Consider the following 57003-nt stretch of genomic DNA (forward strand, 5'->3'; position numbering starts at 1 on the left):
CGGTGGCTGCGGGACAACTACGTCCTGGAGGCCGTCGAGGAGTACCGGGCCTACCACTGGGGCGGCCGGGTGCTCTTCGACCCCGACAACCTCTCCAACGGCACCGACGGCTTTCAGGTCGACGGCGTGCCCGCGCCCCGGCCGCCGCCGGGGGAGGAGCTTCGCCTGACCTACTCGCCTCCGGGTGAGGAGGGGGTCTACGGGATGCGGATCCCGGCGGTCGAGCCACGGGGGGCCCACGTCTTCCTGGTGCCCGATCCCAGCCTGCCCTTCGACGTGAACCGCTACATGGTCACCGCCATCGGCGCCTACTTCGACAGCCGCGGCACCCGCATCCGCGACGAGATGTGCATGCACGACGACACCTGCGACTGGGTGCCCTGGAACCAGTGATGGAGACCCCCATGGTCGACTTCTGGGACGTCCACGGCATCCTCTTCGTCATCTGCCTCTTCTTCTTCCCGAGGCTGACGATGCTCTTCGCCACCGCCTGGGGCGGGGTGCTCTGGTGGGTGGGCTGGCTCTTCGCCCCCCGCCTCACCGTGGCGATCCTGGCGACGACCTACTACTGGGAGAGCAACACCGTGCTGGTGGTGCTCACCTGGCTCTGGGCGCTCGGCGGCGAGGGTGGAGAGAAGGGCGCCGCCCGCCGTGGCATCCGCCGGAGGCGCGCCTCGCAGCAGGAGGTCGAGCTGAGCTGATCGGCCCGATCTTCGTGGGCTGCCCCGGGAGCTTTCACCCGGCCCCCAACGTTGTAGTCTCCCGGTCATGCAGGGGATGAGGGGGAGGAGGAGTTCGATGCTCCGGGCGCTCGGCCTGGTGGCCGTGCTCTGCGCCGTGGCGCCCGGGCGCGGCCTGGCCGCGGAGGCGCTGGCCACCGCGTCGGCGATCAGCCTGGAGGACGAGCTGGAGTTCCTGGTGGCCGAGGACTTCATCGCCTCCGAGGTGACGGTGGCGTCGATCCGGCCGCTCCCCACCCGCCTCTCTCCCGGCATCGTCAGCGTGCTGACCGGCCAGGAGCTGATGAGCGTGGGGGCCCGCGACCTGATCGACGCCCTGCAGCTGATCCCCGGCCTGGCCTTCGGGGTGGACGTCCAGGGGGTCGTGGGCCTCGGCGTGCGGGGACTCTGGGGACACGAGGGCAAGGTGCTCCTCCTCCTCGATGGTCACGAGCTCAACGAGAGCCACTACTCGACCCTGCAGTTCGGCAACCACCTCCCGGTGGAGCTGATCGACCGGGTGGAGATCATCCGGGGCCCCGGCTCGGCCCTCTACGGCGGTCATGCCGAGCTTGCGGTGATCAACATCGTCACCCGGGTGGGCAGCGGCGCCGAGGGCGTGCACGCCTCGGCGAGCTGGGGGCAGACCCTCGAGACCTGGGCGCGCCGCCGCGTCACCCTCGGCTGGGGTGGGAGCGTCGGCGACCTCCAGATCGGCGTCGCGGGCTGGCTCGGGCAGGGTCAGCGCAGCGACGGGATCTTCCGGGACAGCACCGGGGCGACCCTCGATCTGCAGGGCCAGGCCGATCTCGATCCGGCCGGGCTCGACCTGCGGCTCGCCTGGAAGGGCCTCACCTTCTCCTTCCTCCACGACAGCTACCGCACCACCCACCGGACCGGCTACGGCGAGCTCCTCGCGGCGCCGGCACCCGCCGACTTCACCTCGACCTACCTCGAGCTCGCCTGGAACGCCGCCCTGAGCGAGCGCCTGACCCTCACCCCCCGGCTGCGCTGGCACCGGCAGGCCCCCTGGCGCACCCCGGGGATGAGCCCCGACGATCCCAACTGGTTCGACAGTCCGGTGCAGCGAGGGCGAGCCGGGCTCCAGCTCGAGTACCAGACCGCCCAGGGGGTCGATCTCATCTTCGGGGTCGAGGGCTACATCGACGAGGCGACGCTGCCCGAGGAGGTCCTCGAGGAGAAGACCTTCTCGAACGGCGGCCGCCGCTTCCAGATCAAGCGGGCTGCGGCGCACCTGCAGGCCCTGATCGACGTGGCCGAGGGCACGCTGGCGCTCGGCGCCCGCTACGAGGCCAGCAGCCGCTTCGACGCCTCGCTGGTGCCGAGGGTGGCCCTCACTCAGCCCTTCGGGCGCTTCCACTTCAAGCTCCTCGCCGCCCGGGCCTACCGCGCGCCGAGCATCCAGAACATCGACCTGGGCCCCGGCATCACTCCGGAGACCACCGACGTCGTCGAGGCGGAGGTCGGCTACCTCCTCACCGACACCCTCTCCCTCGCCCTCAACCTCTTCGACACCACGCTGCGCGGCCCCATCGTCTACCAGTACGATCCGATCACCTTCGAGGAGGGCTACGTCAACGGCACGCAGGTGCACACGCGGGGCTTCGAGGTGGAGGGGCGCTGGAGACACCGCTGGGTCGCCCTCCGGGCGAGCTACGGCTTCTACGTCGCGATGGGAAGGCAGACCCAGGAGGTCTTCGGAGTCCCCGGGCACCACGGCGAGCTCCTCGGGCTCCCCGCCCACAAGCTCTCGATCGTGGCCACCTGCCCGCTCGGCTCCCACCTGCGCCTCGCCCCGGGCCTGGTCTTCCTCTCCCGCCGGTGGGCCCGGACCACCGACCCCGCGGGGGCGGCCTCCCTGGAGGCGCTGCCCGCCGCCGCGCTCCTCGATCTCGCGCTCGAGGCGCACGACCTCGGGGTGGAGGGGCTCTCGATCTCGCTCTCGCTGCACGATCTCCTCGGCGCCGAGCCCGCCTTCGCGCAGCCCTACGACGGGGGCCACCCTCCCCTGCCCGGGCCCTCCCGGGAGCTCCTCCTGCGCGTGAGCTGGACGCCGGGCGGATAGTTTCGTCGTTCAGGTGCGGCCCCTCGTATGGGTAGACGAACCCGAAACGAGCGAGGCCCTCCATGCCGACCCGCGCCCTCCCGAAGATCGCCGCCCTCCTCTCCGCCCTCCTGCTCGGCGCCTGTGGTGGCGCGGTGGACTCGGACCACGAGGCCGAGCTGGCCTACCTCGGCCTCGACGGCGCCGTCGGCCGGGCCCTCCTCCTGGGCATGAGCGGCTTCAACGCCGCCACCAGCGCGAACATCCCCCAGCAGGTCGGGGACGGCGACGTGGCCGGCACCATGACCGTGGCCGGGCAGGTGGATCAGGGCGCCTCGGCGAACAAGGGCCTGCGGCTGACCGTCGCCCTCGACGGGTACCAGGACGTCACCGACGTGGACCAGGACGAGGACGAGGAGGTGGTGGTGAGCTACACCACCGCCGAGGCCGCGCCGATGAGCCTCGAGCTCTCCCTGCGCAACATCCCGGACGGCACCTTCACCGGCACCTTCGGCGGCACCGCCACCATGGAGGGTGACCTGGAGGGCGAGGTCACCCTCGACCTGACCCTCTCGGGCTCGATCGAGGAGGATCCGGACGCGGCCGGTGAGATCCGCCGGGTGACCGGCACCGTCCAGGTCACCGGCACCGCCACCAACTCCGGCGGCGGCGTCTACGACATCGATCTCTCGATCTGATCCGGAGGCTCGCGCCTACTCGGCGAGCTGGAGGCCCGGGGGCACCGCGGGCTTGTGCTCGACCTTCGAGGCGAGGCTGTTCAGCGCACCCTGCAGGCCCTCCTCGAGGACCGGGTGGTAGAAGGGCATCGCCAGCAGGTCGAAGACGGTGAGGCCCTGCTGGATGGCCCAGGCCAGCTCGTGGGCGAGGTGCTCGCCGCCGGGGATCGCCATCTCGGCGCCCAGCAGCTTGCCGTCCGATCCGTCGCCGTAGACGCGCAGGAGGCCCCGGGCCTTGCCCATCACCCGCGAGCGGGCCTGGCGCATGAAGTTCTGCTCGCCGATGGCGGCCCCGCGCGCCTCGGCGTCCGCGAAGCTCATCCCGACCCGGCAGACGTTGGGGTCGGTGAAGGTGATGCCGAGCATCGCCTTGCGCGCGAAGCGCAGGGGCTCGTCCCGCCCGGCGTTGATGCCGGCGATGCGCCCCTCGTCGGTGGCCTCGTGGAGCACCGGCCGGTCGCCGGAGAGGTCGCCGGCGAGGAAGATCGGCAGCCCCTCGACCTTCATCGTGGCCGGGTCGAAGGCCGGCACGCCCCGGGCGTCGACCTCGACGCCGAAGCGGCCCAGGTCGAAGCCGGCGGTGTTGGGCCGGCGGCCGATGGACACGAGCACCTTGTCCACCACCACGCTCACCTCACCGGCGCTCAGCTTCAGGGCCTCGCCCTCCTCGCTGATCTCGACGGCGTGGCCCAGGTGGATCGGGAAGTCCTCCTCGAGGGCCTGCTTCGCCGCCTCGGCGACCTTGGGGTCGGTGAGGCCGCCGATCCGGTCGAGGGCGTCGAAGCCGTGGACCTCGACCCCGAGGCGCGCGAGCACCTGCCCGAGCTCCAGGCCGATCACCCCCAGGCCGACCACCGCCACCCGGGCGGGGAAGTCCTCCTGCTCGAAGAAGACGTCGGAGGTGAGGATGCGGTCGCCGAAGGCCTTCCAGGGGCCGGGCACGATGGAGGAGGAGCCGGTGGCCAGCACGATCGTGCCGGCCCGGATCCGCTCGCCGTTCACCTCGATGAGGTCGGGCTCGAGGAGCTTCGCGTAGCCGTCGATGAAGTGCCCCTGGTGGAGCTGGTCGGTGCCGTCGAGGGTGCGCGCCACGAAGAAGTCGCGCATGGAGCGGATCTTCTTCATCGCCGCGGGGATGTCGATCGAGAGCCCCCCGGCGCCGCGGATGCCCTCGTCCTCGAAGGCCGCCCGGCGGTGGAAGTCCTCGGCCACCTGGATGGCGACCTTCGAGGGCATGCAGCCCACCCGGGCGCAGGTGGTGCCCATGGGCCCGCCGTTGATGAACACGAAGCTCTTGCCGCTGCGCGAGACCTGCCGCAGGGCGTTGCGCCCGGCGGTCCCGGCGCCGATCACCGCCACGTCGACCATCTTCTCCATCGTCTTCTCTCCTCGCTCGAGTGCTCTGCCCCTTGGGAGCCGGCCGAGGCGAAAAGGATGCGCCGATCCGTCGCTCAGTCGTCGAAGAAGAGGCCGTAGGGACGCGAGAGGTCGGCCTCCACCTCGGCCAGGCCGAAGGTGCGGGCGTAGCGGAAGGTCTCGCGCCCCTCGAAGAAGATCAAGACCGTGGGCACGGCGAAGATCCGGTGCTGGGCGGCCAGCGCGGTGGACTCCCCGCCCGCCTGGGCCAGGGCCCGGCCCCGGGCGATCCTCGGGAAGCGCTCCTCGAGGAGGGCCCAGACCTTGGGCTCCATGACCTGGCAGACCTGGCACTGCTCGCCGGCGAAGTAGACGGCGGCCGCGGGGTTCTCGGAGACGAAGGCGTCGAGGGCTTCCAGGGATTCCAGGTTCATCATGAGCTCGCGGAGGTGTAGTGCCTTAGAGCCCAGAGCCAGGTGAAACGACTCACGAGGAGGAGCCCGGCGGCGACCCCGGCCGTCTGGAGGGCCAGGGCGGGCTCCAGGCGGCCCAGGAGGGCCAGCGCCGGATAGCTGGTGACCACCGCCACCGGGATGACCACCGTGAGCACCACCCGCACCCAGCCGCGGTAGACCGAGACCGGCCAGCGGCCGGCGTCGAGGACGGCGGTGAGGAGGAAGCGCAGGTTGTCCACCCGGACGAACCAGAAGGAGGTCGAGATGACCACGATCCAGAGGCCGTAGATCGCGACCAGGCCGGCCCCCAGCAGACCGAGGGCGGTGAGGACGCCGAGGGGCGTGGGGGTGGGCAGCGCCCAGAGCGCCCAGAGGGTGACCCCCACGCCGGCGAGGAAGTCCCAGATCCGGGCCGGCGCCACCCGCTGGAGGCTGGCCGCCACCTGGGCGTCCACCGGCTTGAGGATCAGGTAGTCCAGCGAGCCGGTGCGCACGCCCTCGACCACCGCCGCCAGGTTCGGCTCGATGGTCAGCCCCACCAGCCCCTGGAGCATGAGGAAGAAGCCGGTGACCAGGAGCGACTCCTCGAAGCTCCAGCCGGCGACCTCGGCGGCGTGGTCGTAGACGAAGACCAGGGGCAGGACCAGGCCCAGGGTGCCGGCGGCCCCGGTGAAGAAGTCGACGAGGAAGCTCGCCCGGTACTGGGCGGCGTTCATCAGGGCGACCCGCAGGAGGGCGCCGAGGAGGCGCAGGCTACGCACCCACGGCCCCGTAGCGGCGGACGCCCCGGCGCCAGAGCACCCGGGCGGTGAGGAGGGCGGCCAGCAGCCAGAGGGCCTGGATGCCGACCACCGACCAGGGGTCCGGCGCGGTCTCCATCCAGACCTCGATGGGGGCGCCGAGGGCGGCGTGGAAGGGCAGCCAGCGGGCCACCGCCTCGACCCCCTCGGGCAGGAGGGGCAGCGGGATGACGTAGCCGCCGATCACCGCCAGGGCGACGAACCAGAGGTTGAAGAAGCCCAGCGCCTGCTCGAACCAGAAGGCCAGCATCCCGAAGAGGGCTTGCACCACCCAGGCCAGCAGGAAGGCCATCACGACGCTCACCGTGCCCAGGAGCACGGCCTCGCTGCCCGGCCAGAAGGCGATCTGCGGACGCCACCAGAGCAGGGCACCGACGATGGGGGCCAGCACCACCAGCCGGAAGGGGATGGCGGCGAGGGTCTCGCAGAGGTTCCAGAAGAGGGGGTGCATCGGCCGCAGCAGCATCGGGGAGAGGGAGCCGGTGCGCACGTAGTGGTTGAGCTCCCAGACGATCCAGCAGGAGGTCAGCTGCCGCACCACCAGGGTGACCGTGAAGTAGCGGGCGAACTCGTCCTGGCCGAAGCCCTCCAGGGGACCGGCGACCGCGGCGGCGTTCCAGAGCGCGAGGGCCACCAGGGGCAAGGTGGCGGTGAGGATCCAGACCACCATCTCGGCCCGGTAGGCCACCATCTCGGCGAAGCCCACCTTCAGGAGGGAGGGCGTGGCCCGCAGGGTGGAGCCGGCGACGCTCACGACGCGGGCTCGTCCTCGGAGCGGAAGTAGCGGGCCATCACCTCGTCCAGGGGGATCTCCTCGACCCCCAGCACGGCCTCGGGGAGGGCCGCGAGCACCTCGCCGATGAGCCCGTTGACCCGATCGGTGGGCACCGAGGCCACCATCCGGCCGTGGTCGGCGACGAAGCCGAGCTCGAGGAGCGCCGGGTTCTCACCGCGGACGAGCACCCGCCGCTCGGGGGCGATGCGCTGGGCCAGCGCGTCGCGCCCGCCGTCGTAGCGCAGGTGGCCGCGATCGATGACCAGCAGGCGCGAGGTCAGGGCGGCGATGTCCTGCATGTAGTGGCTGGTGAGCAGCACCGTGGCGCCGAAGCGCTCGTTGATGTCGGCGATGAAGCGGCGCACCTCGACCTGCATCTCCACATCGAGGCCGATGGTGGGCTCGTCGAGGAAGAGCACCCGCGGGCGGTGCAGGAGGGCCGCGGCCAGCTCGCACTTCATCCGCTCGCCCAGGGAGAGGTTGCGGGTGGGCTTCTCCAGCAGCGCCTCGATCCGCAGCATGGTCACCAGCTCGTCGAGGGTGTTGCGGTACCCGGCGCGAGGGAGATCGTACATCGCCCGGTTCAGCTCGAAGGTCTCCCGGGGAGGCAGATCCCAGAGCAGCTGCTGCTTCTGCCCCATCACCAGGGTGATCTGCCGCAGGAAGTCGCGCCGCCGCTCCTTCGGCGTGAAGCCCAGCACCGAGACCTCACCCGCGGTGGGGTGCAGGAGGCCCGAGAGCATCTTCAGGGTGGTGGTCTTCCCGGCGCCGTTGGGCCCCAGGAAGCCCACCCGCTCCCCCTGCTCCACCCGGAAGGAGACCTCCCGGACGGCGCGCACCTCCCGGTACTCGCGCCCGAAGAGGGAGCGCAGGGAGCCGGCCAGCCCGGGGGCCTTCAGGGGTACCCGGTAGGTCTTCGAGAGCTGGTGGACCTCGATCACGGCGCGGGCTGGAAGCGCCGGGCGAAGGCCTCGGGGCCCAGGGGCTTGCCGGTGGCGCGCTCGGTGAGCGCGTCCCAGCGCCAGCGGTCACCCGGGGCGAAGACCTTCTCCACGAGGAAGGCGCCCACCCTCGGATCACCGAAGTAGACGGCCTCCTCGGGGGCCTTGCCTTGCAGCCCCGCGATGCTCTCGTGCACCTGGGCGGCGAAGAGCTCCCCGAGCATGTAGTTCTGGTAGTAGACCGGCACCGTGACCAGGTGGATCTTGCTGGCGTAGTCGGGCGCGTCGCGGCCCGCGGGCGCCTTCAGCCCCTGGTAGCGCTCGACCAGCCGCCACCAGAGGGCGTTCAGGTCCTGATCCGGATCGCGGTAGAGCTCGCGCTCGAAGCGCAGCATCACCTGGGCCCAGCGCGAGAAGAGGAGCGAGGAGAAGGCCAGCTGGGCGCGCGCCTCCGGGAGCATCGCCGCGCGCCGCTCCGCGTCGATGAGCCCCATCCCCTCCGCCCACCAGGGGTTCTGCACCAGGCGGTCGAGCATCATCGCCGAGCCCTCGGTGGCGAGGGGGTGGCTGGTGGTGCGCAGCAGCCAGGGCAGCGCGTCGTCGATGCCCTCGTCGTAGACCGCGTGGCCCAGCTCGTGGACCATCGTCGAGAGCCACTGGTAGCCGGGCACCACGTTGGCGATGACCCGCACGTCCCCCTCGCGGTCGATGTCGATGGCGAAGGCGTGAGGGGTCTTGCCCTCGCGCTCGTAGAGGTCCGAGCGCTCGAGGATCGCCTCGACGGGCAGGCCGATGCTCTCGTAGAAGCGGCGGCAGAGGGCCAGGGTGTCCTGCTCCTCGTAGAGGGCCTCGAGGCCGGTCTCGTAGACCTCGGGCGGCGCCTGGAAGAAGGGGTTCTGGTAGTGCCAGGGCTTCAGCTCGGCCGCCGGCACCCCCAGCCGCTTCGAGAGGCGGGCGTCGACCTCGGCCTTGGCGGCCAGGAAGGGCTCGCGGGTGAGCTCGTCGAGGCGATCGAAGAGGGCGAGCAGCGCCTCCTCGTCCAGCTCCTGGGCCTCCAGGCGCAGGGCGTAGTAGTCGCGGAAGCCCAGGGACCTCGCCACCTCGTTGCGCAGCCCGACCAGCTCGCGCAGCTTCGGCGCGACCAGCGGCCCGATGCCCTTCTGGGCCTCCCAGGCGCGCTGCAGCTCGGCGGAGTCGGTGGAGGTCCGCAGCACCTCCTCGATCTCGTTCTGGCTGACGGGCTTCCCCCCCAGCTCACCGCGGTAGGCGTTGAAGGCCTTCTCGACCTCGGTGCCCAGCGCGTTGAGGCGCTCGAGCAGCGCCGGATCCACCTGCTTGGGCAGGGCGCTCAGGTAGAGGCTCTCGACCTGCCGCGCGAGGAGGGGGTCGGCGATCACCCCCGGCGCCCGCGCCGCCCGCAGGCGCTCGAAGCGCCCGCGCTCGGAGAGGAAGCGGTCGAGGGCGTTGCTCGCCTCCTCGACCTTCGCCCAGGCCTCGTCGCCGCCCTTCACCGAGGCCTCGAACCAGGCCCGGCCCTCGCTCACCGAGAGGGGCCGGTAGGCCTCGACCTCGGCCGCGATCCAGGTGGCCACCTCGCCCTCGCTCATGGTCGCCTCCGCGCCAGGGCTCGCATCGTCGTCCGGAGCCTTCGGGGCCGCGGCGCAGGCCACGACCCCGAGCAGCAGTACACTCGGGAGGTGGACGCGCATGCTAGGCCCGGAACTTCGCGATGTACTCCATGGTCTTCGCGAAGAGCTTCTCCTTCTCGAGGTCCTGGCCCATCTCGTGACCCGAGCGCTCGAACCAGTGGATCTCGCGGTGCTCGGAGGAGACGTCGCGGTAGATGAGGTTCGCGGCCACCGGATCGATGATGGTGTCCTTCTTGGAGTGCATCACGCAGATGGGCACCGTGACCTGGGGCAGGCGCTTCTCGGTCTCGCGGGCGAAGTTCAGCAGGTGCCCGACGGCGACGGTCATCGTCCGGGGGTAGTTCTCGGAGGTCCGGGCCAGCTCGGGATCGGCGAAGGCGTTCGGCGTGGGCCAGGTCGGGATGAAGGGCGAGAGCATCGGCGCCACCGACGCCAGCGGGTCCTTGTAGCGCATGGCCGCGGCCCAGGTGACGATGCCGGCGATCTTGTCCGGGTGACGGATGCCCAGGTTCAGGGCGACGAGGCCACCCATGGAGAGGCCAACCACCAGCACCCTGTCGACCTCCGCGGAGAGCTCGAGGAGCGCCCTCTCGGCGTCGTCGTACCAGTCGGCGGCCGTCACCGTCTCGAGGTCGGTGTAGTGGGTGCCGTGCCCCCGCAGCACCGGCATCCGGTAGGGCAGGCCCGCGGCCTCGAGGTGCGGCACCAGCCCGTCGACGGTGCGCACGCTGGAGGTGAAGCCGTGCAGGAGCAGCACGCCGAGCTTCTCGTACTTCGGCAGGGGCGGGACCGGCACGGTCTGCGGCACGTAGTTGCGCTCGTGGTCGATGAGGCCCGAGATGGCGAGCATCAGCTCCCGGGTCAGGCTCCGCAGCTCCTCGCGGCCGAGCTCCTTGCCCCGGTGCTCCTCGAAGGTGAGGGGCTCGCCGTAGCGCACCGTCACCGGCACCGGCTTGGGGGCCTCGAGGAGCTCGAGGCGGGGGTAGACCTCGGGCGGGAAGGAGGCGCCGGTGCCCGAGATGCCCACCGGCACGATGGGCACGCCGGCGGCCAGGGCGAGGCGGACGGCGCCGGTGTGACCGCGCAGCAGGCCGGTCTCGGGCTGCACCTCGTGGCGCATCACGTCCTCCTCGCCGGGGATGGTCCCCTCGGGGAAGATCACCAGGGACTTGCCGTCCTTCAGCCACTCGATCGCCTGGGCCATCCCCTCGGCGTCGCCGCCGCGCCGGATGAAGGGCGAGTCGGAGAGGGCGATGAGGTGGCGCAGGATGGGCCAGTGCTCGAACTCGCTCTTGGCCAGGAAGCGCAGGCGCCGGGGCGCGGTGGCGCCGAGGACCTGCACGTCGTTCCAGCTCTGGTGGTTGGCGGCGAAGATCACCCCGCCGGTCGCCGGGACGTTCTCGAGCCCCTCGGCCTCGAGGTCGTTCTGCTTCTCGTACATCCCCTTGAGGACCTTCTGGGCGAGGCCGTAGAAGGACTCGGAGACGTCGTCGAGCTTGCCGGTCGCCTTCACGGCGCCCACGGCGGCGCCCACGGCGAGATCCAGCGGCTTCATGGCGGCAAAGGCGAGCTTTTCGCGATCCATCGGGTGCTCCTGTTCAGGGTGTAGCGCAGCGCGTCATCGTGCAGCACTCCCCCGACCCTGTCCAGAGCCCCGGAAACCGGGGACACCCCCTAGCGCCGTCGAGCCGCCTCGACCTCGCGATCGATGCCGGTGAAGAGCACCAGGCAGCGCTCGTCGTGCTCGAGGATCCCGGCCCGGCGCAGCTGGAGCAGGCCGGCGAGGCCCGCGGTGCCGGTGGGGTCCGCCGGGATGGAGGTCTGCTCCCGGGCCAGCAGCTGGGCCTCGGCCAGGAGCGGCTCACCCACGACCAGCGGCAGGCCGCCGGTCTCCAGGAGGGCCTCGAGCAGGCGGGCCCAGTCGTAGGTCTCGTCGTCGAGGATGCCGTGGGCGATGCTCCTGGGCTCGGTGGGCCAGGCCTCCATGAAGGCCGCCCGCTGGGTGCGGGCCTGGGCGATGGCGGTGTGGACCGAGGGCTGCTTCGCCCGGTAGGCCCAGTAGAGGGCGCTCGCCCGGGCGGCGTGCTCGGTCAGGCGCTCGTCGGACCAGCCCTCGTCCGGCGCGGCGGCCTTCTCCCCGGGCAGCAGCGCCCCGGCGGAGAGCCGGGCATAGGCCCGGGCCAGGGGCCAGGCGCCGCGGGTCTGAACCAGGTGGATCTTCGGCACCTTCTCCAGGCGACCGGCGAGGTTGGCCTCGCGCAGGCCCTCGGCCACCGCCGAGCCGAGGGCGCCGCCGCCGACCTGGACGAAGAGGTGGTCGACCGGCGCCTCGGCGAGGGCCTCGGCCAGCTCCCAGCCCAGGGTCAGGCCGCCCTCGACGGCCAGGCCGTTGTCCGGGCCCTGGCAGGAGAAGGGCAAGGCCCCCCCCGCCACCGCCTCGCGGAAGCGCAGGTAGGAGGGATCGCCGGCCTCCCCCGCGCGGCGGGCGCAGGGGTGGACGGTGGCGCCGAGGTGGCCGAGGCGCGCCACCACCGTGGGGTCGGCGCTCTCGGGGACGTAGACGTCGAGGGGCCGCTTCGCCGCCGCCGCCAGGGTGGCCGCGGCCAGCGCCGCGTTGCCGCAGGAGGCGATGGCCAGGCGCTGCCCGACCCGCGCCAGGCCGGCGCGCTCGGCCACCTCGAGGGTGAGGAGCACCCCCATCAGGTGGCGGGCCTTGTGGGAGCCCGAGACGTTGCCGGTCTCGTCCTTCACCTGCAGGGTGCCCGGCCCCATCCCGGCGATGCCGGCGAGGTCCTCCTCCACCTGCGGGCGCGCGGTCCGGAAGGTGCGGCCGTCCACCGCCTCGATGGCGTCCTCGAGGCCGGAGACGATGGCCTCGAACGCGTCCCCCAGCCCATGGGCCTCGGCCAGGTGGCGGGCGAAGAGCCGGCCGGCGAAGCGGCGGTAGGGAGACTCACCCCAGGCCGGTGCGCTGGCGGGCCAGCCCTGCGTCGGCTCGAGGTGCCGGACCAGGACGTGGTCGGCTCCGTCTCCCGAGTCCCGCCGGGGGCAGGCCCAGGCGAGCCCCGCTCCCCCGAGCGGTACCAGCTCGGCGCAGCCGGCGCAGCGCAGCGAGACCATCAGGCCGCGGCGACCCGCGCGTTGAACTCCTCGATGAGGTGGTCGACGGCGTCGGCCTGGTTCTGGACATCGGTCCAGTAGGAGTCGTCGAACCACTGGGCGTTGAGCTCGGAGAGCTCCCGCTCCTGCTGCTCGATCCAGGTGAAGTACTTGAGGTTGTGCACCCGCTTGCGCTCGCGGTAGCCGAGCTCCAGCAGGTTGTCGATGCCCTGGCCGAGCACCCAGCGGGCGTGGTCGGCGGCGGCGTGGACCGGCAGGTACTCGCCCTTCTCCTCCCGCATCTCCTCGAGGCGGCTACCGTAGAGCTCCATCGAGTCGGTGAGGATGGTCAGCACGACGTCGTGCTCGGTGAGCTCGTAGTAGTGCGCCATCTTCACGGCCGAGAGGACGTTGGCGATCCCCGAGAAGCCCATCAGGTCGAGGCGGTCGAGGGTCTCCTGCGGGACCCCGGCGGCCTTCAGGTGCTCGCGCCCGGCCGGCTCGTTGAAGAGGCGGGCCGCGTTGACCACCGCCTCGTCGTCCATGGCGACGACCATGTCGGTGTTCTTCACGTTGTGGATCCAGGGCACGTGCTTGTCGCCGATGCCCTCGATGCGGTGGGCGCCGAAGCCGTTGAGGAGCAGGGTCGGGCACTGCAGGGCCTCGGAGGCGGCGATCTTCGAGGCCGGGAAGACCTGCTTGAGGTAGTCGCCGGCGGCGATGGTGCCGCCCGAGCCGGTGCTGGAGACCATGCCGAAGTAGCGATCCCGCGGCCCGCTGGCGGCGCGGATGGCCTCCTCCATGGCGGCGCCGGTGATGGTGTAGTGCCAGAGGTAGTTCCCCAGCTCCTCGAACTGGTTGAAGATCATCAGGTCCTGGCCGGAGCGCTTCAGCTCCCAGCACTTGTCGAAGATCTCCTTCACGTTCGACTCGGAGCCCGGGGTCTTGATCACCTCACCGGCGATCTTCTCCAGCCACTCGAAGCGCTCGCGGCTCATCTCCTCGGGGAGGATGGCGATGGACTCGGTGGCCAGCAGGGCCGAGTCGTAGGCGCCGCCGCGGCAGTAGTTGCCGGTCGAGGGCCAGACGGCCTTCTGGCGGGCGGGGTCGAACTGACCGGTGACGAGGCGGGGCGCCAGGCAGCCGAAGGCCGCGCCGACCTTGTGGGCGCCGGTGGGGAACCAGCGACCGACCATGGCCAGCACCCGCGCCGGGGTGCCGGTGAGCGCCGAGGGGAGCTCGAGCACGTTCACCGGGCCGAAGGCGCCGCCCGAGGCCTGGGGCGCGTTGTGCCAGGTGATGCGGAAGAGGTTGAGGGGATCCACGTCCCAGAGGCCCACGCTGCCGAGCTTCTCGACCACCTCGGCGGGGATCTTCGAGGGATCCTTCATCTGGGCCAGGGTGGGGATGACGATGGAGCGCTCCTTCGCCCGGGCGACGGCGGAGGCGAGACCCTCGGACTCGATGTGCAGGTCGATCATGGCCTCTTCGTCGAGCCTTTTCCGATGGGTGTCAAGCGGGGGGCGAGCGGCTAGAGTGGGTCCCAGCTGGGTGTCGGAAAGGACAACATGATGACCATCCTGGGGCAGAACCAGCTCTACCTTCAGCGGCGCTCGGATCTCGAGAGCGCCATCCGGTGCATCCCCCGGGGGAGGCGGATCCTCATCGGCTCCGGGGCGGGTGTCCCCACCCGGCTCGTCGAGGGCCTCACCCGCTACGGCGACCACCTGGCGGACAACGAGATCGTCCACCTCCTCACCCTGGGGCCGGCGCCCTACGCCGAGAAGGGCATGGAGGATCGCTTCCGCCACACCGCCTTCTTCATCGGCCCCAACGTCCGCAGCGCGGTGACCGAGGGCCGCGCCGACTTCCTGCCGGTCTTCCTCTCCGAGATCCCGCGCCTGATCCGCTCGCGGCGGATGCGGATCGACGTGGCCCTGATCCGGGTCTCGCCCCCCGACGCCCGCGGCTACGTGAGCCTGGGGGTGGCCGTCGACATCGTCCGGGCGGGGGTCGCCGCCGCCGACCTGGTCATCGCCGAGGTGAACCCCCGGATGCCCCGGACCCTGGGCGACTCCTTCCTCCACCTCTCGGAGATCCACCGGCTGGTCGAGGTGGACGAGCCCCTGCCCACCCTGGAGAAGACCCCGGAGGATCCGGTCTACGACGAGATCGGGCGGAACATCTCCCGGCTGATCCCGGACGGCGCGACCATCCAGACCGGCATCGGCCGCATCCCGGACGCGGTGGCGCGCTCGCTCACCGACAAGCACGACCTGGGCGTCCATACCGAGATGCTGCCCGACGCCGTGATGACCCTCGCGGACGCGGGCGTGATCACCGGCAAGAAGAAGTCGGTGCTGCCCGGCAAGATCGTCACCTCCTTCGTGATGGGCAGCCAGGCGCTCTACGACTGGGCGCACGACAACCCGGCGGTGGAGATGCGGCCGAGCGACTTCACCAACGATCCCTTCATGATCGCCCGCCACGACGACTTCATCGCGATCAACGCCGCCCTGGCCGTGGACCTCACCGGGCAGGTCGCCGCCGACACCCTCATGGGCCGCTTCTTCAGCGGCATCGGGGGCCAGGTCGACTTCATCCGGGGCGCGTCGCGGTCGCACCGCGGCAAGGCCATCATCGGGATGCCCTCCACCGCGAAGGGCGGGACCCTGAGCCGCATCCAGCCGGTCCTCGAGGAGGGCGCGGGCATCGTCACCAGCCGGGGCGACGTGCACTACGTGGTGACCGAGTACGGGATCGCCGACCTCTGGGGGAAGAACATCCGCCAGCGGGCCCTGGCCCTGATCGAGATCGCCCACCCCGACTTCCGGCAGGAGCTCCTGGCCGCGGCGAAGCACCGCCGCTACGTCTTCGCCGACCAGCGCATGAGCCGCGAGGCCTACCCCTCGGACGAAGTGGGCATCGAGGTCCTCGGCGACGGCTCCCGGGTCGAGATGCGGCCCACCCGCGCCACCGACGAGGACGCGCTGCAGGACCTGCTCTACTCCCTCACCGAGAAGGATCAGCTCCGCCGCCTGCGCGAGCCGGACGCCAGCCACCCCCACGAGCGCCTCCAGCGGGTGGTCATCCAGGACAGCGAGCGGCGCTTCGGCCTGGTCGTCACCGCCGCCGGCGACACCACCGGCGAGCTGGTGGGCTGGGCTCGCTACGAGATCGACCCGGCCACCGAGCTGGCCGAGGTGAGCTTCGTGGTCCGGGGCACCTGGCGCCACAAGGGGATGGGCGCGCTCCTCCTCAAGCGCCTCACCCAGGCGGCGAGGGAGCGCGGCGTGCGGGGCTTCCAGGCCCGGGTGAGGGGCAACCACTACGCCATGCTCAGCATCTTCCAGGACAGCGGCCTGGCCCTGGAGAGCCAGGTCGATGGGGAGATCCACCATGTCGTGATGCGCTTCCCCGAGTCGGGAGAGATATCCGATCGCGCCCGCAAACCGGCCGAGGCGATCTGATAGACTCTCCCCGACGGTCCGGGGGAAGTGAGCCATGACGGACCCCTACGAGATCGCACCCCGACGTCTGCGCTTCGCCGACCCCCGGATCGAGCAACGCTATCGAGAGGACTCCCTCGAGCGGCTGCTGCCCTACGGGCGGGCCGCCTGGACGGCCGTCCCGGTGCTGGCCCTCTTCTTCGGCTTCTTCGACCACGCCTACTTCGGCGAGAACACCGGCACCGTGCGCGTCTTCCGGGCCGCGATCGTCCTCTTCGCCCTGGCCGTGCTCGGCGCGAGCTACCTGCCCGCCCTGGCCCGCTTCCGGATCTGGAGCAGCGCGCTCTTCACCGGCTCGATCGGCCTCTTCTGTACCGCGCTGGTCGCCCTCGACTCGCCCGATCACTTCTCCCCCTACTTCGTGGGGATGCTGACCGCCTTCGCCGGCGTCTTCTCCCTCCCCGGCGTGGGCACGAGCCGCAGCACCGTCGGGCTGCTGGGGACCTTCGCCGTCTTCAACGGGGTGCTGCTGCCGGCCGGCGAGATCCCGCTCGAGCTGATGGTCGCCTACGACCTCTTCCTCGCGACCCTGATCTTCATCTTCTTCTTCGCCAGCTACCTGGTCGAGAGCGCCTACCGGCAGAGCTGGGCGCGGGCCCAGCAGCTGGAGGCCTCCCTCGCCGAGGTGCAGACCCTGAGCGGCCTGCTGCCCATCTGCTCGAGCTGCAAGCGCATCCGGGACGACCAGGGCTACTGGGAGCAGATCGAGAAGTACATCTCGTCGCGCTCGGGCGCCCGCTTCAGCCACAGCATCTGCGAGCCCTGCGCCCGGGAGCTCTACCCCTCCCTCTACCCCGACGAGCCCCCGGAGACCGCGGGGGACGAGCCCGGGGACGACTGACCCCCGGGGGGCGGGAACTGGCGCAGCAGCCTCGTGGGCGCCATGCTGGACCGATGCGCCCGCTCCTCCCGCTCCTCCTCGCGCTGCTGGCCGCCGGTCCGGCGAGCCGCGGCCTGGCCCTCTCCGGCATCAGCGAGGGGGAGGCCCTGCCGGTGATGAAGCTGCGCGCACGCCAGGGCAAGCCGCGGCCCTACCTGGAGGCCGGGAAGGTCACCGCCTTCGTCTTCTTCCGGCCCGGGCAGGAGTTCTCGGTCGAGGGCCTGCGGGAGCTCGCCGGGATCCAGGAGCGCCTGAAGGAAGCGCCCGTGAGCTGGGTGGGCATCGTCTCGGACTGGTACCCGGCGGCGAAGGTCAGCGCGCTCGTGAAGGAGACCGGCTTTCAGGGCACGGTCCTGGTGGACGAAGGGGACCGGCTCTACGGCCGGCTGGGGGTCGCGGTCCACCCCACCACGGGGATCGCCGACGCCGCCGGCGTGCTGCGCGCCGCCCTCCCCTTCCGGAAGGTCAACTACGGGAACATCGTCGCGGCCCACCTGCGCCACACCCTCGGCGAGCTCGACGACGCCGGGCTGCAGGCCGCGCTCGAGCCGCCGAAGTCGGTGGAAGGCGGTGACACCGTGAAGGCCCGCCGCAACCTGAAGATGGGCGAGATGCTCTTCAAGATGAAGAAGCACGAGAAGGCCCTCGAGATCGCCCAGAAGAGCCTGGAGATCGATCCCGAGCTGGCCGAGGCCCACGGCCTGGCCGCGGCCATCCACGCCGCCAGCGGCGACTGCGCGAAGGCCACCGCCGCCGCGAAGCGGGCCCTGGAGCTGAAGGCCGACGAGGCCCGGGCCCTCGAGGCCAGCGCTGCCTGCGGCGAGGCGCCCGCCGACGCGCCCGTCGACGCGTCAGGGACAGCGGTCCCGGGCGGGGCCGAGGACCAGGTGGAGGCTGGAGCCCCACCCGCTGCGCGGTAGCACCGTGGCGGCGGGCAGGTGCCGCCAGAGGGGGCTGCCATCCTCGGCCAGGGCGAGGAGGTGCACGCCGATCTCGGGCCGGGGCAGGTCGACCTCCCCGGCCGCGCCGGTGAGCACGCTGTAGGCGCTGCCCCCTTGCGGGGCGAAGAAGACCCGGACGCCCTCCCGGGGCCGGCCCGCGCCGTCCTCGACTCGCACGACCAGGCGGGCGGTGGGCGCGCGCCCCAGCTCCAGCTGCTGGGCGCCGGCCTCGACCTCCCGCCGGTGCTCGATCCAGCGCTCGCCGTCGAGGAGGACGAGGTCGTGGCGCCGGCCCGGCGTGAGGCCCGAGAGCTCGAAGAGCCCGCCCTCGCCGGCCTCGGCGGTGGCCGCCACCGTGTCGGCGCCGCGCGCGCCGAGGCGCTCGGCCAGCGCGGCCGGCCCCGCCTCGCAGGGTGAGGCGCCCTCGAAGAGCGGCCCCCCGAGGGCCAGGGCCATCACCCGCCCGCGCCGGGAGGGGGTCGCCCGCAGGGTGACGCGGCCCCGGATGCGCGTCGCGTCCGCCGGGGCGCGCTCGAGGGGCGGGAAGAGCACCGGCTCCAGGATCCGGTCGCAGCGATCCTCCCAGTCGCCCCAGGCCTCGCAGACGCTCCGCGCCGAGCCGCCGTCCTCCTTCGCCGCCTGCAGGGCGAGGAGGAAGTGGGCGCGGGCCATCGCCTCGGCGGCCGCGTCGACCACGACCCGCGGGTTCCCCCCGAAGCCGCCCTCGGCGCGGATCAGCCAGACCAGGGCCAGGTTGGCGTGCACTCGCCGCTCGTACTCCGGGTTGCCCAGCCGCCGGGCCGCCACCGCGGCCTCGTCCCAGACCTCGATCGCGCGCTCGAGCTCCCCGGCCCAGAGGTGCATCCGGCCCTTGTTGTTCAGCGCCCTCCGCGCGCCGTGGAGGTCGCCCCCCGCGGCACAGTGCTCCGCCGCGCGGGCGTACCAGGCCGCGGCCAGGGTGAGCGCCTCCGGGCTGCTGAGCGATCCGCGATCGAAGAGGAGCCCGAGATCGTTGGCGGCCCGGCCGGCGAGGGCGAGGTCACCGTTCTTCAGGTGCTCCTCGAGGGCCGCCTCGTAGTCGCGCCGGGCCTCCTCCTCCCGCCCTACGTCCAGGAGGTGATCGGCGTGGCGGTGGAGCGCCCAGGCGGCGATCCGCGCCTCGCTGCGCTGCAGCGCCTCCTCGCGCACCCGCCGGAGGATCGCCCGGGCCTCCTCGGCCTGCGGGCCCCGGCGCAGCGCCTTGGCCCGCTCGAGCTCCGGGTGCAGCTCGTCCACCGGGACCTCGGGCACCGGCTCGGCGGGCCGCTCGGGGAGCACGGGCATCCCGTAGGCGGGCGGCTCGGGCTCGGGCTCGGTGGCCTCGACGACCGGCGCGGGCGGCGGCGCCTCGGGAGGCGGGGGCGCCGCGGGCGGCTCCGGCGCGGGGGGACGGGAGGCGCAGCCCGATAGGAAGAGGAACAGGACGACCCCGGCCTTCGTCTTCATCGCGCTCCCCCTCTCGCGCCCTAGGGATAGGGATAGGGCCGCTGGCCCGAGTAGTTCCCGCCCGGGGAGTAGTCGCAGACGATGGTGCTGGAGTAGGTCAGCCCGCTGCAGGTACCCCGGGCGCAGCCCACCCGCTCGGTGTTGCCCCAGACCACCTGGGTGTAGTGCCCGCAGACCTGGTTGGGAGCGCAGGTGTTGGTGACGATGTCGTAGTGGGCCTCCTCGGAGACCCAGGCCTGCACGGCGGCCACCCCGTTGGCGGTGCCGCTGGAGGCGTAGATGTTCTCGCCCACGTAGCCGGGGTAGGTGTCGCTGCGGCCGGCGTTGTGGTCGAGGAGGCCGGTCGGCACCTCGTTGTCGGTGCAGGTCGCGATCCACGCCGCGGCGATCGCCACCAGGTCGTCGTCCCAGACGAGGTGCGGCACCCCCACCACGTCCCGGGCGTCGTTGTGGGCCTGGAGGATCCCCGCCAGCTCCGGCGGCTCGGTCGGCGTGGTTCCGCCGTCGCTCGTCCCCCCGTCGTCGGCCCCGCCGTCGGTCGCGCCGCCATCCGTCGCGCCGCCGTCCGTCGCTCCACCGTCGGTCACGCCGCCGTCCGTGCCGCCCCCGTCGGTGGCGCCGCCGTCCTCACCCCCGGCGTCGGCTCCGCCCCCGTCCTCGGTGGCCCCGTCGGGGCTCCCGCCGTCGTCACCGGGATCGTCCTCGGCGCCGCACGCCAGGATCAGCAGGAGGGGGAGGACGAGGAGGACCGGTGCACGCATTTTCCCATGATCCTGTGCCTGCCGGTGGCGACGCAAGCGCCGTCCTGGCATAGACTCGCGCCCGAACTCGCCCAAGGAGGCCCCATGCTTCGCAAGTCCGGTTTCGTTATCGTCTGCGCCCTGCTCCTCACCGCCTGCCCCTCCGACCCCGACGACGGGGACGGCGGCACCAGCGACGGGGGCGTCACCGACGGCGGCGGCACCACCGACGGCGGCGGGACCGATGGCGGCGGCAGCGACGGCGGCGTCACCGGCTGCGGCACCGTGACCTTCTTCGGCGAGTGCGACGGCAACCTCCTGCGCTACTGCGGTGAGGACCTGAATGGCAACGAGGAGCTGGTGGAGATCGACTGCACCGGCGCCAGCCTCACCTGCAGCCGGATCAGCGACGACTGGGGCTACGACTGCGCCCAGACCAGCGGCGCGGTCTGCACCTACGACGACCCGGACTACGGCTACACCTACAACCTCTGCGCTGGCACCGACGCCGGCTGCGTCGAGAACGCCACCACCGCGGTCTGCACCGACAACGTGGGCGTCTGCGTCGACACCGACATCGGCAACTGCTGGGCCAACAGCCTGGTGCAGGACTGCTACGCCGGTCAGGCCTGGCTCTACGACTGCGCGGCCGACGGCCTGATCTGCAGCAACAGCGACTGCGTCGCCCCGGTGGCCGAGACCTGCAACGGCATCGACGACGACGGCGACGGCTCCACCGACGAGGACTTCGCCGCTGGCGGCACCGTCACCTACACCGGCCTCGACGGCACCACCGGCCTGGTGCTCACCGACGCCTGCGGCGCCGGCATCTGCGTGGGTGGCTTCGTGGAGTGCGACGCCTCGGGCGGCCTCACCTGCTCCACCGCCGCGACCGCGACCACCGACATCTGCAACGCCCTCGACGACGACTGCGATGGTCAAACCGACGAGGACTACGGCGCCGGCGGCACCATCAGCTTCACCGACCTCGACGGCACCACCGGCCTCACCCTCGGCCAGAGCTGCGGCACCGGCCTCTGCGTGGGTGGCACCGTGCAGTGCGACGCCTCGGGCGGCCTCGAGTGTCCGAGCCACGCCGCGGCCATCACCGAGATCCCGTCCAACACCGTCGACGACGACTGCGACGGCCAGACCGACGAGTAGAGCGGATCGGGCGCGGGCGAGGGGCGCCGGGTTCCGGCGCCCCGGCCCTCAGAACCTCACGAAGTAGTTGGCGACCACCCGGTCGAGCAGCTCCCTCGTGAGGACCGGCGCGACGCCCCGGTAGGCACAGAGATCCCGCACCTGCGCCAGCAGGTCGCGGGGCTCGCAGGCGTTGAAGGGCCGCTGCTCGGCGACGTAGTGCTTCTCGACGAGGTACTCGAGCATCGCCGGATCCAGGGGCACCCCCTGCTTCTTGCACTCGGCCTCGAAGATGCGGCCGAAGAGCACCCGGTCCGGCTGGGTGACCTCGAGCTTGTAGCGGACCCGCCGCAGGAAGGCGCGGTCGACGAGCTGGGCCGGATCGAGGTTGGTCGAGAAGACCACGAAGACGTCGAAGGGCACCTGCAGCTTCTTGCCGGTGTGCATGGTGAGGAAGTCGAACTCGCTCTCCAGGGGCACGATCCAGCGGTTGAGCAGGTCCTTGGGCTCCACCTTCTGCCGGCCGAAGTCGTCGATGAGGAGCATCCCGCAGTTCGCTTTGAGCTGGAACGGGGCCTCGTAGTACTTCACCTGCGGGGAGTAGGCGAGCTCGAGGTCCTCGAGGGTGAGCTCGCCGCCGACGGTGATCATCGGCCGCCGGCAGCGCACCCAGCGCTCGTCGAGGGGCTCCTCGCTCTCGACCTCCACCCGCTTGTGGACGGTCTCGTCGAAGACCTTCACCACGAAGTCGTCGACGATCAGCGCGTGGGGGATGAAGATGTCGCCGCCGAAGCAGTCGGTCATCCGCTGGCAGATGGCGGTCTTGCCGTTGCCCGGCTCGCCGTAGAAGAAGAGCGCCTTGCCGCTGTTCATCGCCGGCCCGATGGCGGCGTAGACCTCGTCGGGGACCACCAGGTCGCCGAAGTGGGGCTCGATGTCCTCCTTCCGGAGGCCGCTGCCCCGGATGGTCTGGGCCGCGACCGCCTGCAGGTAGTAGCGGTAGGGCACCGGCGCGGGGCCGACGTAGCGGTCGCGCTCCATCGAGAGGCCGCAGACCTTGTGGCCGTCCTCGGTCATCGTGAAGATCATCGAGCTGCGGCCGATGCCCGCCCCGCCCGAGCCGCGGATGTCCACCAGCTGCTGGCGGCGCAGGCGCTCCATGATCTCCTCGATGATCGAGGAGGGCAGGTGGGTGCGCCGGGCGATCTCCGAGCCCTTCAGGTCGCCGGCCTGGAAGAGGTGCTTGAGGCAGAGCTCCTCGAGGTAGGAGTGGGAGAGCCCGGTGGCCTGCACGTTGCGCGGCGGCGCCGGCAGGAAGGCCGGCTCGTTCGCCTGCCGCGGCCGCATCACCGGCTTGAGCTCGGGCGGGGGCGGGGGCGGCGCGCCCCTTTCGGCCGCCTGCTCGGGAGGCTGCGGCTCCTCGAAGTCGATGGGCTCCATCCCGATCAGGGTGCTGCCGACGTCTCCGGGGTTCCCGTTGCTCATGACTCGCTCTCCTCCTCGTGGCTCGCGCCTGGCTTCAGTTTGCCGTGGAGGACGTCCACCTCGGGCACCGACGAGAGGTCCGTCAGGAGGCCCTCCACGGCGACGGCGACGTGCTCCCTGGCCCCGGGACGATAGCGGATCCGCAGGACCTCTTCGATGGTGTCGGGCGCCCCCGCCCAGCCGGCGCTCGCGGCCGGGCCCGAGCCCAGCAGGCGCAGGATCTCGTCCCAGTCCGAGAGCCGCTCCCCGGGGTCCTTGCGCAGCGCGCCGCGGATGAAGCGGACCAGGGGCTCGGGCAGCTGGGGCCGCAGGGCCTGGGGATCGGGCGCCTCGGTGCGCACGTGGGCCCGGAGCATCTCCACCGGTGTCGCGGCCTCGAAGAGGGGCCGCCCGACGAGCAGCTCGAAGGCGATGACGCCCAGGGCATAGATGTCCACCCGCCCGTCGGTGGGCTGCCCCCGCGCCGTCTCCGGGGCGATGTAGCGCGGCGTTCCGTCCACCGTGCGCGGGCCCGACTCGTCCTCGTCCTCGATGGGCAGGGCGAGGCCGAAGTCCATCAGCTTCACGAGGCCCCGCTCGTCGATCGAGACGTTGGCCGGCTTCACGTCGCGGTGGGCGAAGCCCTGCTGGTGGGCGTAGGCCAGGGCCTGAGCCATCTGGGAGAGGATCCGCGCGGCCCGGGCGGGCTCGAGGGCCTCCCCGGCGTCCACCAGCTCGGCGAGGCCGGCGCCGGGCAGCTCCTCCATGACCAGGTAGTAGGTGCCGTAGGCCGAGCCGGTGTCGTAGATCTGCACGATGTTCGGGTGGGTGAGGCCGGCGACGGTGCGCGCCTCCTCCAGGAAGCGATCCCGGAAGCGCGCCTGGTGGACCAGGGAGTGGGCGAGGACCTTCACCGCCACCGTCCGGCCGAGGCCGGGGTGGAGCGCCCGGAAGACCTGCCCGGTGGTCCCCTCCCCCAGCTTCGAGAGGATCCGGTACTTGCCCACCCGATCGATGCCCCCGCTCTGCTCCAGGCGCTGACCGAGGATGCGGGTGAGGAAGCCGGCGACCTTCGGGTGCTCGTCGAGGAGCTCCTGCACGGTCGCCCGATCGAAGACGTAGGTGCGCACCGGCTGCTCGCCGGCCCGGACGTCGGCCCGGCGCGGCTCGCCGGAGAGCAGCGCCATCTCGCCCACCAGGTCGCCCGGCCCCAGCCGGAAGACCGTCGGGTGCCCGCCCTCTCCCCGGAAGAGCACCTCGAGCTCGCCCTCCCGCACGACGTGCATGTTCTCGCCCGGGTCACCCTCCCGCATGAGGAAGGTGCCGGGCTCGAAGGAGGCCTCGGCGGCCGCGGTGGCGAGCCGCTCGAGCGCCTCGGCGCTCAAGGTCTCGAAGCCCTGGACGGTGGCGAGGAAGGAGGCGATCTCGGGCGCGGACATTCCCGGAACGATACCCTATCTCGTAGACTGCCGACCCGATGGACGGAAGAACGACGAGAGCCCTGCTGCTGTCCCTCCTGTGCTCGCTGCTCCTCGCCCCGGTGGCCGGCTGCTTCCCCGAGGGAGAGGGAGACGGCGCGGACGGCGGCGGAGGCCTCGACGCCTCCCTCGACGCCGGCCCCGGGGACGGTGGGGATCAGAGCGACGCGGGTGAGGACGGCGGCGCGGCCGACGCGGGCGCCGGTGACGGCGGCGACGACGGCGGCACGGCGGCAGCCGATCCGGGCGCGGCAGGCCCCTTCCCCCACACCCTCCTGACCGACTCGGTGACCCGGGGCGGCCGGACGATAGCGGTGGCCGCCTACCTCCCCACCCGCAGCAGCCTCTCCCACCTGATCCTCTTCCTGCCGGGCTTCCAGCTCGAGTCCTCGCGCTACGCGGCCCACTGCGAGCACCTGGCCAGCCAGGGCTTCGCGGTGGTGCGCGCCGATCCGCCCGCCGCGCTCTTCTCGGTGAGCCACACCGAGATGCGCGACGACGGGATCGCCGTGCTCGACTGGGCCTTCGCCACCTTCGGCGCGACCCTCACCGGAGAGGTCGGGGTCGGCGGCCACAGCCTGGGCGGCAAGGTCGCCACCATGATCGCTGCCGCCGACGGCCGGGTGAGCGCCCTGCTGGCCCTCGATCCGGTCAACGGCGGTGATCCGATCTCGGGCTACACCGCCGAGCTGCCGGACATCGTGCCCGACCTGACCTCGACCCTCACGATCCCGGTGGGGTACCTCGGCGAGACCACCAACGGCACCGGCGGCGGACTCTCCCCCGCCTGCGCGCCCCTCGATCAGAACTTCCAGACCTTCTACGAGAGCTCCACCGGCGCCCCCTGGGCGGCGGAGTGGACGCTCGAGGGCGCCGACCACATGGACTTCGTCCACGACGTGAGCGGCTGCGGCTTCGTCTGCACCGCCTGCCCCGACGGCACGGCGGACACCGCCGCGGTGCAGGCCACCACCGACCTGCTGGGCGCGGCCTTCTTCCGCCGCCACCTGGACGGCGAGGCCGCGATGGATCCCTACCTGGTGGGCGCCGCGCTCCCGGCCGGCGTCACCCTGCGCTTCTGATGGGCAGCGCGCGCCTCGCCGGCATCGACATCGGCGGAACGAAGCTCTACGCCCTCGTCACCGACGCCGAGGGCAAGATCCTCGGGCGAGCCAAGAAGAAGACCCGGCCGAAGAAGGGCTACGCGGCGGTGCTGGAGCGGGTCGAGGCCTGCTTCGCCGAGGCGCTGGAGGCGGCGGGCGTGGCGCGCGAGGCCATCACGGCGGTGGGCGTCGGGGCGCCGAGCGCCATCACCCCGGCCGGCGTGGCCGTGGACGCCCCGAACCTGGGCTGGAAGGACGCCCCCCTGGCCCGGGATCTCGAGGCCCTCCTGGGCCGGCCGGTGCGCCTCGACAACGACTGCAACTGCGGCGCCCTGGGCGAGCTGAGCTTCGGCGCCGGCCGGGGCCACGCGAGCCTGGTCGGCCTCTTCGTCGGCACCGGCCTGGGCGGGGGCATCGTCCACGAGGGGAAGGTGCTGCGCGGCCACACCGGCCTGGCCGCCGAGCTGGGGCACCTGGTGATCCGCCACGGCGGGCGCACCTGCGGCTGCGGCCGCGAGGGCTGCCTGGAGGCCTACGCCTCGAAGACCGCGATGGGCCGGCGCCTGAGACGCGCCGTGGAGAAGGAGGGGCGCCCCACCCTGCTGACCGAGCTGGGCGTCGAGGACCTCGGCAGCCTGCGCAGCGGCCTGCTCGCCCGCGCCTACCGGGAGGGCGACGCCCTGACCCGCGAGGTGGTGGACGAGGCCGCCGACTACCTCGGCGCCGGCGTCGCCTCGGTCATCACCGCCCTGGGGCCCGAGATCGTCGTCCTGGGCGGCGGCGTGATGGAGGCCCTGGGCGAGGAGCTCCTCCCCCTCGTCCGCGCCTCCGCGCGGCGCTCGACCTTCCCCGACGCCGCCTTCGCGGCGACCCCGATCGAGCTGGGCACCCTCGGCGACGACGCCGTCGCCCTCGGGGCCGTGGCCCTGGCCCGGACCTGAAGCCCGGGCGGGCAGGCCCCCCTCGCCTCAGCCCGCGGCCGGATCCCCGCCTTCGCCTCCCACCCCGGGGGACCGGAGCACGCCCGTCCCCGAGCGGATCGCCTGGCAGACGACCTCCATCATCTGCTCCAGGTTGGCCAGGCGGACCAGCAAGACCGCGTGCTTGGTCCTCGAGGGGCAGGCGGTCTGGATCTGCAGCAGCTGCAGCTCCAGCCGCTCGAGCCTCTTCTCCAGCTCCTCCCGCTCCACCATCGCCGCACCCCCTCATCCGCACAGAACGAGTTCAATGAACGGGTTCAACCCTAGGTCCGGCGCACGCTCCCGTCAGGCCCGGGGCAGAAGAATCTCGCCCCGCGACCCCGCCCGCCCGGGCTACTGCCGCTCGATCCAGTCGAAGAGGGCGGCGCTGACGTCGATGTCGCAGAGGTTCTTCACCTCCTGGACGCCGGTGGGGCTGGTGACGTTCACCTCGGTGAGCTTGCCGCCGATGACGTCGATGCCGGCGAAGACGATGCCGTCCTGCTTCAGGCGCGGCGCCAGCGCGGCGCAGATCCGCCGGTCGTGCTCGTCGATGGGCGAGGGCACGGTGGCCGCGCCGACGTGGATGTTGCCGCGGTGCTCGCCCTCGGGGGGCACGCGCAGGATGGCGCCGAGGGGCTCGCCATCGACGAGGAGCACCCGCTTGTCGCCCTCGGGGGCCTGGGGGATGTAGCCCTGGGCCACGCAGAGGCGGCGCCCGTCCTCGGTGGAGACCTCGAGCAGCGCCCGGCGGTTGGGATCGTCGGCCCGCACCACGAAGACGCCGTAGCCGCCCATCAGATCGACGGGCTTCACGACGATCTTGCCGCCCTGCGCCTCGAGGAAGCGCTCGATCCTCGCGATGTCCCGGCTGATGAGGGTCGGCGGGGTGAGCTCGGGGAAGTGGAGGGTGTAGAGCTTCTCGGAGGCGGAGCGGATGCCGCGCGGCGCGTTGATCACCAGGGTGCTCGCCGGATCGACGACGTCGAGCATCCAGGTGAGCTCGACGTAGCGCATGTCGAAGGGCGGATCGGTGCGCACGAAGCAGACCACGTGATCCTGGATGGGCCCGTCCTGCATCTCACCGAGGTGGATGTGCTCCGGCGGCGCCCGGCGCTCGACCCGGGCGGGCTGCCAGCGGGCGCCCGTCACCCCGCCCTCGTGCCAGACCCACTCCCGCCGGGTGTGGGCCAGCGTGTAGCCGCGAGCCTGGGCCTCGAGCATGAAGGCGAAGGTGGTGTCCCGATCGATCGAGATCTTCTCGGGCGGATCCATGATGAAGAGGATCGACTTGCCGGCCATGGACTCGTCCCTTTTCAGGCGCGGGGCGCGGGCAGGGCGCCGTGCTGCTTCAGGCGGGTGTAGAGGAGGGTCCCGCCGACGACGCCCACCGGGATGAAGAGCAGGTTCATCAGGGGCACCATCAGCAGGAGGAAGATCCCGCCGCCGAAGCCCAGGCAGAGGGCGTAGTTGGCGCGGACGGTCTTGAAGACGTGGGAGAAGCCGAAGCGGTGACGTCCCATGGCGTACTCGAGGTACTCGGCCGACATCCAGCTCATGGTGTAGGTCGGCGCCAGGACCGGAGCCAGGATCTGCCCGACCACGGGGATCAAACCGAAGAGGAAGATGATCAGCAGCCCCCCGTAGAGGAGGGCCAGCCGCCCGAGGCTCATCCCCACCGCCGAGAGGATCTCGCCGACGAAGCGCCCCATGTTGAAGGGCTCCTCGGCGTAGTCCCCGGTGAGGGTGCGCTCGGTGCGGGCCGAGAGCGAGTCGTTGAAGGGCGCCGAGACCACCGCCGGGAAGGTCAGGGCCCCGACCACGAAGCAGAGGGCGAAGACCAGGACGTAGAGGGGCCACCAGAGGATCTGCCAGTACCACTCGGGGGGCTTCGCCCAGATCAGGGCGACGAGGTCGTCGTTGTAGGTACCCAGCAGCCCCACCACCACCGAGAGCAGCACGAGGGTGATGACGATGGGGACCAGGGCGAAGGTCCAGAGCCGGGGGTGCTCGACCATCAGGCCGAGGGCCTGGAAGGGGATCGTGAAGCCCCGGATCAGGCGGGTGAAGACTCCCCCGCTGGTGGGGTCGGGCAGGGCCCGGGTCTCGGCGGCGACGTCGCGTGGCATGGGCTCGGGCATCATAGTGGCTCTCTCGGGCCCCGGGCCAACCCAAAGGCCCCGGGGAAATCCGGAGGTAGCGCCGCGCCCCCCGCGGCTCTACCCTGCGGGTCCGCTCCCGGCTCCTTCTCTGGAAGATCTGACATGTCCTCTCCGACCAGCGCCCCCGACCAGACCCCGATCATCGAGAGCATCGGCCAGCTCGAGGCCTACTTCCGGGGGCACGAGAAGCCCCGGGACGCGTTTCGGGTCGGGATGGAGCACGAGAAGGTCGGTCTCTCCAGCTCTACGCTCCAGCCCCTGGCCTATTTCGGCCCGGGCGGCATCGAGGAGGTGCTGAAGCGCGGGGTCGAAGAGGCCGGCTTCGAGCCGATCTACGAGCACGAGGCCATCATCGGCCTGAAGCGGGACGGGACCTCGGTCACCCTCGAGCCCGGCGGGCAGCTCGAGCTCTCCGGCGCGATCCTCGAGGACAACCACGCCACCTGCAAGGAGCTCACCGAGCACGCCGCCCTCGTCCACCGGATCGGTGACGATCTGGGCATCCTCTGGCTGGGCACGGGGCACCACCCCTTCGCCCGCCGGGAGGACATCCACTGGATGCCCAAGGGGCGCTACGCGATCATGCGCAGCTACCTGCCCACCCGCGGCGGCCGCGCCCTGGACATGATGCTGCGCACCGGCACCGTGCAGGCGAACTACGACTACGCCTCCGAGGAGGACATGGTCCGCAAGATGCGGGCGGCGCTCTCGGTGACCTCGCTGGTGAGCGCCATCTACGCGAACTCCCCGCTGGTCGAGGGCAAGCTCACCGGCTGGGTGAGCGAGCGGCAGCGGATCTGGCTGGACGTGGATCCCGACCGCACGGGCCTCTTGCCCTTCGTCTTCGACGAGGACTTCGGCTACCAGCGCTACCTGGAGTGGGCCCTCGACGTGCCCATGTTCTTCCTGCGGCGGCGGGGGCAGTTCCTCTCCAAGATCTGCGGGGTGCCCTTCCGCCGCTTCCTCGAGGAGGGCTTCGAGGGCATCCAGCCGAGGATGGGGGACTTCGAGGACCACCTCACCACCCTCTTCCCCGAGGTGCGGCTCAAGGGCTACCTCGAGGTGCGCGGCGCCGACGGCTGCCGCCGGGACCTCAACTGCGCCCTGCCCGCCCTCTGGAAGGGCATCCTCTACGACGACGACGCCTCGGAGGCCGCGATCGCCCTGATGGCCGACGTCGACGCCCGCGGGCGCGAGCGCCTGCGCGAGGCCGTGGCCCGGGAGGGCCTCGAGGCGAAGGTGGATCAGGTGAACGTCCTCGAGCGCGCGCGGGAGCTGCTGGCGATCAGCCAGGAGGGCCTGAAGCGGCAGGCCTGCCTCGACGCCAACGGCCGGGACGAGCGGGTCTACCTGGAGGAGGTCGACCGGATCCTCTCCCTCGGCAAGAGCCCGGGGCACCTGGTCGCCGAGTTCTGGCAGAAGGACTGGGGGGCGCATCCCGAGCGCCTCGCCGAGCACTGCAAGTTCTGATTGCGTAATACGATTCTGACTGGTACGTATTACTCATGAGAGAGCCGATGCGGACGATCTCCCTGAAGATTCCGGCGCGCCTCGACCGCCTGCTGACGGTCCTGGCCCGGCGCCGCGGCACCTCGCGCTCAGCCGTGCTTCGGGAGGCGCTCGATGCCCTGGCCGGTATCGAGGAGCACTCCTTCGCCGCGGGCGCCGCGGACCTGGCGGGGCGTGTCGAGGGACCATCGGACCTCTCCACCTCCGAGCGCCACCTCGAGGGTTTCGGCGAGTGAAGCAGGCCCTGATCGACACGGGCCCCATCGTCGCCTTCTTGAACCGCCGCGACCGCCATCACGAGTGGGCCCGGACCGAGCTCTCGAGTCTGCGCCCTCCCCTCCTCACCTGCGAGCCCGTCCTGGCCGAGGCCTGCTTCCTGCTGCGAAACACCGAGGGTGGCGCGGATGCCGTGCTCGAGCTCGTCGCTCGCGACCTGCTGCGGGTGCAGTTCGAGGTCGCCGAGGAGATCGAGGCCCTCCGCTCCCTGATGAAGAAGTACGCCAGCGTGCCGATGTCCCTCGCCGACGCCTGCCTCGTCCGGGCGACCGAGCTCCACAAGGACAGCACCGTGCTCACCCTCGACGAGGACTTCCGCGTCTACCGGCGCAACCGGGGGCAGGCGATCCCGGTGATCATGCCGAGCTAGAGCGCCGGCGGCCTCTGCTACACTTCGGAGATGTGGCGGAGGGTGTTGGTGTTGGCGATTACGGCGTTGGTGCTGCCTGTCGCGGCCCGCGCCGAGACGAAGTGCCCGACCGAACGGACGGTGCTCTCGAAGTCGCTGCTCCACGGTGCCAGCGGGGAGCTGCTCGGAAGCCTCCTCTCGGGAACCAGGGTCCGCCTCACCGGAGCACTCCATCCGGACAATCCGAACTGGATGGAGGTCGAGCTTCAGAGTCCCGTGTCCCTTCGAGGTACATCGCCGAGAGGAGGATGACCGCGGGCTCGCCACCCGCGTGCGTTGCGACGCGCTGACGGGCGCCTCGCCGCTGCCCCTCAAGGAGGCCGGATGTGACGGCATGGCGGTCGGGTGGCCGGACTGGGTGAGCAGCGGGACCACGGTCGAGCTGGAGAGAGAGAAGCGGCGAGGCCTCAGGAGCTCGGACGAGAAGGAACCCACCATCAAGGTGAAGAGCCGGGATGGCGAACACCTCAAGGAATTCTCCAGGGCATCGGGCTACCTCGTGAAAGAAGGTGAAAACCGTGGCCTGGTCGAGGTGGTCCGGATGGACGGCCGGGTCTTTCTGGGTTGGGTCGACAGCGAGCGATACCGATCCGTTCCCAAGTACCTCGGCGGCGCCTGGTCCCACTTGTGCTGCCCGACTGAAATCGATCCAGCGTGGTCGGGTCACTGGAATCGAGGCTCCGGCCGGAAGGTCATGGAGGGTCAACAGAGGTTCCTCCGGACCGCGGCTCCGCAATCTGCCCGTTCCCCCGGCGCCGACCCTTCTCACCCATCCAGCCGATCTCGCTCTGGGATGCGAGGCCATGAAAGTCATCACCAAGGATGCCGAGACGAGGGATCGGCTCTACGCGTTCGTCGGATGCGCGAACCAGGCAGGTCGGGACAGCTGGATCCAGGCCGGTCCGCTCGTGATCCAGGAGAAGGGAAGGGAGCGCAGGCGGGCGTCGCTCCGAAGTGACGCCAGGTGCTACCTGCTGGGGCCAGTGGACCTTCGAGGCAAAGAGGCGCCGAAGAGAGGTGACGGGCCGCCCGTCGCCTGGATGAGGCTCTCGGCAACGGAAGACCACCTCCGGATGCACCTCGAGCTCTCCTCCGCGTCGAAGAGAAGGTTCAAGAACAGGAGTTCGGAAGAGGCCTGCGAGCCGTTCGAGGCCGAGTTCCGGGTCTCGGGTCAGGAGCTCGAGCTCGTGCGGACTGGCGGGCTCGACGAGACTCGCTAGCGCTTGCCGGAGAGCAAGATGTCGACGACCTGGTCCTGGCGGCCGGCCGGCCGGGCGCGATCGCGGGCCCAGGCCCGCAGCGCCTTCACCCGCTCCTCGTAGGTCCGATAGAGGGGCACCAGGTCGGCGGCCGCCCGGGCGAGATCCTGGGGCTCGAGCTCCCGGCCGGCGTTGAAGGCCCGGTAGAGGCCCGAGACCACGACCTGCTCGAGCTCGGCGCCGGAGTGGTAGCGCGTCTGATCGACCAGGCTCTCGAGGGGGAAGTCCGCCGGGTCGCGCCCCCTCCGGCGCAGGTGCACCGCGAGGATCTCCCTGCGATCGGGGTCCTCCGGCAGATCGACGAAGAAGATCTCGTCGAAGCGCCCCCGCCGCAGCAGCTCGGGAGGCAGGCCCGCCACCTCGTTGGCCGTGGCGACCACGAAGACCGGCGCCTCCTTCTCCTGCATCCAGGTGAGGAAGGTGGCCAGGACCCGGGTGGTGGTGGGATCGACGCTGCCCATCGAGGCGTCGGCGCCGGCGAAGCCCTTCTCGATCTCGTCGATCCAGAGCACGGCCGGCCCGAAGGCCTCGGAGACCCGCAGCGCCCGGCGCAGCCCTGCCTCCGGGGGCAGCTCGCCCCCGAAGACGGCCCCCAGATCGAGGCGCAGCAGGGGCAGGCGCCAGTGCGAGGAGACCGCCTTGGCCGAGAGGCTCTTGCCGCAGCCCTGCACGCCGAGGAGGAGCACGCCCCGGGGCAGGGGCAGGCCGAACTCCCGGGCGCCGGCGGTGAAGGCCTGCTCGCGCTCGGCGAGCCAGCGCTTGAGGGTGTCGAGGCCGCCCACGTCCTCGAAGCCGAAGTCGGGCTCCACCACCTCGAGGGCGAAGGCGTCCCGCAGGTGACGGCGCTTCTCGGCGAGGACCGGCGCCACCACGTCCTCGCCCGGCTGGGTGACGGCGGCGACGAAGGCCCGGTGCGCCGCGTTCTCCCCGAGGCCGAGGGCCGCGGCGATCAGGGCATCCTGGTGGGCCGCGGCGGTGCCGCCGAGCTCGGCGAGCATCGCGCGCAGCTCCTCGGCGTCGGGGGGCGGGACGAGCACCTGCACGACCTCGGCGGAGAGCTCGGGCGGGAGGGAGAAGGCGGGCCCGAGGAAGACGACGCAGCGGCCGCTCGCGGTGAGCTCGTCGGCGCGATCCCGCAGGTGGCGGACGAGGAGGGGATCGGCGGCGTAGGGGTGGAGATCCCGGAGGACCAGCAGGCTGGCCTCCTCCCCGGCGAGGAAGGCCTCGAGGGCCGCCTCGGGCCGGTCGAGCTCGGGCCGGCCGTCGAGCCCCCGGGTCGCCGACCAGCGCAGGAGGGTGGCCCCCCGCAGCCCGGCGACCTGCTCGATCAGCCGTAGCCCCCGGGCCTCCTCGCTGGTCTCGAGCTGGAGGAAGGGCCAGCCCGCGGACCAGAGCCTCGAGATCTCGAGGGCCAGGGGGGGCGCGCTCATGACTCCACCGTCACCCTCAGGACCTCGCTGAAGGAGGTCACGCCGTCGGCCAGCTTGCGGATCACGTGCTCGCGGAGATCCTGCATCCCGTCGGCGCGGGCGATCTCGCGCAGCGTCCGGGCATCGGCGCCCTCGGCGACCGCGATCCCGATCTTGGGTGTCATCTCGAAGAGCTCGAAGACCCCGCTGCGCCCGAGGTAGCCCGTGCCCCGGCACTTCGGGCAACCCTTGCCCTCCCGGGCGACGACCCGGCCGACGTGGTCCTCGGGGTGGGCGACGCCCAGGGCCGCCAGCTGCTCGTGGTTCAGGGGCACCTCCTGCACGCAGCCCCGGCAGACCCGCCGGACCAGCCGCTGCGCCATGGAGCCGATGAGGGTGCCCCCCAGGAGGAAGGGCGGCACGCCCAGATCGCGCAGCCGCACCACCGCCCCCGCCGAGTCGTTGGTGTGGAGGGTGGAGAGCACGAGGTGCCCGGTGAGGGCAGCCTGCACCGCGTGCTGGGCGGTCTCCGTGTCCCGGATCTCGCCCACCATGATCACGTCGGGGTCCTGCCGCAGGACGTGGCGCAGGGCCTTCGAGAAGTCGAGACCGATGCCCCGCTGCACGCTGATCTGGTTGAAGGCCTCACAGACCATCTCCACCGGATCCTCGATGGTCACGACGTTGATGTCCGGGCGGTTGATGGCCTGGAGCGAGGAGTAGAGGGTCGTGGTCTTGCCGGCGCCGGTGGGCCCGGTGACGAGGATCAGCCCGTTGGGCCGGCTGATCCAGCGCTCGAACTGCTCGAGCTCGTCCGCGTAGAAGCCGAGGTCCTCGAGGTCCTGCAGGAGCACCTCGGGATCGAAGACCCGGATGACCACCTTCTCGCCGAAGGCCACCGGGACCGTGGAGACCCGCAGCTCGACCTCGCGATCGCCGCGGCCGGTCTTGATCCGTCCGTCCTGGGGGCGCCGCTTCTCGGCGACGTCGAGCCGCGCGAGCACCTTCACCCGCGAGCTCACGGGCGCGTGGAGGGCCCGGGGGATCCGGTAGATGTCGTGGAGCACGCCATCGATCCGCATCCGGACCTGGGTGAACTCCCGCCGGGGCTCGATGTGGATGTCCGAGGCCCGCTGATCGAAGGCGTAGTGCAGGAGGTACTCGACGGCGTTGACGACGGGCCGGTCGTTCGCCTCGAGGGCCTCGTGATCGGAGAGCTGCACCAGCTGCTCGAGGTTGCCGATGTCGGGCAGCACGGTGGCGCCGCTGCTCTCGCTCATCGCCGCCGTGACGCTCTTGCGGAAGCCGTGGACGTCGGTGATCGAGCGGAGGATGTCCGCCTTCGAGCAGAGGACCGGGCGCACCTCGGTGCCGGTGATGTGCCGGACGTTCTCCAGCAGCTCGCGGTCCCAGGGGTTCACCACCGCCAGGAGGAGCTCGCCGGCCCGCTGGCCGATGGGCAGGCAGCCGTGGCGGCGGGCATAGGCCCGGCTGACGGTGCTGGTGATCAGCTGGGCGTCGAGCTTGAGCGGATCGATCTTCTGGCTCTCCACGCCGATCCGCTCGGCCACCAGCAGGGTGATCCGGTCCTCGTCGAGGACCTCTTCCCGGCCCGTTCCGTCCGGCAGCTGGAGGGAGGCCACCAGCTCGATGGGGGAGACCTCGTAGTGCCCCCGGGTCGAGAGGAGCCCGCCCCGCTCCTTCTGGAGCCGCCCGCGCTGGGTGCGGGCCCGCACCAGCACCTCCCGCCGGGAGTCCTCGTCGATCGCGCCCGCCTCGACGAGGATCGCGCTGACGAGCTCCAGGTCGAAGTCCCGGGCATGGGGGTCCAAGGGGATCTCCACCCCCTCGCTCCCGGAGGCCACCCTCCCCTCCTCGCTCTCAGGATTCACGCCGAGGAGTGTACCGCTAGGGCGCCCGGATCACGACGGCGAGGCCGTTGGGGACGCCCCAGCCGCCCTCGACCTCGACGGAGTGCTCACCGGCCTTCAGGGAGAGCTGGGTCGAGGGTCCGCCGTCGAGGTTCAGGGCGTGCCAGCAGCCGAGCCCCCCCTGCTCGGGCTCACGGGCGAGCCACTCGGCCAGGATCGCGGCGTCGATCGCCTCGGTGGTGAGGAGCACCACCTGGCGCGGCTTCGGCACGCAGGCCACCGTGCGACGGGCGGTCTGCTTCTTGAGCTTGAGGGCCTTGCCGGCGACCACCAGCCGGGGCCCCGACTGCAGGGCCTCGCGCACGCCCGGGGGCTTGGCGGTCGCCCACTGATCGGTGTGCACGACCCCGGCGGTGGTGCCCGCCACCCAGAAGACCCCCCAGTCGACGTTGCGCAGGCGGTTGCGCTCCCGGCCGTCGGCCAGGACCAGGCCCAGGGGCTTGCCCGAGGGGTCGAAGAAGCCGCCGTTGACGACGGCCACCGCGCCCTCGGTCTCCTCGCGCAGGCGATCGACGGTCGCGCGCTCCCGCCCCGGCCGGCGGGCGTCGATCACGCGGACGTCGGCGCCGCCGAGGTCCACCCGCACGGCCTGCACCTCGACGTCCCCGGGCGCCCGGAGCTGCGCCGCGGCGACCCCCCGGCCGAGCGGCCGCCAGCTGCCGGAGTCCTCGCGGCAGCCGGCGATCGACGCGAGGCCGAGGAGGAGCAGCGCCAGCAGCCGCGGGCTCACTTGCGGCCCCCGAAGAGCTTGCGGATGCCCCGGAAGATCCCGGTGGACTGACCCTCGCCCCGCTCCCGGGCCAGGACGAGGTTCGCCAGATCCCGGATCTCGGTGCTGGAGCGCTGGAGGGCGGCCTCGACCTCGTCGGGGGTCTCGACGGTGGAGAGCACGCGGGAGATCACCTGGCCGGTGGACTCCTCGGTGGCCGTCACCGTGAGCAGCCCCTCCTCGTCGAGATCGAAGACGACCACCAGCTGCACCTCCCCCGCCGCCCGCTTCGGCAGCTCGACGAAGGCGAGGGTGCCCAGGTACTCGGCGTCCGCCGTGTAGCGGACGTTGCCCTGGAAGAGGGCCAGCTCGATCGAGGCCTGCCCCTCCTCACTGGTGGCGACCCGCACGGTCCGCTTGCAGGGGATCCGGGTGCCGCGCTCGATCACCGGCGCGATGCGCCCATCGGGCAGGCCGAGGCCGATGTTCTGGCCGAGGATGTCCTGCAGCTCCATCTTCGCGGCCCGGGGATCGGCGGCCTGCTGGATGTTCCGCGCCACCAGGGCGCAGCCCAGGGCCACCGCCTGCTCGGGATCGACCCCCCCGTCCCGGGCCTCCATCCCCAGCCGCGCCTCGAGGCGCTCGCGGACCAGGGGCATCCGCGACTGCGCCCCGACCAGGATCAGGTCGTCGAGCTGGTCGGCCGAGAGGCGGTGCTCCTGCAGGGTCTGGACGGTGAGCTCGACGGTGCGATCGATGAGGTGCTCGACCCAGCCCTCGAGCTCCTCGCGGCGCACCTCGAGCACGAGATCCTGCGAGCGGCCCGCGTCGTCCCGCCAGAGCCCGTGGATCTCCAGCGGCAAGGCGCGGGCGGAGCTCAGGGCGATCTTCAGCTTCTCGGCCTCGGTCAGGAGGCGCTCGAGGGTGGCGGGCTCGGGTTCGGCCGGCCCCCCCTGGCGGATCATCGCCTCGAGGAGGTGCCGGACGATCGCGAGATCGAAGTCCAGGCCGCCCAGGAAGTTGTCTCCCCCGGTGCCCACGACCTCGAAGCGATCCCCGGAGATGGTCAGCACCGAGACGTCGAAGGTGCCGCCGCCGAGGTCGTAGACCAGCACCCGGCGCCCGGGGATCTTCTGGCCGTAGCCGAAGGCCAGCGCCGCGGCGGTGGGCTCCGAGACGATCTTGAGGACCTCGAGGCCCGCCTCGAGGCCCGCCTGGCGCACGGCCGAGCGGCCGGCGTCTCCGAAGTAGGCCGGCACCGAGACCACCGCCCGGCTGCAGCCCTGCCCCAGCGCCAGCTCGGCGCCCGCCTTCACCGCGCCGAGGATCCGGGCGTTGATGTCGATGACCGAGAGGGTGTGGGCGGCCAGCGCGACCGCGACGCCACCCCCCTCGTCGGGGACCAGCTGGTAGGGCAGCCCCTCGGCCAGCTCCTGCACCACCGGAGCGTGGAAGCGGCGCCCCAGCAGGCGCTTGCTGCCGGAGACCGTCTCGGCGGGCTGCTCCAGCCGCCGCGCCAGGGCCGAGGCGCCGACCAGCACCTGCCCCCCCTTGCCGGAGGCCACCACCGCGGGCAGCCCCCGGCCGGCCTTGTCCAGGGGCAGGCAGCGCACGCCCCGCTCGTCGGCGATGGCGGCCAGGACCCGGCAGGTGCCCAGGTCGATGCCGAGGATCGGGCCGTCCTCGTCCCCCTCCTCGGCGAAGACCCCGGTCAGGGTCGGATCCCTACCCTCCTCGAGCGCCTCGGGGAGCGCGACCTCCTGGGACTCGGTGTACCAGGGGACCTTGGGCTTCTTCTTGCGGCGGGGGGCCGGCGTGGGCTGCCGGGAGGTGATCGACTGCGTGCGCTCGTCCTCGTCCTCCCCCTCCCCGGCGAGCTCGAGGCGCGCGTCCATCGCCTCGCCCTCGGGGTCGGTCGCCTCGCTCCGGCGCTGGCGAGAGGGCCGGCCCACGACGGTGTCCCGATCGGTGTCGCCCACGAGGAGCACCTCGCGAGAGCGGCGGACGGGCGGCGCGGTCACCTGGGTGGAGTCGTCGGAGGCCGCCCCGAAGAGCTCCTCCGGCCGGGCCACCAGGGTCGCGCCTTCGTCCTCGTCCTCGTCCTCGCCTTCGTCCTGGGGGCGCAGGGCCAGCCGGGCGTCGGGCCGGGTGCCGGGGTCGGTGGGGCCCTCCTCGAGCTCGGGCGGGAGGGCGGAGGGATCGGTGAAGGGCTCGTCCGGCTCGGGCTCGGGCGCCGGCTGCGGCTCGGGCTGGGGCTCGGGCTCCGGCTCGGGCTCGGGCTCCGGCTCGCCCGGGGCCGCCCCGGCGCGCGCGAGCTGGAGGACCTGGCGCCAGCGCTCCTTCGAGCTCGCGTCCATCCGGGTGAGGCGCAGCAGGAGCCCCGCGCCCGGCCTCGCGGGGGCGAGCTCGGCCACCTTCCCCTCACCGAGGAGGAGACGCTCGCCCTCGGCGTCGAGGAGCTCGAAGCGCACCAGGGTGCCGGCGGCCCAGTCCTTCCGGAGGGGCAAGAGCAGGCAGCCCTCCTCCACCTTCGGCGCCCAGGCCCGCACGAAGGCCTCGACCCCCGTGAGGGGGAGGCGCAGGCGCAGGGTCTGGGGACCGTTGGCGGTCAATCAGGCTTCCGGGATCAGGTCGTAGACGCGGGCCAGCGCCTGCTCGATCGCCTCCGGACGGGTGCCCCCGGCCTGAGCGAGGTCCGGCTTGCCGCCGCCCCTGCCGTCGACCAGCGGCGCGATCTCCCGCACCAGGTCTCCGGCCCTCAGCCGTCCCGTCAGATCCTTGGTCACCGCCACCAGGAGGGTGGCCTTGCCATCGTTCTCGGCGCCGAGGGCCACGACCCCGCTGCCGAGGCGATCGCGCAGCTTGTCGGCCAGCTCGCGCAGGCCCTTGGCCTCCTTCACCTCGACCTTGGTCGCGAGGACCTTCACGCCGTGCACCTCGCGCAGGTTGTCGAGGAGATCGCTCGAGGAGGCCGTCGCCAGCTTCTGCTCCAGGCGGTGGACCTCCCGCTCGAGCTCCTTCACGCGGGCCACCGCGGCCTCGGCGCGCGCGGCGAGCTCGCGGGGCGCTGCCTTCAGGGCCTCGCCGGCCCGGCGCAGGGTGCGCTCCTCCTCCAGCACACGCTCCACCGCGGCCTCGCCGGTGACCGCCACGATGCGGCGGATCCCCGAGGCGATGGAGGCGTCGGAGACGATCTTGAAGAAGCCGATGTCGCCAGCCCGCTCGACGTGGGTTCCCCCGCAGAGCTCCAGGGACTCCTCGCCGATGCGGACGGTGCGCACGCTGTCGCCGTACTTCTCCCCGAAGATGGCCATGGCGCCCTTCCCCCGCGCCTCCTCGAAGCCGAGGACCTCGGTCACCGAGGGCGCGTTGAGGGCCACCAGCCGGTTGACCCGGCGCTCGATCGCCTCGGTCTCCTCCTCGGAGAGCGGCTCGAAGTGCGCGTAGTCGAAGCGCAGGAGATCGGGCGCGACCAGCGAGCCCTTCTGCTTGGCGTGGTCGCCCAGGGTCTCCTGCAGCGCGAGGTGCAGGAGGTGGGTCGCCGAGTGGTTCGCGCGGATCTTCCGCCGCCGCTCGCCGTCCACGCTCGCCACGACCTTCTGCTCGACCTTCAGGCTGCCCTCGGTGATCTCGCAGACGTGCACGTGGAGGCCCGCGGGCTTGTGGGTCTGGCTCACCTTCGCGGCGAAGCCCTCGGCCGTGAGCGTGCCCTCGTCGCCGACCTGCCCGCCGCTCTCGGCGTAGAAGGGGCTGCGGTCGAGGATCAGCTCGACGGTCTGGCCCGCCGAGGCCTCGGCGACCTCCTGGCCCTCCCGGGCCATGGCCAGCACCCGGCCCTCGCCTGCTTCGGCCTCGTAGCCCAGGAAGTCGGTCTCGCCGTAGCGCTCCGCCCACGAGAGGAAGAGGTCGTCCACCGCCTCGCCCGCGCCCAGCTTGCCGCCGCTGCCGGCCTTCTGATCGTCGAGGGCCTTCTGGAAGCCGATCTCGTCGACGGTGAGGCCACGCTCCCGGAGGATGACCTGGGTGAGATCGAGCGGGAAGCCGTAGGTGTCGTAGAGGAGGAAGGCGTCCGCCCCGGCCAGCTCCTTCGCGTCCCCCAGCTCCTCGAGCTTCTGCTCGAGGATCCGCAGGCCGCGATCGAGGGTGCGCCGGAAGCTCTTCTCCTCGCGGGTGGCGACCTCGAGGATGAAGGCCTTCTGCTCGGCGAGCTCGGGGAAGGCCTCGCTCATCACCGAGACGACCCGCTCGCAGATCCGCGACAGGAAGACCTCCTCGAAGCCCAGGCGCTTCCCGTGGCGGATGCCCCGCCGCATGATCCGGCGCAGCACGTAGCCGCGCCCCTCGTTCGAGGGCATCACCCCGTCGGCGACCAGGAAGGTCGTCGCGCGAGCGTGGTCGGCGATCACCCGCATCGAGATGTCGTCCTCGCTCATGCCGCCGCCGTAGGTCTTGCCGGAGGCCGCCTCGACCTCGGCGATGACGTCGCGCAGCAGGTCGACCTCGTAGTTGCTGTCCTTGCCGGCGACGACCGCCGCGACCCGCTCGAGGCCCATGCCGGTGTCGATCGAGGGCTTGGGCAGGGGGGTCAGGGTGCCGTCCGCCGAGCGATCGAACTGCATGAAGACGAGGTTCCAGACCTCGAGGTGGCGATCGCACTCGCACTCGACGCCCAGGCAGGTCGGCTCGCTGCAGGGCAGGTGGTCGCCCTGGAAGTAGTGGACCTCGGAGCAGGGCCCGCAGGGGCCGGTGTCGCCCATCTGCCAGAAGTTGTCCTTCTCGCCGAGGCGCAGGATGCGCTCCCTCGGGACCCTGATCTGCCGCTCCCAGATCTCGGCGGCCTCGTCGTCGTCGCGGAAGACGGTCACCGTGAGGCGGTCGACGTCCAGGCCCAGCTCTCCGACCAGGAAGTCCCAGCTCCAGCGGATCGCGTCCTCCTTGAAGTAGTCGCCGAAGGAGAAGTTCCCCAGCATCTCGAAGAAGGTGTGGTGGCGGGCGGTGACGCCCACGTTCTCGAGATCGTTGTGCTTGCCGCCGGCGCGAACGCACTTCTGGGTGCTGGTGGCCCGCTGGTAGTCGCGGGTCTCCCTCCCGGTGAAGACGTCCTTGAACTGCACCATCCCGGCGTTGGTGAAGAGCAAGGTCGGATCGTTGGCGGGGACCAGGGAGGAGGACCTCACGACCCGGTGATCGTGGGCGGCGAAGAAGACGAGGAAGCGGTTGCGGATCTCGGTGGCGGTGAGTGCGGACATGGCGGTAATTCCAGGGAAATCGTGCGGACGGGCACGGCCGGGGTCAAACCCCTACCCTATGTGGTGGGTGCCGTCAGGGGGAAGGTGGGTGAAAAACCGGGCGCCCGCCACCACGCCGGCCGCCGGGCCGTTGCTTCCTGCGGGTGGGAGGGGATAGGTTGCGCCGGGGCTGCCGGGGCGCTCCATCTTCGCATCCTTCTCGAACGAGGCCCTGGACCACCCCCTCATGTCTGCTTCGCGCGCCGCCAACCTCCCGCCCCGGCTCTCCCCCCTGGAGACCATCGGAGGGATCGGTGTCGGGCGGGCCCGCTCGAAGATGATCCTGAGCCTGGCCTGGCCGGTGGTCCTGGGCATGCTGACCCAGACCGCGGTCAACCTGGTCGACAGCGCCATGGTGGGGCACCTGCCGGACCGGGTCGCGATCCCGGGCCAGGCGGCCCTGAACGTGGCCATCGTCCTCTTCTGGGCCATCGGCGGCTTCCTCTCCTCGATCCAGGTCGGCGCCCAGGCCATCGTGGCCCGCCGCTACGGGGAGGGGGAGAAGCTCCTGGCCGGGCGGGCGCTGGCCAACGCCACCACCATCGCCTTCACCACGGCGATCGTGGTCTCGATCGCCGCCTACCTGATCGTCCCCTTCGTCTTCGGCTTCTTCCACAAGGATCCGGAGGTGAACCGCTGGGGCATCTCGTACCTGCAGATCCGGATGATCGGCCTCCTCTCGATGGTCGCCACCCAGGGCTGCAAGGGCTTCTTCGACGGGATCGGCCGCACCTACGTCCACATGGTCGCGGCGATCATCATGAACGTCATCAACATCTTCGGGAACTGGCTGCTGATCTACGGCAACCTCGGCTTCCCCCGCCTCGAGGTCGACGGCGCGGCGATCGCCTCGACCATCTCGACCTACATCGGCCTCTTCATCATCCTGGGCTGGACCTTCACCGCCGAGATCCGCAAGAACTACCGCCCCTTCCGGCTGGGCAACTTCGACCTGAGGGTCATCTGGGACATCGTCCGCCTCTCGGTGCCCTCCGGGATCGCCACCGTGGCGATGATGACGGGCTTCCTCCTCTTCCAGAAGATCGTCGGCGACATCGACGACAGCGCCGGCCACGGAGCCATCTACGGCGCGGCCACCAAGGTCATCATCGACATCCTCTCGGTGACCTTCATGAGCTGCATCGCCGTGGGGACGGCGACCGCCACCCTGGTGGGCCAGAGCCTCGGGCGGGGCAAGCCCCGCCGCGCCGAGCTCTTCGGCTGGGACTCGGTGAAGCTGGGCTTCTACCTCTTCGGGGCCTTCGGCCTGACCATCGCCCTCTGGCCCGGCCTCTTCATCCAGATCTTCAACCCGAACCCCGAGATCATCGCGGCCGCCAGCCCCCCCTTGCGCCTCATGGGCTCCTGCGGCGGCCTCATCGCCGCCGGCCTGATCCTCATGCAGGCGATGTTCGGCGCGGGGAACGCGAAGTTCGTGATGTGGGTCGAGCTGGGCCTGCACTTCCTGGTGCTGGTGCCCCTGGCCTGGGTCTTCGGGGTGCTCCTGGAGGGCGAGCTGCTGGGGATGTGGATGTCGGGGGTCGTCTACGTCTCGCTCCTGGTGCTGGTCATGGGCTACACCTTCTACCGAGGGCGCTGGAAGACGATCCGGGTCTGACCGGTTGCGCCCCTTTATCGAAGGTGACGCGCCATGCCGAAGACCGTCCTCATCGTCGATGACGAGAAGAACATCCTGGTGACCCTCTCCCGGGCGCTCTCGGTCGAGGGCTACGCCACGGAGGTCGCCGGCTCGGCGAAGATCGCCCTGGAGAAGATCGCCGCCACCCCCATCGACGCGATCCTGATGGACGTGCAGATGCCGGAGATGGACGGCCTCAAGGCCCTCGAGGCCCTGCGCGAGCGCTCGATCGAGATCCCGGTGGTGATGATGAGCGGCCACGGGACCATCGACACCGCCGTCGAGGCCGTGCGCCGCGGCGCCCTCGACTTCCTGGAGAAGCCGGTGGGCACCGAGCGGCTGCTGGTCACCCTCGAGAACGCCCTGCGCTACACCCAGCTCCAGGCCGCCAACGCCGACCTGATGGCCGAGGCCGGCCGCCAGGTGGGGCTGCTCGGCGAGGCTCCGGCCATCACCCGCCTGCGCGCCCTCATCGACAAGGCGGCCCCCTCCGAGGGGAGGGTGCTGATCACCGGCGAGAACGGCACCGGCAAGGAGCTGGTGGCCCGGGCCATCCACGAGGGCTCGATCCGCCGCGGCGGCCCCTTCGTGAAGCTGAACTGCGCCGCCGTCCCCAGCGAGCTCATCGAGAGCGAGCTCTTCGGTCACGAGAAGGGCGCCTTCACCGGCGCCGTCGGGGCGCGCAAGGGCAAGTTCGAGCTGGCCGACGGCGGCACCCTCTTCCTCGACGAGGTGGGCGACATGCCCGCGTCGATGCAGGCCAAGCTCCTGCGGGTGCTGCAGGAGGGGGAGTTCGAGCGGGTCGGCGGCAGCCAGACCTTCACCGTCGACGTGCGGGTGGTGGCCGCGACCAACCAGGACCTCGAGGCGATGGTCGCCGAGGGGGCCTTCCGGGAGGACCTCTACTACCGCCTCAACGTGGTCCCCCTTCGCACCCCGGCCCTGCGGGAGCACCCCGGCGACATCCCGGAGCTGGCGGAGGCCTTCCTGGCCGAGGCGACCCGCCGCAACCGCCGCAAGGGGGTGCGGCTCTCCCCCGAGGCCATCGCCGCCCTGGGCAGCTACCCCTACCCCGGCAACGTGCGCGAGCTGCGCAACATCGTCGAGCGGCTGGTGATCCTCTGCGACGGGGACACGGTCAGCGCCGCCGAGGTGCAGGCCCTCCTCCCGGGCGGCCGGCTCTCCGGCCAGGCCGCCTCCACCGCCAGCCTCTACCGGGAGGGGGTCTTCCTCAAGGACCTGGTGGCCGAGGCGGAGCGCGCCATCGTCCTTGCTGCCCTGGACGCGAATGGCGGTAACATGACCGACACGGCGAGGGCGCTCGGGCTCGAGCGCTCCCACCTCTACAAGAAGTGCCGGGCCCTGGACATCGATCGCACCTAGGGTCCGTGAACAATCCGGTCCGGCGCTGCGTCGGACCCGCGAGAAGCCCGAAACCGAACACTCCCAGGGGGACTCCCATGGCCCGCGTCATCCGCTCCGCTCTCCTCGCCGCGCTCTGCGGCCTCCTCGCCCTCCCCGCCCTCGCCAGCGCCGGCACCCTCGTCGAGGACAGCACCGACGTGAAGTTCCCCGAGGTCCGGAAGGTCGCCGGGAAGGACTTCAAGTGCCTCGGCACCGGCGTCCGCAAGGTCGTCATCTTCAAGGTCTACGCGGCGGCCTTCTGCATCGACGCGGCGGAGGCCGACGGCATCCTGAAGGGCGCCGTGGCCGCCCACGCGAACGGCAAGACCGGTGAGGACCTGGCCGAGCTCCTCGAGGACAGCGACGCCTTCAACAAGAAGCTCTACGCCAACTCGGCCGACAAGCTCGTGGTCATGCACATGGTCCGCGACGTCGGCAAGGAGAAGCTCGCCAGCGCCTTCCAGGAGTCCCTCGGCAAGGTCCTCCCCAAGGCCAGCGTCGACAAGCTCGGCGCCCTGATGACCGTCGACGCCAAGGACGGCATGGAGGTCCTCTTCTACACCCAGGGCAACACCGTCTTCGTGGACATGGGCGGTGACGTGAAGCAGGTCGACGACGACAAGATCGCTGCGGCGGTCTGGAGCGTCTGGCTGGGGCCCGACACGGTGACGCCGGGCATGCGCGAGGACATCGCCGTCCGGGCGAGCAAGTAATCCTGCCTTGAGCCTGCGCTACTTCGTCCGCTGGCGGCGCGACCATCGCCTGGCCGAGCACGCCCTCGATCCCGAAGAGGCCCGGCGCCGCTTCGGGATCGGCGAGCCCTTCTGCCTCGTCTTCCACGAGGGCGAGCGCCCTCACGCCTTCCTGGAGGTGGCGCGGGGCGAGCTCTCGGTGGGGCGGCTGGACGGCGAGGGCTTCTGCCGCCTGGAGTGGGGCTTCGAGCGCTCGGGGCAGCGCCTCTTCCTCCACCGGGCCTCCCTCCACGACTTCGACGAGGAGGGCGAGCCCATCGCCCAGCTCGCCTTCTTCTTCGAGGAGGAGGGCCAGGTGACCCTCCAGCGCTCGGCCGCCCCCTTCGAGGTGGTCGAGACCGAGACCCACACCTTCGCGGCGGGCGAGCACTGGTGCCCGGAGCCCCCCTTCGAGGAGCTGCCCGTGCTGCTCCACCGCGAGCCCGACCTCCCGGCCGACCTGTAGCGGCGGGCGCCTACTCTCCGTACTGGAGGGCGACCTCGTCGGCCACCAGCTTCTGCAGCTGCGGCAGACCGAAGCTGGTCAGCGGCTTGCCGTTGACGAAGAAGGAGGGGGTCTTGTTCACCTGGAGCGTGCGGGCGTCGAGCATGTCCTGCTGGACGCGCGCGACGATCACCGGGTGGTCCATGTCCTTGCGCAGCTGCTCGAGGTCGAGGCCGAGCTGCGGGAGCAGCTCCCAGATCCGCTCGGGCTGCGGGCGGTGGTGATCGGCCCAGATCCGCTGGGTCTCGAACATCAGCTGGAGCGTCTCCCAGTACTTCCCCTGGGCCCGGGAGGCCTCGAGGATCCGGCAGATGACGTCGGCCCCGTGGTGGAAGGGCGCGTAGCGGATGACCAGGCGCACCTTGTCCTCGCCGTGCTTCTTCTGGATGGCCTTCACGTGGGGCGCCAGGGCGCCGCAGGCCTCGCAGCCGGGATCGAGGAACTCGACCAGGTAGACCCGGGCGTCCTCGGCGCCGAGCATGATGCCGTTGGGCCGCACCATGATCTCGGCGTTCGCGGAGGCGAGGAATTTCGCCTCGGCCTTCCGCTGGCCGCTGACCATGAACATCCCGACGGCGAAGACGAGCGCCAGGAGGAGGACGGTGCCGATGACGAGGATGGGCTTCTTCATGAGGCGAGCTTCCGGTTCAGGAGGACGAGGAGGGCGCTGATGGTCCCGAAGGCGAGGAAGGAGAGCAGCGGGATCGAGATGATCCCCAGCTCGAAGAAGACCTCGGTGCAGGAGGCTCCCTCGCTGCAGGGCGAGATGGTCTCGGGGATGACGCCCTCGTAGAGCAGCGTGTGATAGAGCGCGACCGCCGCGCCCAACCCGGAGAGGGGCAACGCGTAGCGGACCACCCTCCCGTCGAAGGGGAAGAGGCCCAGCAGCAGGATCGCCAGGAGCGGGAACATGAAGACCCGCTGCCACCAGCAGAGCACGCAGGGGGCGTACTCCATGACCTCGCTGAAGAAGAGGCTGCCGGTGACCGAGAGGGCGGTCACCAGCCAGGCTCCGAAGAGCAGCAACCAGGGCGCCTCGAGCTTGTCCGTCTTGTCCGGGGTGTCGTTCATGAGGCCGTGCGCATGCTCCAGAGCAGCCGGGAGATCACCGGCCGGCGGGTCTCGCCGGTCACGATCATCAGGAGCTTGGTGATCTTCAGATCCTCCATGTCGGTACAGAGGAGGATGACCATCTCCCGGACGAAGTTCGTGTCGAGGGTCACGTAGTTGTCGGTCCCCACGCCGAGCTTCACCGCCTTCTTCTCCCACCAGGAGAAGGGGTGGTCCTTGTAGGTCGGGAAGGAGCTGGTCAGCATGATGTTCGAGGAGGGCAGCGCCACCAGGCTCACCTCCTTGTGGATCATGCGGTTGAGCACGTCGTGCTGGTAGTGCTCGACCTCCCGGGCCGTGTGGAACTTGATCTTGATGAAGCGCTGGGTCTCCTCGAGGGAGAGCTTCTCGCCGGCCAGCAGCTTGTCGAGGATCTCGGGCTGGCGGCTCCAGTCCATCTCGGCCAGCTCCTGCCCCTCCCGCGAGTCCGGCGCGACGCCCTCGCCCTGGAAGTTCTTCTCCATGACCTTCTCGAAGATCATGTGGAAGTAGAAGTTGGGGTTCACGCCCAGGCTGACCCCGTGCTCGAGGGTGTCGATGTGCCAGATGTTCATGGCGTTATCGACCGCCTGCACGCCGAGGCGCAGGGTGCGCCAGGTCTCGCCGTGGTGGCTGCGCAGGCGGAAGCCCGCGAACTGCAGCTTGCGGAAGCCCAGCCGCATCTCCTCGAAGTGAGACTTGCGGTAGTGGTCGCGCTCGTCCCCCACGGTGTCGACGTCGGAGAGCTTCTCGCGCAGGAAGGGGTGCCTCTCCAGCAGCTCGAAGATGCGCTTCACCTGGTGGAGGAAGTCCTCCTGCTTGGTGGCGAAGCGATCGCTGTCGAAGAACGAGGCCTCCTTGCGGAAGGAGGGCGAGAGGACGAAGTCGAAGCGGGGCTCCTCGCGCTGGAAGCGCATGAAACCCTCGTAGAGCCCGAGCACCACGTCCTCGGCGCTCACGCGATCGCCCGGCAGGGCGTCGGCCCCCTCGCTGGTGGCCCGGGAGAGGGAGAACTTCAGCCGGACCTTGCCCACGTTGAACTTGCCGAAGACCGTGCTGGCCAGGCTGTAGGCGGCGTCGGCGTGGGCCTCCCGGTCCCGCAACACCAGCTTGGCCAGGGTGAGCTGCTGCAGGTACTGCCCGAAGCTGGTGGAGCCCCGCAGGCGGATGAGACGATCGACGTCCGCCTCGGAGCGGATCGGAAGGGCTCCCTCTCCGTAGACCTCGACGATCTTCCGCTCGTAGGCCGCCGCCTCGGGCCCCTCCAGGAGGGCCTTCAGCCGGGGGAAGATGAAGCTGGCCTCCAGGGCCCCGGTGAGGTGGGTGTGCTCGTCGTGGAAGGGCGCCGGGAAGGACCGCAGGATCGCCTCGAGGGCGCGTCCCACCGGGTGAGCGAGCAGCTCCTCGATGTCCGCGGCGCCCCGCGCCAGATCGAAGAGCAGGGTGCGGAACTCGGAGACCGCCGCCAGGCAGGCTGGCCGCTCCTTGAAGAGCATCGAGTGGGTGGCGAGCTCGAGGGTGTCCCCCAGGGAGACCCCGTTGGTCTCGGAGATCACCTTGGTGAGGGCCCGCTGCAGCTCCTGTCGTTCCGCGTCGTTCATGCTCTCCCTGCCGGTCCCGGGAGGTGTGCGCCTCCCGGGATGGGCCCTTATAGCACCCTGCCCCCGGCAGGCCACCCGGCTCGATCTGGTCGTCTTGAATGATTTGACAGGCCGTTTTGGGTGCCTATACTCAATGCATGGTCGTTTTGGTTGATTTTTGTCCCGCCACTGGAGGTTTTCCCCATGAAGATCCCTGCCCTGATCGTCGGCCTGCTGGCCGCCGCCGGTGCCGCTGAGGCCATGGCGATCGAAGAGCCCCGCTACGAGGTCCTCGCCGAGCAGGAGGGCTGGGAGCTGCGCCGCTACGCGCCCACCCTGGTCGCCGAGGTCGAGGTCGAGGCCGACTTCGAGGAGGCGGGCAGCCGCGCCTTTCGCACCCTGGCGGGCTACATCTTCGGCAAGAACACCCGGGACGAGAAGATCGGCATGACCGCCCCGGTGAGCCAGCAGGCGGCCGGGGAGCGGATCGGGATGACCGCCCCGGTGACCCAGCAGGCCCGGGAGGGGCGCCACGTGATCGCCTTCATGATGCCCGCCCGCTACACCGCCGAGACCCTCCCGGCGCCGGTCGATCCCCGGATCGTCCTGCGGGAGCTGCCCGCCCGGCTCGTCGCGGTGCGCGGCTACAGCGGGCGCTGGACGGCCGAGGGCTACCAGGAGAACGAGGCGCGCCTGATGACCGCCCTCGACGCCGCCGGGCTCGTGCCGGCCGGGGCGCCGACCTGGGCCCGCTTCAACTCGCCCTACAGCCTCTGGTTCCTCCGGCGCAACGAGGTGCAGGTCACCCTGGCCGAGGAAAGCCCGGGCCTGCGCCCGCTCCTCGCGGCGGGCCCGCGCTGAAGGGACCTCGCGGCGCCGGGCCGCGCCGCCCGGCGAGAGTGGCAGCCCGGCTCGAGATCCCCCATTCTGAGCGGACCATGAGCGAGCCTGCGACGACCGGCGAGTCCCCTCCCCGCGCCTCCATGGTGCACTTCTACCGGGGGGAGCTCGGCCGGATGACGGACTACCGGCTGCGGCTGGACCGGACCACGAACTGGGCGGTGGGCGTCAACGCGGCGCTCCTCTCCATCGCCTTCACCCAGCAGGACCACGCCGGCCTGATGCTGGTGATGACGGTGGCCCTCAACCTGATGCTGGTCTGGATGGAGGCCCGCCGCTTCCGAAGCTACGAGATGATCCGGCGCCGGGTCCGGCTGCTCGAGACCGGCTTCCTCCGGCAGGAGCTGGGGGCCGAGCCCCGCCCCGGCTGGGTCGAGGCGCTGGCCGAGGACCTGCAGGCGCCGCAGCCGGCGATCGGCACCCTCGACGCCCTCTCGGTCCGCCTGCGCCGCAACTACCTCTGGCTGATCATCATCGACTACGGCGCCTGGTTCTACCTGATCAGCCACGCCGACCTGCCAACCGGCGCGAGCATCGGCCCACTCTCCGGGGTGACGGTGATCACCCTGGCGACCACCCTCCTCGTCATCCTGGTCGGCCTGGCGCTGCGCTACCAGCAGCCGGAAGAAGGCTGAGGTGAGCTTCGAGATCATCGCGACCTTCGTGGTCCTCGGCGTCGCGATGCTCCTCTTCCTCACGGAGTGGATCCCGGCCGGCCAGACCTCGCTGCTCGCCGCCTGCGCGCTGCTCGTCCTGGGGGTGATCGACCAGGAGCAGCTCTTCGAGGGCTTCACCAACGACGCGACCGTGACCGTCACCGGCATGTTCGTGGTGAGCGCCGCGCTCTTCCGCAGCGGAGCGGTGAACGCCGTCGGCGACCTCCTCGCCCGGCTGCTGGAGCGCGGCCAGACCTGGGCGCTGGCCGGCCTCACCAGCGTGGGGGGCATCCTCTCCGCCTTCATCAACAACACCTCGGTCGTGGCGATCCTGCTGCCCATCGTCACCCGCAGCTCCCGCCGCGCCGACCGCAGCGCCTCCCGCTTGCTGATGCCCCTCTCCTTCGCTGCGATGCTCGGCGGGACGATCACCCTCATCGGCACCTCGACCAACCTGGTGGTCAGCTCCATCGCCGTCGAGGAGGGCCTCGAGCCCATCTCGATGTTCGAGCTGGCGCCCGTGGGCCTCGCCCTCTTCGGGGTCGGCGTCCTCTATCTGCTGACCGTCGGCCAGTGGCTGGTGCCCTCTCGCCGGGGCGTCCGCCCGCTGGAGGAGAGCTACGAGGTGAAGGAGTACGTCACCGACCTGCGCATCGCGGAGGGCTGCAGCGCGGTGGGGGCCTCCCTGGGCGAGGCCCCGATGCTGCTGGGGATCCAGTGCGAGATCCTCGGTCTGTGGCGAGACGACGAGGCGGTGCCGAGAGTCCCCCAGGACCGGGACCGCCTCAGCGAGGGTGACATCCTCCGCCTCCACTGCGCCGCTCCCGAGATCGAGAAGCTGATCGCGCGGGAGGGCTCGACCCTCGAGGCGCTGACGGGGCTGACCGGCGCGGGCCGGGTCGCCACCGACGAGATGCCGCTGGTCGAGGCCGTGCTCGGCCCCGGCTCGCCGCTGGTCGGCCACACGGTCGAGGAGTGCGATCTCCGCGAGCAGCACGGCGCGGTGGTGGTGGCGGTCCGCCGGCAGGCCGAGGTGCAGCACACCCGGCTGGGCGCCCTCAAGCTGCGCGCGGGGGACGTCCTGCTCCTCTGCGTCGAGCGCGCCAGCCTCGACCAGCTGGAGGTCCACGGCGACTTCACCCTGATCTCCGAGACGACCTTCGTCCAGTTCCGGAGGCGCAAGATCCCCGTCGTGCTGGCGATCCTGGCGGCGGTCGTGGGGCTCGCCGCTCTCGACGTCTTCAGCATCTCCGCCGCCGCCCTGATGGGGGTGGTGGCGGTCCTGCTGAGCCGCTCGCTGCAGCTCGACGAGGCGGTCGACGCGGTGGACTGGAACATCGTGATGATCCTGGCCGGAGTCGTCCCCCTCGGGAGCGGAATGGTCTCCAGCGGCGCGGCCGATCTCCTGGCCCAGTCGATCGCGTCCATCCTCCAGCACCTCGGTCCCCGCGGCACCGTCGCCGGCCTCTTCGTGGTCACCGGCCTCATCACCTCGCTCATCAGCAACAGCGCGGCGGCGGCGCTCCTCACCCCGGTGGCCTTCAGCGTCGCGGCCGAGCTCGAGATCCTCCCCCGGGCGCTGGTCATGACCATCGCCTTCGGCGCCTCGACGGCGCTCCTCACCCCGGTGGGCTACCAGACCAACACCATGGTCTACGGCGCGGGCCGCTACCGCTTCTGGGACTTCGCCCGCGTCGGCGCGCCCCTGATGGTGCTGCTCACCGCGGTCGTGGCCTGGCTGGTCCCCGAGCTCTGGCCGCTGCGCTGACGCCCGCTCGCCGCGCGCTTCAGGCCGCCGACTCGGCCGGGGCCTCGCGGGGCTCGCGGGGGAGGGTCAGCCGGAAGACGGTCCCTCCCTCGAGACACCGGGCCACCTCGAGGGAGGCCCGGATCTGCTGGACCAGCTCCGAGACGATCGCCAGCCCGACGCCGCTGCCGGGGATCGCGGGGGCGCCCGCTCGCTCGATCCGCTCGAAGAGTTCGAAGATCCTCCCCTGGGCGTCCTCCGGGATGCCGACGCCCTGATCCGCCACCGAGATGGCGCAGGCCACGCGCCCGTCCTCGAGGGAGGCGGTGACCTCTCCCCCCTCCGGCATGAACTTGATGGCGTTCGTCAGGAGGTTGCGCACGATGCCGCCGATGGCGTCGGCGCTGGTGGTGACGGGAAACTCGATGCCGCCGGTGATCCGCAGGCGGACCTCCCGGCTCGCGGCGAAGCCCTCGAACTCGGCGCAGATCTCCCGGACCAGCTCCTCGAGGTCCAGGGGCTCGAGGCGCACCTCGCCCTTCTGCAGGCCGATCCGGGCGAGCTCGATGACCTGATCGACGAGGGTCCGCAGCCGCTCGGTGTTGCGGCGCATCAGCACCAGGCGACGACGCACCTCGTCGGGCAGCTCGAAGTTCTCCTCCTCGATGAGCTCCTCGAGGGGCGCCGCGATCAGCGCCAGGGGGGTCCGGAACTCGTGGTTCACCTTGGCGTAGAAGCGGGCCTTCGCCTCGTCGAGCTCCTCGAGGCGCCGGAGGTTGTCGGCCAGCTTCTCGCTCGCCTCCTCCAGCTCGCGGCGCTGGTCCTCGATCTCGAGCCGCCCCAGGAACTCCCGGCGCCGCAGCCGCTCGGTGACCGCGCTCGCCACGACCATGATCACGGCGCAGTTGAGGAGGAAGTAGGCGTTGCCGAGGAGCGCCATCCGGTCGAGGGGCCCCTCGAGGAAGAGCGCGGGGACCAGGTAGATCCCCAGGAAGCCGAGGGAGACGGCCGCCGTCTGGCGGAGGTTCCAGGGGAAGAGGAGCCCCACGGCGATCATCACCACCGTGAGCCCGGCGTAGTAGCGCGAGGTGAGCCCCTCTCCCAGCACCAGCATGGCCACGGTGCCCAGCGCGAGCCAGAGGGCGAGCCCGTAGGAGAGGGCGTGCGCTCTGGCCTCCAGCGATCCGCTCCGGGTGAGGAGGTAGACGGCGATGCAGCCGGCGATGGCGACACCCCGGATGACGATCAGGATCGAGGGGTGCTCGAGCTCGGAGGTGAGATCCAGGAAGAGGCCGAAGGGCAGGAGGAGCGCGGCCAGGAGGGCGCCGAGCCGCACCCGCGAGAGGGTCAGCGCCCGCCGCCGCGCCTCGTAGGCCTCCTCGGTCTCTCTTCCCCCGCTCGCCTCTCCTTGCCGCACCATCCGTGGATCTCTGGCCAGCAGCGTACCCCAGAAAAGAGAAAGGCCCCCGCCGCGAATGCGACGGGGGCCCTTCCAAAACGGCTATCAAGGCCGTGCTGTCGGGCGCTAGCCCTCGGCAGCCTCGTCGGCGGCGGCCTCGTCGCCACCCTCGTCAGCGGCCGCCTCGTCGGTGGCCTCCTCCTCGGTGGCCTCCTCGGCGGGCGCGGCCTCCTCGGCGGGAGCCTCGGCCTCGGCGGCCGGGGTCTCGGCGGCGGCGTCGCCCGAAGAAGAGCTGGTGGCGCAACCGGCCAGGGTAGCGATGCCGATACCGGCGATGACCTTCGTGAGAGTCTTCAGATTCATTGAGTTTTCCTCCTCGTCGTCCACAACCCGAAAGACAATGAGCGGAGGATAGCCTGACTTCCGAGATAGGCAACAGCCCCTATTTTCATCGGGGTGCCCTCCCGCGGACCGTGCGCTAGATTCCCCAGCCGATGAGCACCTCCAGCGATCCCAGAACCGCCCTCTTCGACCGCCTGCGGAGTGACTTCCTCGGACTCGACCGGAAGGATCCGGTGATCGGCGGCGGCGAGCGGCGGCGGGTCTACCTCGACACCACCGCGACCGCGCTGATGCCCCGGATGGTCTGGGAGGGCCTGGAGACCTACCTGGAGGCCGCCTGCGCCAACAGCCACACGGTCGCCCACCGCGCCGGGCGGGACACCACCGAGGCCATCGAGGAGAGCCGGCAGGCGATCGGCCGCCTGGTGGGCTACGACCCCGAGAAGGACGTGGTGCTCTTCACCGGCAACGGCGCCACCGGGGCCATCAACTTCCTGGCCCGGGCGCTCTTCCCGCCCGAGCTGCGCCCCCTGGTGAAGCGCTTCCCCGCCGGCCCCCCCGCCGAGATGGTCTCGGCCTACCGGGAGGTCCTGGGGCCCGCGGGCGCGGCGGTCGTCGACGACCTGCTGGCCCGGCCGGTGGTGATCACCACCGAGATGGAGCATCACTCCAACCTCCTGCCCTGGATCGAGGCGGTCGGCCACCACAACGTCCATGCGGTGGCGGTGAAGCCGGAGGACGGCACCCTCGACCTCGACGATCTCGATCGTCTGCTGGCCGAGCACGGACCGCGGGTGCGCCTCCTGGCCGTCACCGGGGTCTCCAACGTCACCGGCATCATCAACCCCGTGCCCACCCTGGCCCGCAAGGCCCACGCCGTCGGCGCCCAGGTCATGATCGACGGCGCCCAGTGGGTGCCCCACGCGCCGGTCCGGATGCACCCGGGGGAGCCCGAGGCCTCCCTCGACTACCTGGTCCTCTCCGGTCACAAGCTCTACGCCCCCGGGAGCCGGGGCGCGCTGATCGGCTCCCTCCAGACCCTCTCCGGCCGCCACTGCGTCACGGACGTCGGGGGCGGCATGGTCGAGTACGTCGCGATCGAGGACTTCGAGATCAAGGAGGAGATCACCGCCCGCGAGGAGGCCGGCACCCCGAACATCCTCGGCAGCATCTCCATGGGGCTGATCGCCGGCGCCCTGGAGCGCATCGGCATGGACGTGGTCGAGGAGGAGGAGCAGCGCCTCTGCGCCCGGCTCCTCGCGCGCCTCGAGGCCATCGAGGGCGTGAGGATCTACGGCAGCATCGATCAGGAGGTGGCCCCCCGGGCCGGGGTGGTGACCTTCAACGTCGAGGGGCTCCACCACGCGGTGGTGGCCGCCTACCTCAACGACTTCCACAACATCGCGGTGCGCAACGAGTGCTTCTGCGCGCACCCCTACGTGAAGTGTCTCCTCCTGATCGACCCCGCCACGGAGGCGAGCTACCGGGACGAGATGCACGCCCACGACCGCCGGCACGTCCCGGGCGGCGTGCGCGCCTCCCTGGGGATCTACTCGACCGAGGCCGACATCGAGGCCCTCGGCGCCGCTCTCGAGGCCCTGGTGGCCGTTCGGGAGGAGATGGCGGGGCGCTACACGGTCGACCTCGACGGCGACTGCCGGCTGGAGGACGCCGAGGCCCTCCCCCGGACCTACGCGCTCGGGGCGGTGCTGGACGCCTGGGAGCGGATGTAGGTCCGGCGCGCACATGAGGGTGTGTCAACACGCCCACGGCCGGCCCCGGAGCCGGCCAAGATAGATCAGTGATTTCAGCCTCTTGGCGGGGGAGCCCCTGCTGGCACGAGCGCTGCTCTTCGAGGGAAGCACCACGCCCCTTCCCCCGAACCTCCAGGAGGAGATCATGATCACCCGCCGCCCCGCCCACACCTCACCCGCCCTGGTGTCGACCCTGATGGTCGGCCTCATCGCCACCCTCTTCGCCCTGACCGGCTGCTCCCTCTTCGGGGAGGAGGAGGTCCCGGAGGCCGAGATCTCGGTCTCGAAGGTCCGGGGCTTCGACGGCAACTTCGCCCCGGTGGTGGAGGAGGCCCCCTCCGGCCCCTCGGCCGCCACCGTGGCCAGCGCCGACGTCCCCGAGGTCGAGGCCGAGCCCGCCGGCGACCTGCCCGCGCTGGTCGCCCTCCCCTCCACCGGCGCCGCGCCGCCGGCCGAGCCCAAGCCCGAGCCCCTCGCCCTGATCCACCCCGACGACCCCGAGGTGGACCACCTCCTGGAGGCCGAGACCGCCCTCTCCGACGGTGACGCCGCCACCGCCCTGCTGCACTTCCGCCGCAGCGCCTTCGACCTCGACGACTTCGAGAGCTTCGAGGGCATCGGCCGCGCCGCCCGCGCCGCCGGAGAGCGGGAGCTCGCCCTGCGGGCCTTCGAGGCCGCCGCCGAGAAGGACGACGAGCTCGCCGAGCCCCTGGTCGCCGCGGCCCGGATTGCCCTGGGCCTGAAGCAGTACAAGAAGGGCCTGCAGCTCATCGACCAGGCCATCGCCCGCGAGCCGCGCAACGCCGAGGCCTTCAACGTGCGGGGCCGCCTCTGGATGTCGAAGCAGCAGTACCAGAAGGCGCTCATTGCCTTCGACCGGTCGATGGATCTCGATCCCGCCTACATCTGGGCCTACAACAACGCGGGCTACATCCACCTGGTCACCGGTGAGTACCAGGAGGCCGCCGACCTCCTCGAGGTCGCCACGACCCTCGAGCCCGCCAAGGCCTACATGTTCAACAACCTGGGCTTGGCCTACGAGAAGCTCGGCCGGGTCGAGGAGGCCCGCCAGACCTTCGTGAAGGCCCTCGACCTGCGGCCCGGCTACGTCAACGCCCACCTGAACCTCTCCCGGGTGAAGACCCGCATCGCCCTGGCCACCCCTCCGCCCGGATCCGCTTCCGAGGGTGGGTCGGAGATCTTCGTTCCCTAGAAAGCAGCATCTCCCTCGCGCCGCCCGAGAGGAGGCCTCGTTTCGACCTCCTCCTCGGGGGTGGGCCCGGCCCGGGAATCCCCGGGTCGGGCCCGACCTTGCTACTCTTCACTGGCCTGCTGGCCGCCCCCTCCCCATGAGCAAGAAGACGCCCAAGACCGAGGAGCCCCAGAGCTCCGAAGCACGCCCGAGCCGGCTGCGGCGGCTCGCAGGCCTCGCGCTGAAGCTCGCCCTCCTCGGAGCCCTGCTGGGGATCGGCGGGCTGGGCCTCGGCTTCTGGTACCTCTCGAACGACCTGCCCTCCTTCGACTCGCTGGAGGACTACGACCCGCCCCAGACCTCGCGGGTCTACGACGTCGAGGGCAAGCTCGTCGGCACCTACTTCCGCGAGCGGCGCACGGTCGTCCCCTTCGCCGCGATCCCCCGGGTCCTGCAGCAGGCGATGATCGCCGCCGAGGACGAGAACTTCTTCGAGCACGAGGGCCTCGACTACCTCGGCATCCTGCGGGCCGCCCTGAAGAACGTGGCGGCCGGCCGGGTGAGGCAGGGGGCCAGCACCATCACCCAGCAGGTCGTGAAGACCTTCCTGCTCACCCCCGAGCGCAAGCTCAAGCGGAAGATGAAGGAGATGATCCTCGCCCGCCGCCTCGAGCAGAACCTCTCCAAGGACGAGATCCTCTACCTCTACCTCAACCAGATCTACTTCGGGCACGGCCGCTACGGAGTGGAGGAGGCCTCGCGCTACTACTTCGGCAAGTCGGTGGAGGACCTCGAGCTCGACGAGGCCGCGATCC

General features: G+C 71.3%; 50 protein-coding genes (2 of these 50 running past the window's edge). 24 read left to right on the plus strand and 26 right to left on the minus strand.

Features of this window, described 5'->3' with window-relative positions:
- From P1V51_11940 to P1V51_11955, 4 genes are all read left to right on the plus strand, one after another.
- On the plus strand, positions 1-393 hold the end of the coding sequence (locus tag P1V51_11940) for a hypothetical protein (GenBank protein MDF1563748.1). 2799 nt of this gene lie to the left of the window's left edge; 393 of the gene's 3192 nt are visible here — the last part of the coding sequence; its start codon lies off the left edge, out of view; the stop codon is at positions 391-393.
- On the plus strand, positions 393-701 hold the full coding sequence (locus P1V51_11945) for a hypothetical protein (GenBank protein ID MDF1563749.1): 309 nt from the start codon (positions 393-395) through the stop codon (positions 699-701). The genes P1V51_11940 and P1V51_11945 overlap by 1 nt, the downstream gene beginning before the upstream one ends.
- A gap of 97 nt (positions 702-798) precedes the next feature.
- Positions 799-2805: a TonB-dependent receptor plug domain-containing protein gene (locus P1V51_11950; protein ID MDF1563750.1), complete on the plus strand. Its 2007-nt coding sequence runs from the start codon at positions 799-801 to the stop codon at positions 2803-2805.
- A gap of 62 nt (positions 2806-2867) precedes the next feature.
- Complete coding sequence (locus P1V51_11955; GenBank protein ID MDF1563751.1) at positions 2868-3482, plus strand: hypothetical protein; 615 nt, start codon at positions 2868-2870, stop codon at positions 3480-3482.
- 15 nt (positions 3483-3497) lie between these two features.
- Here P1V51_11955 and P1V51_11960 read toward each other — a convergent pair whose 3' ends face one another.
- From P1V51_11960 to P1V51_12000, 9 genes are all read right to left on the minus strand, one after another.
- On the minus strand, positions 3498-4898 hold the full coding sequence (locus P1V51_11960; protein MDF1563752.1) for a dihydrolipoyl dehydrogenase: 1401 nt from the start codon (positions 4896-4898) through the stop codon (positions 3498-3500).
- A gap of 74 nt (positions 4899-4972) precedes the next feature.
- On the minus strand, positions 4973-5314 hold the full coding sequence (locus P1V51_11965) for a thioredoxin family protein (GenBank protein MDF1563753.1): 342 nt from the start codon (positions 5312-5314) through the stop codon (positions 4973-4975).
- The gene (locus P1V51_11970; protein MDF1563754.1) at positions 5311-6093 is read right to left on the minus strand and encodes an ABC-2 family transporter protein; all 783 of its coding nucleotides are present in this window, start codon (positions 6091-6093) and stop codon (positions 5311-5313) included. The genes P1V51_11965 and P1V51_11970 overlap by 4 nt, the downstream gene beginning before the upstream one ends.
- The gene (locus P1V51_11975; GenBank protein ID MDF1563755.1) at positions 6086-6886 is read right to left on the minus strand and encodes an ABC-2 family transporter protein; all 801 of its coding nucleotides are present in this window, start codon (positions 6884-6886) and stop codon (positions 6086-6088) included. The genes P1V51_11970 and P1V51_11975 overlap by 8 nt, the downstream gene beginning before the upstream one ends.
- Positions 6883-7848, minus strand: a complete 966-nt coding sequence (locus P1V51_11980; protein MDF1563756.1) for an ATP-binding cassette domain-containing protein — start codon at positions 7846-7848, stop codon at positions 6883-6885. Before P1V51_11980 ends, P1V51_11975 begins: the two co-directional genes overlap by 4 nt.
- Positions 7845-9557, minus strand: coding sequence for a M2 family metallopeptidase (locus P1V51_11985; protein ID MDF1563757.1), 1713 nt, complete (start codon positions 9555-9557; stop codon positions 7845-7847). Before P1V51_11985 ends, P1V51_11980 begins: the two co-directional genes overlap by 4 nt.
- Before the next feature lies 1 nt (position 9558).
- Positions 9559-11082: an alpha/beta fold hydrolase gene (locus P1V51_11990; GenBank protein ID MDF1563758.1), complete on the minus strand. Its 1524-nt coding sequence runs from the start codon at positions 11080-11082 to the stop codon at positions 9559-9561.
- An 89-nt stretch (positions 11083-11171) separates the two neighbouring features.
- Positions 11172-12617 (minus strand): pyridoxal-phosphate dependent enzyme, encoded by a 1446-nt coding sequence (locus tag P1V51_11995; GenBank protein MDF1563759.1) that lies wholly within the window; start codon positions 12615-12617, stop codon positions 11172-11174.
- Positions 12617-14077 (minus strand): pyridoxal-phosphate dependent enzyme, encoded by a 1461-nt coding sequence (locus P1V51_12000; GenBank protein MDF1563760.1) that lies wholly within the window; start codon positions 14075-14077, stop codon positions 12617-12619. Before P1V51_12000 ends, P1V51_11995 begins: the two co-directional genes overlap by 1 nt.
- An 87-nt stretch (positions 14078-14164) precedes the next feature.
- On the opposite strand from P1V51_12000, the gene P1V51_12005 reads away from it, so the two are divergent.
- Genes P1V51_12005 through P1V51_12015 form a run of 3 tightly spaced genes read left to right on the plus strand, consistent with a single transcriptional unit; the run spans position 14165 to position 17905 of the window.
- Entirely contained in the window at positions 14165-16066 is a 1902-nt protein-coding gene (locus P1V51_12005) for a GNAT family N-acetyltransferase (protein MDF1563761.1), read from the plus strand.
- A 34-nt stretch (positions 16067-16100) separates the two neighbouring features.
- Positions 16101-16946 carry a hypothetical protein gene (locus P1V51_12010; GenBank protein MDF1563762.1) on the plus strand — a complete coding sequence of 282 codons (846 nt, stop codon included), beginning with the start codon at positions 16101-16103 and terminating at the stop codon, positions 16944-16946.
- Between the two features lie 53 nt (positions 16947-16999).
- Positions 17000-17905: a hypothetical protein gene (locus P1V51_12015; GenBank protein ID MDF1563763.1), complete on the plus strand. Its 906-nt coding sequence runs from the start codon at positions 17000-17002 to the stop codon at positions 17903-17905.
- On the opposite strand, the gene P1V51_12020 is transcribed toward P1V51_12015, so the two are convergent.
- Both P1V51_12020 and P1V51_12025 read right to left on the minus strand, forming a co-directional pair.
- Positions 17837-19411 carry a hypothetical protein gene (locus tag P1V51_12020; protein MDF1563764.1) on the minus strand — a complete coding sequence of 525 codons (1575 nt, stop codon included), beginning with the start codon at positions 19409-19411 and terminating at the stop codon, positions 17837-17839. The genes P1V51_12015 and P1V51_12020 overlap by 69 nt on opposite strands.
- A gap of 20 nt (positions 19412-19431) precedes the next feature.
- Entirely contained in the window at positions 19432-20172 is a 741-nt protein-coding gene (locus P1V51_12025; protein ID MDF1563765.1) for a CAP domain-containing protein, read from the minus strand.
- Between the two features lie 84 nt (positions 20173-20256).
- Between P1V51_12025 and P1V51_12030 the strand changes: the two genes are divergently transcribed.
- The gene (locus P1V51_12030; GenBank protein ID MDF1563766.1) at positions 20257-21315 is read left to right on the plus strand and encodes a MopE-related protein; all 1059 of its coding nucleotides are present in this window, start codon (positions 20257-20259) and stop codon (positions 21313-21315) included.
- Between the two features lie 48 nt (positions 21316-21363).
- Here P1V51_12030 and P1V51_12035 read toward each other — a convergent pair whose 3' ends face one another.
- A complete protein-coding gene (locus tag P1V51_12035; protein MDF1563767.1) occupies positions 21364-22779 on the minus strand; it encodes an ATPase in 1416 nt (471 codons plus the stop codon).
- Entirely contained in the window at positions 22776-24197 is a 1422-nt protein-coding gene (locus P1V51_12040) for a protein kinase (protein ID MDF1563768.1), read from the minus strand. The genes P1V51_12035 and P1V51_12040 overlap by 4 nt, the downstream gene beginning before the upstream one ends.
- A gap of 38 nt (positions 24198-24235) precedes the next feature.
- On the opposite strand from P1V51_12040, the gene P1V51_12045 reads away from it, so the two are divergent.
- Positions 24236-25318, plus strand: coding sequence for a hypothetical protein (locus P1V51_12045; protein MDF1563769.1), 1083 nt, complete (start codon positions 24236-24238; stop codon positions 25316-25318).
- Entirely contained in the window at positions 25318-26280 is a 963-nt protein-coding gene (locus P1V51_12050) for an ROK family protein (protein MDF1563770.1), read from the plus strand. The genes P1V51_12045 and P1V51_12050 overlap by 1 nt, the downstream gene beginning before the upstream one ends.
- Positions 26281-26307: 27 nt before the next feature.
- On the opposite strand, the gene P1V51_12055 is transcribed toward P1V51_12050, so the two are convergent.
- The 3 genes from P1V51_12055 to P1V51_12065 form a co-directional block, all read right to left on the minus strand.
- Positions 26308-26532 carry a hypothetical protein gene (locus P1V51_12055; GenBank protein ID MDF1563771.1) on the minus strand — a complete coding sequence of 75 codons (225 nt, stop codon included), beginning with the start codon at positions 26530-26532 and terminating at the stop codon, positions 26308-26310.
- A gap of 120 nt (positions 26533-26652) precedes the next feature.
- Entirely contained in the window at positions 26653-27600 is a 948-nt protein-coding gene (gene gshB, locus P1V51_12060; protein MDF1563772.1) for a glutathione synthase, read from the minus strand.
- Positions 27601-27614: 14 nt separating this feature from the next.
- Positions 27615-28427: an EI24 domain-containing protein gene (locus P1V51_12065; protein ID MDF1563773.1), complete on the minus strand. Its 813-nt coding sequence runs from the start codon at positions 28425-28427 to the stop codon at positions 27615-27617.
- A gap of 135 nt (positions 28428-28562) precedes the next feature.
- On the opposite strand from P1V51_12065, the gene P1V51_12070 reads away from it, so the two are divergent.
- The 4 genes from P1V51_12070 to P1V51_12085 all read left to right on the plus strand — a co-directional run bounded on the left by P1V51_12070 (position 28563) and on the right by P1V51_12085 (position 31874).
- On the plus strand, positions 28563-29930 hold the full coding sequence (locus tag P1V51_12070; protein MDF1563774.1) for a glutamate--cysteine ligase: 1368 nt from the start codon (positions 28563-28565) through the stop codon (positions 29928-29930).
- A 35-nt stretch (positions 29931-29965) separates the two neighbouring features.
- Complete coding sequence (locus P1V51_12075) at positions 29966-30205, plus strand: ribbon-helix-helix domain-containing protein (GenBank protein MDF1563775.1); 240 nt, start codon at positions 29966-29968, stop codon at positions 30203-30205.
- Entirely contained in the window at positions 30202-30615 is a 414-nt protein-coding gene (locus P1V51_12080; GenBank protein MDF1563776.1) for a PIN domain-containing protein, read from the plus strand. The genes P1V51_12075 and P1V51_12080 overlap by 4 nt, the downstream gene beginning before the upstream one ends.
- A gap of 842 nt (positions 30616-31457) precedes the next feature.
- Positions 31458-31874: a hypothetical protein gene (locus P1V51_12085; GenBank protein ID MDF1563777.1), complete on the plus strand. Its 417-nt coding sequence runs from the start codon at positions 31458-31460 to the stop codon at positions 31872-31874.
- On the opposite strand, the gene P1V51_12090 is transcribed toward P1V51_12085, so the two are convergent.
- From P1V51_12090 to alaS, 5 genes are read right to left on the minus strand one after another with little or no spacing between them, the layout of a single operon-like run.
- Positions 31871-33343 carry an AAA family ATPase gene (locus P1V51_12090; GenBank protein MDF1563778.1) on the minus strand — a complete coding sequence of 491 codons (1473 nt, stop codon included), beginning with the start codon at positions 33341-33343 and terminating at the stop codon, positions 31871-31873. The genes P1V51_12085 and P1V51_12090 overlap by 4 nt on opposite strands.
- Entirely contained in the window at positions 33340-35214 is a 1875-nt protein-coding gene (locus P1V51_12095) for an ATPase, T2SS/T4P/T4SS family (protein ID MDF1563779.1), read from the minus strand. Before P1V51_12095 ends, P1V51_12090 begins: the two co-directional genes overlap by 4 nt.
- A 16-nt stretch (positions 35215-35230) precedes the next feature.
- A complete protein-coding gene (locus P1V51_12100; GenBank protein MDF1563780.1) occupies positions 35231-35983 on the minus strand; it encodes a phosphodiester glycosidase family protein in 753 nt (250 codons plus the stop codon).
- Positions 35980-38574 carry an Hsp70 family protein gene (locus P1V51_12105; protein MDF1563781.1) on the minus strand — a complete coding sequence of 865 codons (2595 nt, stop codon included), beginning with the start codon at positions 38572-38574 and terminating at the stop codon, positions 35980-35982. The genes P1V51_12100 and P1V51_12105 overlap by 4 nt, the downstream gene beginning before the upstream one ends.
- Positions 38575-41211, minus strand: coding sequence for an alanine--tRNA ligase (alaS, locus tag P1V51_12110; GenBank protein ID MDF1563782.1), 2637 nt, complete (start codon positions 41209-41211; stop codon positions 38575-38577). It abuts the gene before it with no gap.
- Positions 41212-41437: 226 nt separating this feature from the next.
- Here alaS and P1V51_12115 point away from each other — a divergent pair, with 226 nt between their 5' ends.
- From P1V51_12115 to P1V51_12130, 4 genes are all read left to right on the plus strand, one after another.
- A complete protein-coding gene (locus P1V51_12115; GenBank protein MDF1563783.1) occupies positions 41438-42868 on the plus strand; it encodes an MATE family efflux transporter in 1431 nt (476 codons plus the stop codon).
- Positions 42869-42901: 33 nt separating this feature from the next.
- Positions 42902-44272 carry a sigma-54 dependent transcriptional regulator gene (locus P1V51_12120; protein ID MDF1563784.1) on the plus strand — a complete coding sequence of 457 codons (1371 nt, stop codon included), beginning with the start codon at positions 42902-42904 and terminating at the stop codon, positions 44270-44272.
- 77 nt (positions 44273-44349) lie between these two features.
- Complete coding sequence (locus tag P1V51_12125) at positions 44350-45006, plus strand: chalcone isomerase family protein (GenBank protein ID MDF1563785.1); 657 nt, start codon at positions 44350-44352, stop codon at positions 45004-45006.
- Positions 45007-45013: 7 nt separating this feature from the next.
- A complete protein-coding gene (locus tag P1V51_12130; protein ID MDF1563786.1) occupies positions 45014-45490 on the plus strand; it encodes a hypothetical protein in 477 nt (158 codons plus the stop codon).
- Between the two features lie 10 nt (positions 45491-45500).
- Here P1V51_12130 and P1V51_12135 read toward each other — a convergent pair whose 3' ends face one another.
- The 3 genes from P1V51_12135 to P1V51_12145 are packed head-to-tail and all read right to left on the minus strand — an operon-like array spanning position 45501 to position 48219.
- Entirely contained in the window at positions 45501-46160 is a 660-nt protein-coding gene (locus tag P1V51_12135; protein ID MDF1563787.1) for a thioredoxin domain-containing protein, read from the minus strand.
- The gene (locus P1V51_12140) at positions 46157-46600 is read right to left on the minus strand and encodes a disulfide bond formation protein B (GenBank protein ID MDF1563788.1); all 444 of its coding nucleotides are present in this window, start codon (positions 46598-46600) and stop codon (positions 46157-46159) included. Before P1V51_12140 ends, P1V51_12135 begins: the two co-directional genes overlap by 4 nt.
- Positions 46597-48219, minus strand: a complete 1623-nt coding sequence (locus tag P1V51_12145; protein ID MDF1563789.1) for a hypothetical protein — start codon at positions 48217-48219, stop codon at positions 46597-46599. Before P1V51_12145 ends, P1V51_12140 begins: the two co-directional genes overlap by 4 nt.
- 183 nt (positions 48220-48402) lie before the next feature.
- Here P1V51_12145 and P1V51_12150 point away from each other — a divergent pair, with 183 nt between their 5' ends.
- From P1V51_12150 to P1V51_12160, 3 genes are all read left to right on the plus strand, one after another.
- Positions 48403-49059, plus strand: coding sequence for a heme-binding protein (locus P1V51_12150; GenBank protein ID MDF1563790.1), 657 nt, complete (start codon positions 48403-48405; stop codon positions 49057-49059).
- 77 nt (positions 49060-49136) lie between these two features.
- A complete protein-coding gene (locus P1V51_12155; protein ID MDF1563791.1) occupies positions 49137-49733 on the plus strand; it encodes a DUF2270 domain-containing protein in 597 nt (198 codons plus the stop codon).
- Position 49734: 1 nt separating this feature from the next.
- Entirely contained in the window at positions 49735-51522 is a 1788-nt protein-coding gene (locus tag P1V51_12160) for an SLC13 family permease (GenBank protein MDF1563792.1), read from the plus strand.
- A 19-nt stretch (positions 51523-51541) separates the two neighbouring features.
- Here P1V51_12160 and P1V51_12165 read toward each other — a convergent pair whose 3' ends face one another.
- Positions 51542-52921 (minus strand): HAMP domain-containing sensor histidine kinase, encoded by a 1380-nt coding sequence (locus P1V51_12165; protein ID MDF1563793.1) that lies wholly within the window; start codon positions 52919-52921, stop codon positions 51542-51544.
- A gap of 105 nt (positions 52922-53026) precedes the next feature.
- Positions 53027-53263 carry a hypothetical protein gene (locus P1V51_12170; protein MDF1563794.1) on the minus strand — a complete coding sequence of 79 codons (237 nt, stop codon included), beginning with the start codon at positions 53261-53263 and terminating at the stop codon, positions 53027-53029.
- A gap of 131 nt (positions 53264-53394) precedes the next feature.
- Here P1V51_12170 and P1V51_12175 point away from each other — a divergent pair, with 131 nt between their 5' ends.
- From P1V51_12175 to P1V51_12185, 3 genes are all read left to right on the plus strand, one after another.
- Positions 53395-54975: an aminotransferase class V-fold PLP-dependent enzyme gene (locus P1V51_12175; protein MDF1563795.1), complete on the plus strand. Its 1581-nt coding sequence runs from the start codon at positions 53395-53397 to the stop codon at positions 54973-54975.
- 166 nt (positions 54976-55141) lie between these two features.
- Positions 55142-56209, plus strand: a complete 1068-nt coding sequence (locus P1V51_12180) for a tetratricopeptide repeat protein (GenBank protein ID MDF1563796.1) — start codon at positions 55142-55144, stop codon at positions 56207-56209.
- A 136-nt stretch (positions 56210-56345) separates the two neighbouring features.
- Positions 56346-57003 carry the beginning of a PBP1A family penicillin-binding protein gene (locus P1V51_12185; GenBank protein ID MDF1563797.1) on the plus strand. 1850 nt of this gene lie beyond the right edge of the window, so the window shows 658 of its 2508 coding nt (coding positions 1-658); its start codon is at positions 56346-56348; the stop codon falls past the right edge of the window.

Source organism: Deltaproteobacteria bacterium (assembly GCA_029210625.1).
GTDB lineage: Bacteria > Myxococcota > Myxococcia > SLRQ01 > SLRQ01 > JARGFU01.

Bases quoted from the DNA above. Each gene is read 5' to 3' on its own strand.
- P1V51_11945 (MDF1563749.1), top strand. From the start codon at position 393: ATGGAGACCCCCATGGTCGACTTCTGGGACGTCCACGGCATCCTCTTC.
- P1V51_11950 (MDF1563750.1), top strand. From the start codon at position 799: ATGCTCCGGGCGCTCGGCCTGGTGGCCGTGCTCTGCGCCGTGGCGCCC.
- P1V51_11955 (MDF1563751.1), top strand. From the start codon at position 2,868: ATGCCGACCCGCGCCCTCCCGAAGATCGCCGCCCTCCTCTCCGCCCTC.
- P1V51_11960 (MDF1563752.1), bottom strand. From the start codon at position 4,898: ATGGAGAAGATGGTCGACGTGGCGGTGATCGGCGCCGGGACCGCCGGG.
- P1V51_11965 (MDF1563753.1), bottom strand. From the start codon at position 5,314: ATGATGAACCTGGAATCCCTGGAAGCCCTCGACGCCTTCGTCTCCGAG.
- P1V51_11985 (MDF1563757.1), bottom strand. From the start codon at position 9,557: ATGCGCGTCCACCTCCCGAGTGTACTGCTGCTCGGGGTCGTGGCCTGC.
- P1V51_11990 (MDF1563758.1), bottom strand. From the start codon at position 11,082: ATGGATCGCGAAAAGCTCGCCTTTGCCGCCATGAAGCCGCTGGATCTC.
- P1V51_11995 (MDF1563759.1), bottom strand. From the start codon at position 12,617: ATGGTCTCGCTGCGCTGCGCCGGCTGCGCCGAGCTGGTACCGCTCGGG.
- P1V51_12000 (MDF1563760.1), bottom strand. From the start codon at position 14,077: ATGATCGACCTGCACATCGAGTCCGAGGGTCTCGCCTCCGCCGTCGCC.
- P1V51_12005 (MDF1563761.1), top strand. From the start codon at position 14,165: ATGATGACCATCCTGGGGCAGAACCAGCTCTACCTTCAGCGGCGCTCG.
- P1V51_12010 (MDF1563762.1), top strand. From the start codon at position 16,101: ATGACGGACCCCTACGAGATCGCACCCCGACGTCTGCGCTTCGCCGAC.
- P1V51_12015 (MDF1563763.1), top strand. From the start codon at position 17,000: ATGCGCCCGCTCCTCCCGCTCCTCCTCGCGCTGCTGGCCGCCGGTCCG.
- P1V51_12020 (MDF1563764.1), bottom strand. From the start codon at position 19,411: ATGAAGACGAAGGCCGGGGTCGTCCTGTTCCTCTTCCTATCGGGCTGC.
- P1V51_12025 (MDF1563765.1), bottom strand. From the start codon at position 20,172: ATGCGTGCACCGGTCCTCCTCGTCCTCCCCCTCCTGCTGATCCTGGCG.
- P1V51_12030 (MDF1563766.1), top strand. From the start codon at position 20,257: ATGCTTCGCAAGTCCGGTTTCGTTATCGTCTGCGCCCTGCTCCTCACC.
- P1V51_12035 (MDF1563767.1), bottom strand. From the start codon at position 22,779: ATGAGCAACGGGAACCCCGGAGACGTCGGCAGCACCCTGATCGGGATG.
- P1V51_12040 (MDF1563768.1), bottom strand. From the start codon at position 24,197: ATGTCCGCGCCCGAGATCGCCTCCTTCCTCGCCACCGTCCAGGGCTTC.
- P1V51_12045 (MDF1563769.1), top strand. From the start codon at position 24,236: ATGGACGGAAGAACGACGAGAGCCCTGCTGCTGTCCCTCCTGTGCTCG.
- P1V51_12050 (MDF1563770.1), top strand. From the start codon at position 25,318: ATGGGCAGCGCGCGCCTCGCCGGCATCGACATCGGCGGAACGAAGCTC.
- P1V51_12055 (MDF1563771.1), bottom strand. From the start codon at position 26,532: ATGGTGGAGCGGGAGGAGCTGGAGAAGAGGCTCGAGCGGCTGGAGCTG.
- gshB (MDF1563772.1), bottom strand. From the start codon at position 27,600: ATGGCCGGCAAGTCGATCCTCTTCATCATGGATCCGCCCGAGAAGATC.
- P1V51_12065 (MDF1563773.1), bottom strand. From the start codon at position 28,427: ATGCCACGCGACGTCGCCGCCGAGACCCGGGCCCTGCCCGACCCCACC.
- P1V51_12070 (MDF1563774.1), top strand. From the start codon at position 28,563: ATGTCCTCTCCGACCAGCGCCCCCGACCAGACCCCGATCATCGAGAGC.
- P1V51_12075 (MDF1563775.1), top strand. From the start codon at position 29,966: ATGAGAGAGCCGATGCGGACGATCTCCCTGAAGATTCCGGCGCGCCTC.
- P1V51_12085 (MDF1563777.1), top strand. From the start codon at position 31,458: ATGAAAGTCATCACCAAGGATGCCGAGACGAGGGATCGGCTCTACGCG.
- P1V51_12090 (MDF1563778.1), bottom strand. From the start codon at position 33,343: ATGAGCGCGCCCCCCCTGGCCCTCGAGATCTCGAGGCTCTGGTCCGCG.
- alaS (MDF1563782.1), bottom strand. From the start codon at position 41,211: ATGTCCGCACTCACCGCCACCGAGATCCGCAACCGCTTCCTCGTCTTC.
- P1V51_12115 (MDF1563783.1), top strand. From the start codon at position 41,438: ATGTCTGCTTCGCGCGCCGCCAACCTCCCGCCCCGGCTCTCCCCCCTG.
- P1V51_12120 (MDF1563784.1), top strand. From the start codon at position 42,902: ATGCCGAAGACCGTCCTCATCGTCGATGACGAGAAGAACATCCTGGTG.
- P1V51_12125 (MDF1563785.1), top strand. From the start codon at position 44,350: ATGGCCCGCGTCATCCGCTCCGCTCTCCTCGCCGCGCTCTGCGGCCTC.
- P1V51_12135 (MDF1563787.1), bottom strand. From the start codon at position 46,160: ATGAAGAAGCCCATCCTCGTCATCGGCACCGTCCTCCTCCTGGCGCTC.
- P1V51_12140 (MDF1563788.1), bottom strand. From the start codon at position 46,600: ATGAACGACACCCCGGACAAGACGGACAAGCTCGAGGCGCCCTGGTTG.
- P1V51_12145 (MDF1563789.1), bottom strand. From the start codon at position 48,219: ATGAACGACGCGGAACGACAGGAGCTGCAGCGGGCCCTCACCAAGGTG.
- P1V51_12150 (MDF1563790.1), top strand. From the start codon at position 48,403: ATGAAGATCCCTGCCCTGATCGTCGGCCTGCTGGCCGCCGCCGGTGCC.
- P1V51_12155 (MDF1563791.1), top strand. From the start codon at position 49,137: ATGAGCGAGCCTGCGACGACCGGCGAGTCCCCTCCCCGCGCCTCCATG.
- P1V51_12165 (MDF1563793.1), bottom strand. From the start codon at position 52,921: ATGGTGCGGCAAGGAGAGGCGAGCGGGGGAAGAGAGACCGAGGAGGCC.
- P1V51_12170 (MDF1563794.1), bottom strand. From the start codon at position 53,263: ATGAATCTGAAGACTCTCACGAAGGTCATCGCCGGTATCGGCATCGCT.
- P1V51_12175 (MDF1563795.1), top strand. From the start codon at position 53,395: ATGAGCACCTCCAGCGATCCCAGAACCGCCCTCTTCGACCGCCTGCGG.
- P1V51_12180 (MDF1563796.1), top strand. From the start codon at position 55,142: ATGATCACCCGCCGCCCCGCCCACACCTCACCCGCCCTGGTGTCGACC.